Raw genomic sequence first — 57,671 nt, 5'->3', positions numbered from 1 at the left:
ATGAGATAGGCATCCGCATCTTCAATCACGCTTTTTACTTTACGAGAGACATAGCCGGTATCTGTCAAAAAAGCGATGCGCTTACCGCCACTGGTGAAAACGTAATATTGCGGCTGGGCCGCATCGTGACTAGTCGCAAATGCTGTCACATCCAAATCGCCAAAAGTCTTGGTTTGCCCCGGCTCAATAATATTAATTTGTTCAACCGGTATTTGCCCAATTTTTTGTGTTTCAGTTAAATATTCCCAAGTACCACTGTTGGCAAAAGCAGCAATTTGAGGGTAGCGACGCATTAAAACTCCCAGTCCTTTGCTGTGATCTGAATGATCATGACTTAAAAAGACCATGTCAATGTCTTTAATGTCAACGCCAACTTCACTCAATAAAGTCTTAATTTTTTTACCTGATAAACCTGCATCCATTAAAATTTTATGCTGACCAGTTTCAATTAAGCTGGTGTTACCAGTCGAACCGCTGGCTAAAACAGAAACTTGCACCGCATTATCCCTTCCTAATTTTTCTGTACATTAACATTATATGAGCTGCCCTGCAAGATTTGTGCTGTAAATGCATTAACTCTTTTAACAGTGATGTTCTTAGTAGTTTTATTTTCAACTTGAATTAACCATGTAGGTAATAAAATTGTGCTGCCACGAACATCTGTCAATCTAGAATAGCCTAAACTAACCCGCATTACCCGTGAATTGTTGGCAATTTCCCTGTCAGTATACATGGCCTTAACAGCATGCCACGCACTGATAATTAACTGCGGTTCTCGAACTGCTTTAATAGGGCCCATATAAGAAATAGTATAGTTAGTAATTTGATTATCGCGCACATTAATTGTTAATTGCGCGTCACTGTCATAAATGCGGCCGTAATCGGTATTTTGCACATAACAATAGGTATTGTCACCAGACATGCTGGGTTCAAACTTAAATGTTTTACCATAAGGAACATTTTTAGGATCATTTTTAAAATCCTCCAGCTGCTGCATATTATTTTTACGATTGCCACTGAGCAAAATCATAGATTTGGGTGTACCAGTCAAAGAATTGTCACTTTTGGAATAATGTGTAGCAACTTGTGTGAGACCACTGCTTTTACCAGAAAGATAGTCACGATTTTTAACGGCTAAATAATAGCCGGACTGTTGTTTATGTGAAATATGCAATGGCACATCAATACCATCAGCACGCATCTCAGCACGAATGCTCGTTGCAGTAGAACCGGCAGTATTGCTCAAACTAATAGGCGAACGCCAAATTTCAATTCCTAAATAAATATCGATTAACAAGAAAACAATGAAAAACAACCATTCTATTCTTTTACGGTCCATCTTACTTCCCTTCTTCCGTTAATGTCTGCCTATATTTATTCAGGGCAAGAAAATCTACTTTCTCCCATTCGGCTAAACTCTTCCACTCATCATATGCTTTAACATAATATCCTGGTACCAAGTTAACCAAGTGGTCGTGTGATTTGTCCTTTTCAACCTTAAAGGCTACTATTATACGTTGAATTTCATTTTTTCTCATACCGGCATTTACTAATCTTTGCATCACTGCTGTACTTGTCGGCAAAGTTTTCGTTTGCCCATCAAAAGGTATTGGAATTTGCAAATCCGTATTATTAAAATCAACTTTTACAGCATCTTCAGTGAAAGTTGTTGCAACCTGCGGATTATTTTTATCCCAAAAGACTGGTATGCCTTCAATATAGTTAATGTAGCTTATAGAATCATTTATAGTATCAAAGTAACGCAAATCCTGCTCGCTTAAACCTAATTTATGAACAAAATCTACGCTCTCTAAAAGCTGATCATTAAGCGATATGTCTTTACGCTTCTCATAACGGGTATAGTGAAAATCATGTCGTTCAGTTTTGGCCTTAGGGACGCGCAAATTGGTATAGTAATTTAGCGAGTACGTAGTCCAGCCCTTTTTATTAGAGCGAGTTGTCACGTTAGTAGTACCTAGGAGCCGAGATACAAAATATGAATCAGTTTGGGTATTAGTAAGATAGCTGTATATTTTCCAATGGTCTTGCTTAGTAAAGAATACCTCATAACAATTTTTGAAACGTACAAACTCCACTGGAATTCTGCCTTGAGCCCTGCTGGCATAATTGCGTAGTTTAGAAAAATTGCCTTTAATTAAATGAACCCGGTAAACGGTATAAGTCTTATCATTCCCCAGATAAAGGTAATTATTGCTGTCTGTCACAAAGACACGTCGAAATTGCACATCATTTTTTCTAACATTTTTCCTAGTAAACAAGTTGATGCTAACTTCTTTAGGAAAGCTTAGCTGAATACAATTTTCATCATGCAGCATTTTTTCATACTGCGTTTTCCCAGTGCTAATTTTATTAATACTACGGTATCTTACCCCTTTTATTTCTTTGACAAATTCCAGGGGCAAATTCTTTTTAGCATCATATAAACGGTATAACTGACCGTTTCTAAATCCATAAGAATTAGTGGGGATATACAGGTTGGAAACAATGCGGCCACGCCTATTTTTTGCCTGTTCAGTTACTCTGTTTGTTTGATTAATATGATTAAAATACTGGTCATTGGTCATGATAAAAATCCAGAGAACGATTGAGAGAACGAAAACAGCCACCGTCCCCAGTAAAAGCAACGCATCGCTGAGCTTAAATTTAGACTTCATCCCAATCATCCCCTTCGCTCATTGGTTCATAAGGCAGTGCAATATAAAAAGTAGAGCCGTTGCCTTCACTACTATTGGCCCAAATATGACCGTGATGTTCCTCCACAATTTCTTTAGCAATCGCAAGACCTAGACCAGTGCCGCCTTGAGCCCGTGAGCGAGCTTTATCAACGCGGTAAAAGCGATCAAAGATTTTAGTCAGATCTTCACGTGGAATGCCTAAACCTTGATCAGCAATACTGAGAACAATCCGCTTTTGTTCAGAATGAAGTTTCACTGTGATCACGCCACCATCAGGTGAATATTTAATAGCATTGTTCATAATATTATCGATTACTTGGGCAAACTTATCTGTATCGATTTCTACCCACAATGCCTGTGTGCCCAACTCACGCTTAATAGTATATTTTTTGTTTTCTTTTTTATCCGTTTTGACAATCATGTCAAAGCGATCAAGGATATGAGCTACAAAGTCATTAAAGTTAACCCATTCCACATCAACTTTAGAAACTCCTCTATCCATGCGCGACAAGCTGAGAAGCTCACTAATCATTCGGATCATGCGCTCGGTTTCTTCTTGTGTTACCTGTAAAAATTTAGGAGCAACATTGGGATCTTTCCAGGCCCCTTCATTTAAAGTTTCAATGTACGCGTGCAGACTGGTAAGCGGGGTACGCAACTCATGAGAGACATTAGAGACAAACTGCTTTTGTGAATTCTCATTTTTCTGTTGTTCAGTAATATCATGCAAAACGCAAACACTACCGGAGACAAAACCAGTCACCCTTTTAATAAGAGAAAAGCTGGCATGTAAAATGACTTCATCACGTGTTCCCTGGCCAATTGTAATCACAATGCCCTTTTGGCTACCAATCAGATCCTGTGAAGACTCTTCCAGACCTAGGACTTCAGCAATCGGCTTATTAATAATTCCATCTTCTGTTTGGTTTAAAAAGTTGAGCGCCATTTGGTTAACAACGTTAACATTGCCGTGCCTGTCAGTAGCAAGAACCCCGTCACTCATATGAGACAGGACGCTGTCTAGTCTGCGCTGCTCACTTTCAGATTCTTCTTGTGAGCGTTCAATTCTGACAGATAACGTATTAAAAGCCTGTCCTAATTGACCCAGCTCATCATTTGAATAGATCTTTACTTGACTTGAATAGTCACCGTCAGCAATACTAAGAGCTTGCCTTTGCATTTCTTCAATCGGTTTAGTAATCGCATGGGAAACAACTAGCGATAAAATGGCACCCATTACTGCCGCAATTAAAGAAGTAACCAGGAACATCAGTGAAATATTGCGCAAGTCATTAAAAACTCCCTGCATCGACGCGCGCACATAAATGGCGCCAACAGTATTAGCGGATCCGTTACCCGCATTTAAAGGAGTAACCTGCACCATGTAGTCGCCGTGATTATTAACTACTTTAGTTGCCTGCCTACCAGTGGAAGTTACCTGCTTTACCAGAGTATTATTAACTCGTTGGCCAATACGATTTTTATCATTTAAATTTGAGACTGCACGAATAATGTCCTTATTATCCACCACAATAATTTCACTAATTGTGCCAATACCACTGCTATAATCGTTAACAATCCTATTCAAGTTGCTGTCAGTATGTTTATTATCCTTTACTAACTGTGTCGACAGCTGATTGGATACAATGGGCAAAACCTGAATTGAAGATTGAAAATTGTCAATACTGTTTTGTTCCAATTGGCGCGTAAAATAAGCACCGATAACTTCAATTGTGGCAATAATCATCGCCATAAACACGATAGCTAAAGTGGTATTAATAGAAATAGTTAAATGTTTAAACTTATTCTTGATTTTTTTCATAGCTTTACAAAATAAAATAAAAAGAAAGCCGCGCTTGCTAAACATTGCGGGGCTTTCTTTGCTAGTCTTCATTAGGCTGTTTTACATAATAGCCAACACCGCGCCGAGTTACTAAAATCTGCGGCTGGATTGGATTATCTTCAATTTTTTCACGCAAACGGTGTACAGTAACATCGACTGTCCGGACATCGCCAAAGTAGTCATAGCCCCAAACAGTCTGTAAAAGATGCTCCCTGGTCATCACCTGATCCATATGCTGCGCTAAATAATACAGCAACTCAAATTCACGGTGAGTCAGTTCGATTTTTTTGCCTTCTTTTTCGACAATATAAGCATCTGGCATAATGACTAAATTGCCAATAGCAATGTTTTTAGTTGAACTATTTTCACTGGCACTTTCATCTTTTTTAACGATATTGCGACGACGCAAATTAGCCTTCACCCGCGCTACTAATTCACGGTTAGAAAAAGGCTTAGTCACATAATCATCTGCGCCCATTTCCAGACCCAAAACTTTATCAATTTCAGTATCTTTTGCTGTCACCATAATGATAGGCATATCATGAGTTTGTCTTACTTCACGCGCTACATCCAAACCGTCTTTTTTGGGTAGCATCAAGTCTAAAATCATTAAGTCAGGATTGTATTCGTCAACCTTCTTGATAGCTTCTTCACCATCATAAGCAGTGTCGACGTCAAAACCCTCTTTTGTCAAATTAAATTTAATAATATCAGAAATCGGTTTTTCATCATCAACAACGAGAATTTTCTTTGACATCGAAAAGCCCCCTTTTGTTATCATTATACTGGTTTTTAGTTTATTAGCCAAAAAAGTCATCAAAATTTAATAAAAAAACTTGCATTTCACTGAAAATAATAGCATAATAGTCTCCGTTGGTTATTTGTAATAACGCTTATGGGTGGCTAGCTCAGCTGGCAGAGCAACGGACTCTTAATCCGTGGGTCCAGGGTTCGAACCCCTGGCCACCCATTAATAATAAAGGTAGTAATCAGTTGGTTGCTACCTTTTTTGTTTGTCAAAAGACCTTAAACCTTTATATAATATCAGATCAGTTTCATTTGTCAATTCTATTGTATTTGTTATTGTTTTAAACAATTAATCCAGCACTTTTTCAGCAAAAGCATTGGTTCAACAGTATTTCATCTACTTACTTTACTTTTGCAAGACTTCATGAAATTAACAAATAAAAGCAACAAACTATAGCTTTATAACTACAAATTCTGCCCTAAGCAAATGTTAAGCAGAATTCTTTATACTTTTTTATACAAAAGCCTTGTCAAAAGCCGAATTAATTGTTATCATAATTAACTGTCAACAGAAATGGTAACGGGTGGCTAGCTCAGTTGGCAGAGCAACGGACTCTTAATCCGTGGGTCCAGGGTTCGAGCCCCTGGCCACCCACCATAATAAAAATGGCACTGCAAGTAGTCGGTGCTTTTTTTATTGCTTTTAAAAAATTCAGTTTGAAGGAGACTTTCTAGTCCCCTTTTTTGTTTTCATAATCTGCAATATCCGTTAGAACTTGTTCTGCCAGTTCTTTGACAGTGGCACTTGTCAGCTTGCGCTCCTTTCCACCAAGTGTATCTTGTTCAAGCCACCACTTTTCGAGAATCTCAAGTGAAAAAGGACTTTCTTTTTCTTCATTATGTTTTACGGTTTGCGCAAAAGAAATATCTAAGTAATAAACAAAGGCTCCTGCACCAAATTCATGAATTATTTTAGTTAAAGCTGTGCCATAAATCCTTTTAGGCAATATTCCTTCCAATATAATTATAGGATAGTATTGTTTGCCCCAGTCAATCATTAATTCTATCAGACTGGCAGTTGGCGCCGCCACTTTTTCCTTAACATGCAAAATATCAAGGCGCAATAAATCTTCATGTAAAAGTAAACATTTTTGGTAGCCAAAATGATTTTGCAAATAATTGGCTAAGACAGTTTTGCCACTGCCTGAATTTCCTCTAATTAAAATAAAAATTGGTGTCATTGCATCTTTTTCCTTTCAATACGAGTGTCTAAAAAGCTAACGCTATTATTAAGCTTTTATATTTTTAATAATAGAATAATATATATAAGATATAATTAATACATAAATGATCAAAGTAGGCAATATTAATGAAGAAAAAATGGTTAATAGGATTAAGCAGCATTTTAGGTTTACTCTTAGTTACAATCGTCCTGTTTCACACTTATGAACAAAAAAATTCGCATACGGCTACGGATGAAGTCAGTTCCGCCAATACGGAAAAAGCTCATTTTAAAGCTACGCCTACCATTTATTTGCATGGCTATGGTGCTGGCGTTCATTCAACTGCTGGGATGATCGCTTATGCCGAACGCCATAATGGTGCACACAAAGTTTTAACAGCTAAAATTTCTCCTGCAGGTAAAGTTGAATTACAAGGCAATTGGCCCCGTAAAACTAAAAGACCGCTTATTCAAGTAATTTTGCAAGATAATAAAAACAGCAACTATTATACGACACGTGAGTGGTTTTACAACCTGATATTATGTTTAAAGCAAAAATACCATATTAAGCAATATAATACCGTAGCTCATTCTATGGGAAATATCATGACTCTCTCTTATCAACTAAAATACGGACAGGAACGTGATTTGCCTCGACTAAAAAAGCAGGTTAATCTTGGAGCACCATTTAATGGTATTATCGGTCTAGATGAGAAGCCTAATCATAATTACCTGCTTAAAAATGGCAAGCCAAAATACATGACCCAATCCTACCAATATTTTTTAGCGCATCGTCATAACTTTCCAAATAATGTATCAGTATTAAATATTTTTGGCAATAAAGAAAATGGTACCAATTCTGATGATGACGTCAGTTGCGTTTCAGCTCAATCTTTACGATATTTGTTGCGTGGCAAAGTGAATTACCATGAAATTGAAATTAAGGGTGCAGCTGGACAACACAGCAAGTTGCACGACAATTACAAAGTAGATCAGATTATCGGCCGGTTTCTGTGGCCCAAGTAGTTATTAATTCTATAAATAATTTTAATATTTTTTTCATAAATTATAGCGTATAATAAAAAGAAAAAAGATATTTTATAGTGACAGGAGAAACAGGATGACTCCACTAATCGAAAATTTCATCTCCAAATTGGCTCTGAATTTGACGTCTTTATCTACATCAGAACAAAAATATACACTTGACTTCTACCGTGATTTTCTGCTGGACGGTGATTTTCAAGCAAAAGAAGAAATAGTTAAAGAACTAGGTACTCCGGATGACCTTGCAAAAGAAATCAAGCAGGATTATGTTAAATTTTTAACAGCAGTTACTGCCTCTGCTAATGACCCCCATGCCAGTGATAATTACTTTAATGGCTTGCGTGTCAAAAGATATCCCCGCAGAAAGCGTACCATTACCCTTGAAAACTTCAATCAAGTAAAATTGGCAGTTAAGACTACAGATGTAATTATTCATCAAGGTAGTCAATTTCAAATAACCGTAGCAGATTACAGCAGCAGACCCATAGAAACTAATTTAGTCAAGCAAACGTTAGTTGTTAAAGAGGCTCCTGTTGAGAAAAAAAACAGTGTAATCATGTTCAACAGGCTCACGGCTGTCAGTCGCGTGGAAATTACTGTTCCTAAACTAGATTCTTTAACTAAAATTAGTGGACAAAGTCATAATGGTGACATCATGTTGCAAAATCTAAAACTTAAAAACATCGTACTTAACCTTCATAATGGTGACATATACATCAACAATGTCAGAGTTTCAGATGAATTTATTTTTGTCGGCCAGAACGCTGATTGCTTTGTTACTCAGTCAAAAATTGCTCAGTTATCTAGTAAAGTGCAAAACGGAGACGGCAGTTTTAAACGCAGCATCCTTAAGCAAATAATTACCCAAACAGATGATGGAGATATAGAAATTAACCAATGCCATGCTAACATCAGTTTGCAAGCACAGGATGGAGATGTTCTGATCAGGAAAAGCCAGCTAACCGATCAAAATATTGTTAAGAGTACGAATGGCGATTTGAAGTTAGGTCAACTTGCCCATGACATCAGTGTGCAACTTAAAGTAAACGATGGCGACATTATTTATCGCAATTCCAGTATTGGCAATAGTTTTAACAGTCAAAGTATGCAAAGTGACTCGTTAATAGCAACCTTAAGGGATGGAGATATAATCATTAAATAAAAGTAGGACGCAGCTGATGTGACCCCCGAAATTGAAGTGCAACTAAAAAGTTAGACATTTTATTATTAAGCAAGACCTAACGCACGATTCCGATATTTAATCGGAGTCGTGTATTTTAGTTTGTTTGAACTTCTGATGTGGTTGAACCAGTAAACGTAATCGCGCAGTACTGCCTGCAGGTGAACCATAAACGCATTTACCGACTGATGAAGGAGCACAAGCTGCTGGCCCGCAAATACAACTTGCGTGCAGGCAAGTATGATTCATCAAAAGGTCCGCAAGGCAAGAAGGCGAAGAACCGCTTCCACCAGAAGTTTAAGACCGATCGGCCCTACCAAAAGGTAGTCACCGATATCAGCGAGTTTCGCTATGGCAATAAGAGCATGAGCCAACGGTTATATTTCTCGCCCTTTAAAGATCTTTACAGCGGTGAAATCATCAGCTACACCATCAGTCAGCGGCCACAGACCAAATAAGTTCTAGATGGACTCAAGTAGGTTTTGGCGATCCGGCCCAAACAAAAGAACTAACCAAAATGGTTAGTTCTAAAAATATAATAAAGTTCAAATAAATTTTCAAGTACTTGCTTTTTACCTTGTTGTCTATTATTAGCAAATTATATGGAAGCTATTTAATATCAATTGATTTAAAAAGCTTGGGGTCTATTTCTTGGCTTCTATGTGATACCATTATAACAGTTTCTACTTGATTAAGTAGATTATTCAAAATATCTTTAGTCGACTTAAGATCAATATTTGAAAAACTTTCGTCTAATAAAATTAATTTATCTTTTGGGTTGAGTAAGCGCGCTAAGGCGACTCTTTGTTGTTCCCCACCAGATAAAGAATCTGGATGCCAGTCATTATTAATTTTGTAAATATTTTTGACTTTTTCTAACAATTGGCTGTTAACATTACGTCCTAATTTAATATTATAATCTATGGATTGTGGGAATATCGTAACGGTTTGTGGTACATAAATAATAATATTATTAATTATAGTTTGTGGTATTGTTTTAATATCAATTCCGTTTAAAAGGATTTTCCCTTTTTGGGGCTGTAATTGGTTAGTTGCAAGTTTTAAAAGTGTACTTTTCCCAGAACCAGATTTTCCATTTAGCTTATAAAAGTTGTTTCTATTAAAAGTAAAAGAAAAATTAGTTAGTATCTGATTTTTTGAGCCTGGATAAGAAAAGTAAACATTCTTGAATGTAAGGGAAACAAATTTCGTTAAAAGATTTGTTTCATCTAAATTCTGAGTATTACACTTAAAATTTCTGGAAGGAACTAACTTACCAAACTTTTCAAATAAACTAGTTGTTGATAACAATTGGGAAAAGTAGCGATCAACAATATTGATGGAATCAAAAACTTTTGTTGCTAATTCAGCAGTAGCCAATATAGCTCCCGCAGTAAGTAATCCTTGAAAATGGAGATAACCTGTAATGCCAAGAATTATTAATTGACTTCCTATATTTATCACTCCGGTGACTATACCTATTATTGATCGTCTAACTGTATTTTTAACGTTCGCATGCTTTAGTAAATTTGACCCGTTATTGACTAATCTTTTTAGTTCGGCCAAGACATTAAATGCATATAAAGTTTCATATCCGTGTAAGCCACTACTTGTGATTTTTAAAAACTTTTCATTCGCTTCTGAAACACCTTTAATTCCATTTGCTAAATAATTTTTGCAAATTTTGGGAACTATGGTCATGATAGTTACTAAAATAATAGCAGCAATAAAAAGCGAAATATTATAAGCGTATAAAGCAATTAAAGAAAAAAGCGCATTTCCAGAAAAACGGATAATTAGAAAAAATGTTTCGATGCCTTCTTTTTGTATCATGTTGGTATCGTTTTGTAAATAAGATTCATAATAATCAACTGGCTTACTTTTAAACTCAGACTGCGTTAATCCAATAATATTATTTGTAATTTCAGCTCGAATATCAGTTAATATATTTTGAGTTACAGTTTCTTGAACATAACTTTCAAGCAAAGAGATAATAAAGGTAGAAAACCATAAAGTAAAAATAATAAGAAGTGTCTTACTAAAATACAAAAGCTTCTTTTCAATTAAATAATTAGCTAGTTGTGCCATCTTAGTAGCAGCATAAACCTGTAATACTGAATTAGATAATAAAAGAAAACTTGCTAATAAAACTTCACCAAGGTGCTTTTTAAAATATACTTTCATTGTCACTCCTTCATAAGGTTTTTATAAATCAGCGATTCAGCATTTTTAAGTGATGTAAAGTCTCCTGCCGTATAGCAAACTTTGAAGCATTCTTTTTTTGATAAATTAATTAAAGTTGAAGATGAGTTTTCGACGCTTGTTCCTATGTATCTATATGATTCAAATAACTTCGAAATAGCTTCTGAAGATGCTATCTTAAAGATACCAAATGGCTGCGAATATGTAGGATTAAGAAAATAAATTCGCTTCACCTCTGCACCTGCTTTATTAAGCTTGGGCACCATTTTATCAGCTCTATTTTTGTTTTTTGCTGATTTAATATCAGCCGAGGTTCTTGTTAAAACTAATCTTGGGAAGCTATAAACATAATCTGTGTACCGTTGTAAAACAACTGTTTCATCAGTTAAATATTCATAATGTAATTTATTAGCTAATGAAATTGTTAGTGTGGTTTTGCCTGAGCCTCTGTCTCCAACAAATAATATAGCTTTATTTTGATCAGAAACTGCCCCGCCGTGAATAGCAATTAGTTGGTTTTTAAAATTAGAGGATTCAAAAGGAGGTAAAGGTGGCGTTAAAAATTCCCATTTTCTGGTAAAATAAACGAAATATTTATTTCTTCAATATCTTTCATTTGTTTACCTGATACTTTATAATCTTTCAAATCATCGTATGGGATGGTAAAAATCATATCTTTCTTTGAAAATGAATGATAATATCGGGCTTAATGTAACCACTCTCATCACTATAGTCGTATACTTTCTAACATATCATTATCAGAAATAACAAAATCGAAAATTGCAGTTTTTAAATTAAAAGTTTTGCTTAACTTAATGACATTGAACCCTTGTTTTGTCTAATTATACGTTGAAACGATAGCTTGCCCTTCATCCGGAATTAATGTTTTTATGGCCGGACTAATCTTTTTACCTACTTGCTTTTGTTTAACAAAAATGTATTTTGAATCATTAGTAAGATTAAAATCTGAAAAAGCTACTGTTATGTCATGAGAATTTGTTTTATTCATTCTAGTTGTATAAATTTTCTTCCCATTATAATAAAAAATAAGAGTACTATTTTCATTGGCATTCACGTCAACATAAATTGCACCATTTTTTCGTTCAATCTCATTGATCCTCGGTTTAGGTGAAGCATAATTTTTACTGCTTAGTTTTCGTCTAGTTACTATTTCTTTACCAGACTTATTTAAACCACATAAGATAACATCTTTATAGCCACTAAATTTCAAATTTGAAGAAAAGCGTCCTTTTTTACTAATATTAACTGTTTTAATTACATTTCTATTATATAGCACCTTTAACTTTTTAATACCTTTAGCTTTACCTTTTAGTTTAGCTTCATTGTCCTTCTTATTGAAAGTCAAAGTCGTTTTACTTATTTGAGGAACTGTTTTTGCATGAGATATTTGACTCCCAAAAATGCATAACCCTAGTAATATCATACATCCTAATACTAATTTTTCTTTGCTCAGTCGCATATTATTTCAACTCCCTTCTGAAACCAACATAAATTTACGACTTTAAAAATCTCCCTTAGTTAAATGCTTAATTAAGTGACAACGTGTGTAAAAGTAATTAAAAATCAATTAATCCATTACACTTACACTAACGATTGCTCTTTGGGACAATTTTCATATAAGTAGTAACAGTTATAATATCTCCTGAATCTCTCACGGAGAATAGGGCAGGTGTAGAATAGATTGCATTCATACCACGAACATCACAATCTTGAATACTATAAGATCTATTAGCAGGGTTCATAACTGATATGCTGTCGGGCTCATTATGAGCAAGTCCAAGTGCATGTCCTAATTCATGTTCAGCGACATTAACACGTTCACTCTTTGAATAACCATAAGCTGTAAGTGCAGCTCTATTTAAAAGAACTTGATTACTAATGATTTGTCCAGTACTTGTATTATATTTCGTATTTGTTTTTCCGGCTATACTCAAATCATCGGATCCATCATAACTACTTAAAGTAGTTTTCGAACTATTTGAAGCTTTCTGCCAATAAAATCCGTTACTAATCCACGAATTAATCGCACTATTCCAAACATCTTGATAATAACTCGAAGTTGACAAGTCATAGTAATAAGCAGAATTATATTTGTACCTCCATGGCTTAGAAGGTGTAATGTAGTCAGTATCTGCCTTAACTTGATTCGCTTGAATAAAATTTGAGCCAGTAATTCCTACTCCAAATATAAGCAAGCTAATACATGCCAAAAGTTTTTTAAAAGTTTTCATACTATAGGCCTCTTTTTTGATCTTAAATTATTTTCAAATTACTTTTACAATCATATTTTAACACACTTATTATTATGCAAGGAAAAATACTTATTTGTTGTTACTATTCACAGCCAAGCTCAAAAAACCCAGTATCTTTGTTCGATACTGGGTTTTCTGTACGTTAAATAAGCCTACTTTTGCAGTAGCTCTTTAACTTGATACGGTTTGCTGGCCATTAATTTCTCTAAGGCCTTAGTGGGATTCTTCTCATTGCGATAACTTGTTTCAATGTAACTGCGGATCGTCGCGTAATTCTTACTGCTGGTGATATTTTCAAACTGCCCAGCTAACTTCATTTTGCTCTTGACGCCGCGCAGACTTCGCTCACTCAAATTGTTGGAAAACGGTAAGGCAAAATTGGTTACCCAGGCAAAATATTGCGGGGGTATAAGTCACTATTCGTTTGATTAAAGTATGTTCCATCAGTGCATAGTAAGAATTACCTGGCTGCTGCCATTCTTGATAACCTAAACTTAATGCTTGATCTAATTTGAAATAAAACTCGGCTTCAGTTACTTCATCAAAACTTTCAATCCCTTGTTCAAGGAGATTTTTACGGTTCATATTGGTCAGACTGAGCAACTTCCGCAGGTCTTTAGCCCATTGATTGCCAGTATTATCAATGCACTTTTGTAAGTCCCGCATGAGATGGACATTACATTCAATATTGTCGTAATTAAAAATGTGATTGTAGGTTGACTTTATTATGGTCATGCATTACGTGTCAGTCAGCTGGTAATTGAGTTAACAGCTGATCATCCTTAATACCAGCCAGATCTTTATGATGATGGGCTTTGTATAAGTCTAGCTTCTCTGTACCATAGTAGCGCAGACAAGCTCGTTTAGTATCAACCCATTACCACAGTATCGTCCCAATAAAGCAGCTTTTGTTTAAGCAGTTTTGCTTTTAACTCGGCATTAAAGGGCGCTAACTGTTTAGCTGCTTGCTTTTATAATTTAGCTAAGTAACCCTGATTAGGCCGCAAGGCATCATAGCTTAAGCCCATAATCATGCGCTACGTCCTAGCAATACTGACATTAGCCTCATTCATTAAGGATAAAGCATAAGAATTTAAGATCGAACCATACTGATTGCCTTGGTTTGTCTTCTGGTTAGTTTAAAATCAACAATTACATCAAAAGTTGGTGTCTGTGGCAATGTTAGGTGACTTAAGAAGCCATTACTGTTGACATCTTTAGCACGGATAAGAAACTTTTGTCCAGCTTGCTTAAGGTGTTCAAAGACATTAAAAGATTCGTAACCGCGATCGGCTAAAACAATCGTTGGTTCAGGAAACTTCATTTGATCAACCATATTGCATAAGCTTTGACGTTCATCAGCTTGATGTTTAGGTTGAAAAGCAATTTTAAGATAATTCTTGCTTAAAATATCGTAAAAAGTGTTCAACTTAAAATTGCAATTTTCGTTTATTTTTTATTCTCTTTTAACCTACCAACATCAGCTTGCCTGATTTAGCCCCTGTGAGCCGTTTTGTCACCCTCGGATATACTTTTACACCTAATTTTCCACCAAATGGACAACTTCCTAGCGACAAGCTGAATAATTTACCTGCCAAAACCATTTCACTTTTCGCTCAAAAATGACTGCCCCAATTTTTTAAAAGTTCCAAAAATCATGCCCAAACTGCCTTACCGCATGACGATTCACAGCGATCAGGGCATTCAATACCAGTCCAAAGCATATTGTCAGACCCTAAAACAGCACCACGTTTTTCAAAGCATGTCGCGACGGGCGACCTGCTACGACAATGCGGCCTGCGAGAGTCTCTTTCACATCATGAAGGTTGAGCTAGACTACTACACCTATACCTATCCTACTAAGAAGGCGCTGCAGGAGGCCATGGAAAAATGGATCAAATACTACAATCAAGCTAGAATCAGGCACACGCTAAAAGGCCGCACCCCGATTGAATATCGAAATACGGCCTTAGCAAACATGAATTAATGTTAACGTCCAATTCTAGGGGTTAACTTCAACCGGTAAACAAAAAAGAGCAAGAAAGCGCGCTATTAAAGCATTTAGACCTGTTAGAACAAACTTATCATGAACAGCTTGTCAGCAAAGATCAAGAAATAGCTCGCCTGCATGATACTCTTGATCAGACGCAAAAATTGCTTGATCAATCGCAGCAATTACAACTAATGGCCGAGAAAAAAGTCGCAGAACTTAAAAAGGTTTCAGCCAGTCCTACAAAAAAGAAAAAGACCACCAAAAATCATGGTGGTCAAAACTATTTTAAACGTGCTATACTTCCTTTAGCATATTGACAAATAAAAAGCATTGCCATGCAGGGCAATGCTTCTAATGTTTTTGGTCACTACACGATTATTTACTTTCGTGTAATTTTTTTTGCAATAAATTAATTCTTTTTCAAATAAAGTTATACTTAAAAGAACCATGGTGGGCCAATTCTAAAAGATTTTTTTATATTGGTTTCTCCTTTCCAACGTTTTTATTTATACTGCTACTTTTATTTAACTAATAATTTTTTGAAATTTAACATTGAGAATCAACTTTGAGATTAATTCTTTTTCTTATTAGTCAACATCGATACCTACATGAATGTGAATTCCTCTTGTCAGTTCATTCATTAATTGCTACCTCCTTTAATTTAAAATGTTACGATCCTAATTATTCTTTTTCTTACTAGTCAACATCGATATCTACATGAATGTGAATTCCTCTTGTCAATTCATTCATTATTATTTCTCCTCTTTTTTCTAAATTTTATAAAAACACCATCAGTATAGCTTTCATATTATTTTTTCTTATTAATGGCGCCAAACTTCATCGCCTATTACAATTCCCATTCTTAACATAAATATCACTTCCTTTAAATTAATTAAAAATTATATCCTATTCCATACCCACCAAGGACAAGACCTTATTAGCATTATCATCATCTCCTTACAATCTTATATTTCTATTGACTTCACAAGTTAGATTTTTAATCTTTCTTCCTCGTGTTTATGTTTCTAGTATATTTGCTATTTCTAAGTTTTTAAAAAAGTTTCGTATTTGAACCATGATGTGAACCCTAAAATTAGGACACTTTATTAGCTGCTAACCGAGGACTAACTGCCGATATTCAAGCGGAGTTAGTCCTTTTAGTTTGATCTTGATTCTTTTCTGATTGTAATACTCAATGTAGTCTCTAATCCCGTCTTCCAGTTCAGTGAGATTTTTAAACTGTTTTTCAAAGCCATAAAACATTTCTCGTTTGAGTATTCCGAAGAAGCCTGCCATTAACCCATCATCAAGCGAATTGCCCTTGCGTGACATTGACTGGCTAATGCCATGATTTTTCAGCCACGCTTGAAACTGGCCGTTTTGGTATTGCCAGCCTTGATCAGTGTGAAAGATCAAACCATTCAGTGCCGGATGCTTGTCCCAGGCTTTTTTTAACATATCCATGGTCTGCTTAAGATTAGGACTGCGGGAAATGGTATAGGAAACAATCTCTTGGGTGCAGCCATCAATGATCGGTGACAAGTAGGTCTTTTGCCCCTTGAGCTTAAACTCCGTCACATCTGAATACCATTTGTGATTGGGATAAACCGCACTAAAGCTGCGTTTAATCAGGTCAGACTTAATCGGACCCTGAGTGCCGCGATAGCTGCTGTATTTGTGCCAGCGTTTACTGACTATGCCAAACAGTTTCAGCTTGTTCATTAAGCGCTGCACCTTTTTATGGTTGACTAATAAACCGCGACGCCTAAGCTCTGCAGTAATGCGGCGATAGCCATAGCGGTGCTTGTGTTCTTCATAGATAGTTTTGATTTCTGCCATTATTTCTCGATTATCTCGCTCTTTATCCTTCTTCTTTAAAGTGTAGTAGTAATTACTACGAGATAGATGGGGCAGATTGGGATTGGCATTAATGGTATCAAGAATAAAAGTTACGCTGACTTTAAGCTCGCGCCTTAGTTGGGTAACTGCCTGGGCTATTTCCGCGGCTTGCGGTTCTTGGTCCGCTGGTCGACTAAGACGCTCAATTTTTTTACAAATTCGTTCTCGATTTTCAGCTTTAAGTTCTGCTGGCGTAAGCGTTCGTTCTCTTGCTTGAGCCGCTGATTTTCCTGTTTGATCAGCTGTTCTCTTTTGGTCATGGGGCGGTCGTCCTCTCTGCTTGTTAACGATATTATACCCATTTTTACGATATTCGTGCAGCCAGTTGTACAACATGCCACTACTTTTTAAGCCCAAGTCAATAGATACTCGACGGGCAGGCTCATGTTTAACTATGATTCGCTTGAGAGCTTGCTCCTTAAAATTACTTGTATAAGCAGTGAAAGGCTGGTCTAAAATAGCTAGACCGTGACGGCCAATTAAAGCTAACAAGTAATTAATATTAGTCTTGCCAACCCGATAACGCTGACTTAGCTCAGCAGGGCTTATTTGATAATCGTGCCAAAGATGATAGATTTCAATTTTATCTTGTTTGGATAATTTAGACATAAAAATAACCCCCAAATTTGTCCTAAATTTGGGGGTCATATCACCATTTATGTTAAATACGAAACTTTTTTATTTTTGCTGTTCAAAAAATTGATTTAATTCTTTGCCATATTCATTCATACCCAATAAAGAAAAATTTTCAATTGCTATTTGGCAAATTTTCAAATACTCGTTTTTAGGTTCGTAGTGATACTTAACCATATTTTTAAGTAGTAAAATAACATTTTTATAAAAGAACAATCCAGGTCTAGTAGAAATTTGATCTGCAGTAATAATCAAAAATTTTGTTTCATCATACTCATTTTCTTCAATGCACTGAATTAACAAATTACCAATAACACTTAAAATCATTTCCAATGTATTAACATCATTAGATCCTTGAAATTGTTTAATCACTCGTCTAGTAATCAACAAATTACTTTCAAGATCATAGAACATCATAAAATTGCAATACAGTACCAATTTAGACTTATCAAAATTAGGTTTACTAAATATTTGATCTTTTAAAGCCTGTTTTTCTACATCATCTAAGTTTTCATTATTTATATCAGCAATATAAGCATCCAGATAAAGTAAGTCAGATTCTTTATTAGGAAGATCACTTTCACTAACAAATTCTTTCAACTTTAACAATTCGTTTTTTGAATTCCGGTAATAAGCATCATTTATTACAGTCATTAATTCACGTTCTTGATTATATTTTGATTGTTTAGAACTATTTAGTTCACCAAAAAAATCAAGTAAAGAGACAGAATTATAATTCAGTAAACTTACTAAATCTTCTGCAGAAATACGATGAATATCCTTTTCTACCTTAGAGTAATAGGAAGGACTTACAATATCCCCAATCCATTCTCGTTGAGTTTTTTCTTTATTCAGTCGAAATTTTCTTAATAAGCTACCAATAGTCATAATTTTCTCCATTCCTGTCACTTGTAATACTATATCTTTAATTTTTATTACGCCTGGATTTATTTTTCTCAATAAATATTAATATTATATTTATTCTGATTCACTTGCCTCTTTCTTATTTGATCAAAAAATTTCGAATACGACATTTTTATATTTAAAATTATAGCCCTTTTATAATAAAAATATCATCAAATTAAGAAATGAGAGGCAAATATTATGAACATCTTTTTAAAGAATAAAAACTACAGAAAATTTACTCTTGCCAGCTGGTTGTCTGGTGCAGGCAACATCCTGTTCTACCTGGCTCTCATGACTTATGCCAGCAAATTAAAAAATTATTCTCTAGCATTATCTTTGATTGCGATTACCGAATCGCTTCCAGACCTTATTCAAAGTCTCAGTGGCTACCTAGCGGACCGGACGCACAACAAGTACCGTGTAATTGTCTGGCTTGCAGTCATCCGCTTTGCCCTGTACATGCTGGTAGGCCTACTATTTGTCACCAATATTGCCGGCTGGAACCTAGTTTTAATGGTTATCGGACTCAACTTTGTGTCTGATCTCTCCGGCATGTATTCTGGTGGATTACAAACACCCTTAATTGTTGGTCTCGTCGGTGAAAATGAAATGGCTGAAGCCCAGGGTTTTACCAGTGGTGTATCACAACTAATTACGTTGGTCGCACAATTCGTCGGTTCCGGGCTCCTGCTCTTCATGTCATACTCAGAACTGGCCATTGTCAATGCGCTGACCTTCTTATCAGCCGGCTTACTCTATGCCAACATTGGGGCAAGTGTTCGTAAACAGCAGCCTGACCAGAAAGAAGAGGTCAACGACCAAAACTTCTTTGCCACGATTAGCTCATCATTCAAGCAAGTACGTCAAGCCCACGGACTCTTAACGATTGTTTTAGTTGTAGCCATGCTTAATGGTCTGCTCAGCTCTGTTGAGCCACTAATTTCAATCGTTATTGCCGGCAATAAAAGCATGCTTATCGGCAGCTATAGTTTCACCATCGCACTTCTAGGAGCTGCTGCCGCAATTGGCTTAGCCCTTGGCAGTGCAGTTGGCACCAGGCTGCTTAAAAACACGTCACTTTTCCAACTATCTTTATTATCTACTATCAGTAGTGCCATTATGGCCGTTGTCATTTTGAACAAGAGCAGCATACTCTGCCTTATCTTAATGACCACTCTTGGCTTCTTAGCTGGTACGAGCAGTCCTAAGTTAATGCAATGGTTGGTGATCTCCGTAGATCGCAAAATTTTAGCTTCTTCAGCCGGACTTTTAAACACAATCTTAGCAATCGCTGGGCCATTAATGACGACATTATTTACCACCATAGCTGGTACAATCAACGTTAATTATGCCCTGTACGGTGTTTTAGGATTTAGCGCAATTGTCTTCATTGTTACTCTGATTGTAATGATAAAAGTTAATAAAGCAAAACAAGCTGAAATTGCATAGAAATTTATTGTTGTTTTTACTAAAAAAATCCATACCAATCCAACTTAACATAATGTGCATTAAACGAAGTAGCGCCAAAAGCGTACTGCTTTAGTTTAGCAAATATTGAATGATATGCTATAATTAATCTAAGAATAGTAGTACATGGCTAATCATCCATGTAAGCGTGCAAGCGATCTAATCAGTCGCAAGCCAATTGAGCGATCCAATCGGATCGCTTTTTTGTTGCCTACAAGTGAATTTAACTGCCCTAAGCACTTTCAATAAAAGTTGATTTAGCAACATTTATAGCAGTCCCATCTGGGACAGTTAAAAAATTTCACAACCCTAACTGGGACAAATAGCTTTATATCAGCGTTTATAACCGTCCCTGATTGGGATAGTTGAGTCCAAAAATGATAGCACCCCACTGATACCCTGGAACCGCTTGGCACCGCCAAGCTATGCTCTTACCAAAGGTAAGAGATAGCAGATTCCCTTATGTTCTTCACTAAAAGTTTGTGAAAATGGGTAAATTGAATGCTATGGATCATTTTTTAAGCTTGATTGCAGAAATTAAAGTTTAAAAAAATTTGCAAAAAATTATGCTATAAATAATTTTTAGGCAGTTGAGCTTAAGCCAATTTTGCTTCGTAAGTTAGCTGCCAATCGGAAATATTTTTTTTGAGTGCTGCAAGATTTTTTTGTAAGCCAAAAAATTACTTTGAAATTGTAGTCAAAGTAATTTTTAAGTGGCAAAACGACGTTCAAATTTATTAGTTAAAAATTTCTTTTGTCTAAAAAATTAGCAAAAACAAATCAGTGATTTTATAATTTAGCTTGCTAATTTTTATGTCCTAAATTAAAATATTATATAACATATAGTATTAGGGGAGGCAAAGCATGGCAATCCAAATACCAACTCGTTTGCTAGATGGTGCGGTTTTAGCTTTTCTAAAACAAGATGATCTGTATGGCTACGCTTTGACACAAAATGTGCAAAAGATTTTTTCTATCTCCGAGTCAACTATCTATCCTGTTTTACGCAGACTAAAAAAGAATAACTGCTTAACAACTTATGATGAGCCTTATCAAGGACGCAACCGACGTTACTATCACATTACTGATGAAGGCCTCACGCTGCTAAATACAATTCAAGATGAATGGCAAGATTTTAGTGCAAGAGTTAATCAAGTATTAGGAGGGCAAAATGACCAAAGTAATTGATGATTATATTTCCGAACTAGAACAAAACTTAGCTGATTTGCCTGAAAAAGATCGCGAAGATGTTGTCGAATTTTACCACGAATTTTTATTGGACGGTAACTTCATCAGACGTTCTACCATCGAAGCTGAACTAGGAACGCCTAAACAATTAGCAATCAATATTTTAGCCGATTATTCAAGCAAAGATGATTCTGTTTCTCCAAGAAAGGAGACTCCGAAGTCAAACTTAAAGGCCAGCTGGTACATTTTATTAGGAATTTGTGCTGCTCCAATTGGCATCCCACTCGTTTTAGCAATTTTATTCGTGCTCTTCTTTATACTCGCAGTTTTCTTTGGCTTATTTTTTACTATAATAGCCTTTTTGTTTAAATTCTTTGTCGGTGGTGGCTTAAACTTACTTAAGTCATTAACCCTGCTATTCACTCACAACTGGCCAGTCGGCTGTCTTTACTTGGGTAAATCCTTAATTTGCATTGGCATTATTCTTTTATTACTCCCATTCATTATCAAATTAGGCAAAATTTTAATTGCCAAGTGTACCCAGTTTATGCGTAACCTTGGTAAAAATATTTTAAAGAAAAATTATTTTCAAACTAATACCGGAAAAAATACAGATAAGGAAAAATAAAAATGAAAAAGTTTTATAAAATTTGTGGTCTAATCTTTGGACTGCTACTACTTATCGGGCTGATTCTACTAGTCGTATTTAGATTAAATGATAACCCGTCACATGATTATAATGGTAAACACGCTCATTATAATGAAAGCAAAACTTTTTACGTGAAAAAGTTCGACAATATTAAGTTAGCCTGTTACAGACCCGATATCCGAATTTCACTTAAGGATATTAACAAGTTTAAAGTGGTTGTTAGAGGGGGACACGGAGCAGACATCAAAAAAATAAAAACTAAAGTTGATCATAATATGCTCACTATTTCGGATCAGCCTGAACATGATTATAACGATGGTTATTATAGCGTTGATGTTTATATTCCTGCTAAAAGCGCCATAAAAAAGATAACTGGTTTTTGTGCAGAAGGCGATTTTTATATCAATAGTTTAAACGTTCCCCGCATCAATTTGACAATAGAAGATGGTGACGTTTTGATTAATAAGCTTACTGCGAAAAGCCTTGACCTAAATTCAAATGACGGTGACCTCAAAGTAAACCAGTCGACTTTTTCACGTAGTTCACTAAAACTAAATGATGGCGATGTTAAGATTAGCGACTCTCAAATACTAAATAACAGCTCAATTATATTGAATGACGGTGACTTTTCAATGTCAAACGCGCCTAAGATCAACTATGTATTGACAAATCACTCGGATGATAAAATCATTTTTAAAGGTTCTTACCATTCCAATCATTTTGCAAAAAAAGTTAAAAATAAACCCGTATTAAAAGTTACTAGTATGGATGGCGATATTCTAATTAATTAGTGGGCAAGTAAACTTTACTTAGATGTTTTCTTGGTTAGTAATACCCATTTTAAAATTAAAAACTTATCTAAAACAAGGAGAATCAAAATGAAAAAGTTTTACCTAATCAGTGTTGCCATCATTACTATCGGTATAATTTTGCTTGGTATTGGTGAAACTAACGGTGGCAGAGAAGATATCAATAATATCCATTCAGGCATAACAACCAATATTGAAAACTTTTTTAATCGTAATCAAACTCACGCATACTCACATCATGTACCAGCAAAATCCCGTACTTTCAACGTAGGCAAGTTCTCTAAAATTAATATTGACGCTGAAGAACCCAATATCCAAATTGCTAAAGGAGACAACTTCCAAGTTAAAGTTAGCGGTCCTAATGTAAAAAAGATCAGCGCTAAAGTTGAGGATGACCAACTGACCATATCTGATGATAACGCATATGAAGACGGGACTTATAAAATAATTGTCACTGTTCCAGAAGCAGACTCGCTAAAGGAAATAACTGGATCATGTTCTGAGGGTAATATTCATTTAGCCGACTTAGCTGTTGCTGACCTCAATTTACAGCTTGAAGATGGTAATGTTAGCGCTGAAAATGTGACAACTCACAAAGCCAATTTTGACCTTGCTGACGGTGACTTAAAAATTACTAATTCAACTTTAACCAGTGGTATCTTAAATTTGAGTGATGGTGATTTAACTGTTACAAATAGTCAATTTAAAATTAAGGCAACTTTGGGTGACGGTGATGTCAGAGTCAATGATTCCAAGTTAATGGCTGACAGCTCCTTTAATTTGAGTGAAGGAGATTTCCAAATGAGCAGACCGCCTAAGATCAGTTACCAGTTGGCAACTTCTTCAGAGGATGAGCTTATATTTCACGGTAATAACTATCACAGACATTTTGCTAGAAAATTAAGGGATGCGCCTCTACTCAAAGTTTCTTGTGGTGATGGTGACATTCTCATAAATTAACTTCTATACATCTTGCAACTGATTAACCCACATAAAGCAAAAGACTGGGATTGATTTTTAAAATTAATCCTAGTCTTTTTAAATGGTTATTTTAGCTGACTAAATCTAATACTTTATTTTTTTATTGCTTCACTTAAGCTAGCGTGATATCATAAGATAAAGAAAAAATTAAATTCATGTTAAAAAGATAAGAGACAGCTTAATCATGAAAATATATATTGACGGAGACTTCGACAAAGAATTTGAAGCTCATGATGAAAAAGTAGAATCGCAAGAAATTGATTTAGAAAATTTTATTAACATAGATGCCGAAATAGCCACCGCTAGTGTCACTATTCAAGTGGGCGCTGGTTTTCATATATCAACTCATGACATTAATCCTAATCGAATAAAAATTCGTGTGGCAGAGCAAACCCTTTTTATTCGTGAACGAAAGCCTCATTTTCACAAAAAAGTTTATATTAGCAGAATTAAACCTAAAATAACAATTACAGTACCGCAAGCTGCAGAACTGAATGAAGTCCAGCTAAATAATTTTGCTGGCAGCATTGATCTAGCTGGACTTAACATGCAGCAACTTGAAGTCAGAGCAAATGCCGGTTCCTTAAAATTACAGGACGTCACGATCCAAAATAAAGCCGAAATGGTGCTAGACGCTGGCAGTTTATCCATCAATCACTGTAAGATGAATTCTCACGCAAATTTGGCTGCCGGAACTATCAGGGTCACAAGCTTGCAAGGGAAAAACCACTTTAAACTAGCCGCTGGTTCACTAAAAATGATAGATGATGAAGAGCATAAGACAGATTACGATTTATTCGCCACTTTAGGCTCGATCTACTTTCACGGCAGTAGAATGGGCAAGCATTTTTACAAGCATGAAGGTAGTGCCAATCAATTAACTGCTATCAGCTCGGTTGGCTCAATCAAAATTCAATAAAAGAAGACTTACTTCGACTTGCACAGGCAAAGTAAGTCTTTTTATATATCAAATTAACGCTGGACATCTATTATAAATGAATTAATGTCTCCGCGGTATTTAGCGATTGAGTACTCAATGGGCTGCTCATCCCTTGTCAGTCCTTGAGTGTGAAAGTAAAAAATCGGCTTATGGACTGCAATATTTAATAAGTTGGCGGTAGTTTCCTCAGCTTCCATTACTTCCAATTTTCTAATTACCCGGGTGACTTTTAAATGGTATTTTTCAAGTGTGCTGTATAAAGAATCTTGGGCAAAATTATAATTAATCAACTCAGGTATCCTCTGTTTAGGCACATAAGTTGTAACTAAAACAATCGGTTGATCATTAGCATAGCGCAGCCGCACTAATTTAAAAACTGGTGCTTTCTCAGGCAGCTGTAAATTTTTGCATACTTCGGGTGTAGCTTTTTCTTCATCAAAATAAAGCAGATTGGTTTTAGGGTAGATGCCTTTGGCACTCATTTCTGCGCTATAGCTTTCAATCAAATGGGTAAATTCCTGCTCGATTTTAACTTTTTTAACCAGGGTGCCCCTTTTACGACGCCGCTCTAAATAACCTTGATTGACCAGCAATGAGATCGCTTGCCTCATTGTTGGTCGACTTACCTGATATTTATCCGCTAATTCAGTTTCTGGAGGAATAATTGTATTTTGCGCATAAATGCCAGTTTGAATTTTATTCAAAAGATCGTTGGCAATTACTTGATATTTAGGGAGTTCTTTTTTTACCAATTAGTTCCACCACTTTCATCTTGTTAATTATACCATTATAAGAATACTATACCATGCCAAAAACCGGTGTAAAGAGCTAAATAGCCCTTATTTACACTGGTTTTTTTAACACTATTTTTTTATTCACACTTAAATTTCAATTGAGTTAATGCCGTCTTTTTCAAACCGCTGTTTAAGAGTTTCAATAATCTTTACGCCCGAGCTCGTGCCTATCCGTTCTGCTCCGGCTGCAATCATTGCTAAAAAATCATCGGTATTGCGAATTCCACCTGCAGCTTTGACTTTAACATTCGAACCAACATTTTCTTTCATCAGTTTTACATCTTCTACTTTTGCGCCAGCGGTGCCAAAGCCAGTTGAAGTTTTGACAAAATCTGGTTTCACCTTTTTAGCAATCAAGGCCAGCTGTTTAATTTCAGCTTTAGTCAAGTAGCAGGTTTCAAAAATGACCTTACATGGCACATCGTGATCATGGCAAAGTTTAACCATTTGAGTCATTTCATCTTCAATATAAGACCAATTATGAACCCGCACTTGCGTTAAATTAACAACATAATCGATTTCATTGGCACCGTTTTGTAACGCATCTTTAGTTTCTGCCAATTTACAAGTTATTGTAGTTTGTCCCAAAGGAAAACTAATTGCAGCTCCTGTATCAATATCTGTCCCCTTTAGTTGCTGGGCACAAAATTCAGATTGAACCTCATTAATTGCTACCATCTTAAAATGATATTTTTTAGCTTCATCACAAAGCTTTTTCATGTCTTCTTCAGTCGCATCCGCATGTAAGTTAGTATGATCAATTAGTCGTGCAAAGTCATCTATTGTATATTTCATTGTTATTCTCCTTTTTGTATTTACATAAACTGATTTTAACCACAGAAAGTTATAATGTCAACCGCTTACTTTTTATTTAAAAATAGTGTTTGACTTATATAAAGCGATTACATATAATTGTGTTGTAAATTAATATGTATTTACAAAAGGAGTGATTTTAGTGAAAATATTATTAACTTCACACGGACATTTAGCACAAGGCATCGCTTCTGGCTTTGAATTTATTGCCGGCAAATCAGACCATATCATGACACTTGAATTAGATGAAAAAGGAATTGGTTCATATTGCGACCGTCTACAAGAGCTGCTTGACGGTGAGACAGAACCAGTCTTAATTCTGGCAGATTTAAAAGGTGGAACTCCATACAATGAGTCTTATAAGTACTACTTGGCTCATACAGAAAAAACCCGGGTAGTCAGTGGTCTGAACCTACCAATGCTTTTAGAACTTGTCCCTCAGTTATCTGACAATACAACGCTTGATGAAGCCGTACAGACAGTTCTACAGGCAGGAACCAATGGTATTGAAGTTGCTCAAGACCAGCAAGATGATGATGACGATATTGAATTTTAAAAAATAAGAAAGGTGTATTAATAATGAGTATTTCAGTAGTAAGAATTGATGATCGGGTAATCCACGGCCAAACTATGACCCGTTGGACAAAAGCACGTCCTGTGGACGGCATTTTAGTTGTCGGTGATAATATTGCCCATGACAAGTTACGCCGCAAGGTCTTAAAAGCTGCTGCTAACGATTTAAAAGTTGGTATTTATACGGTTGCTGAAGCTGGCGACAAAATTAAAAAAGGAATTGAGTCTAAGAAGAAATTCTTCTTAATCAGTGACTCTCCCAAGACTTTTGCCCAAATGGCAGACATGGGAATTGATTTTGGCAAAGTATTAAATGTTGGTCCGATGAATACCCGTCCAGGAACTAAGGTGCTCGGACGGACTGTAGCCATTGATCAGGATGACTATAACGCTTTTGAAGATATTGCTAAACATGGCATTGATATTCAATTTCAGCTATTACCTGATGATGAAATTAAGCCTTGGTCAACCATGAAAAAGAAATATGATTCTATGTCCTAATTTTTGGAGGCAATAAAAATGAATAATTTATTTTTTCCCGCACTTTTAACAGGAATTTTCTGTTACCTGGGAGCGATTGAAACCCCTTGGCTATTTGGTATGTCTGGGGGATTCTACATTGTTGGTAGACCTTTAGTAGCCGGTCTACTGGTCGGCCTGGCCTTTGGTGACATTAAAAATGGTATTTTATGTGGCTTAGCTGTCCAAGCGGTTTTCATCGCCAACCTGTCAACTGGAGGTGCTACTAACAGTGAAATTACTTATGCAGCTTATGGCGGAATTGGCTTAGCCATGGCGACCACTAAAAATCCTGCAATCGCTGTTACCTTATCTATTCTCATTGGTCAGACATTTGGCTTAATTTTCTATAACGGCAGAATGGCCCTTTACTCTTTCTGGAATACCCGTGCCGAAAACGCCGCTCATAATAATGATGACCGTGGTATTGTCCTGAACCATTTAGTTTATCCGCAAATCACTACCTTCCTTTTACGTGCTGTACCAGTTTTTCTGGCAATTTACTATGGTAAAGGTTTAGTCAATTGGCTAATCGACAGCATTCCTGCTATTGTAACCCACATTATTCAGGTTTTGGGCGGCGTTTTGCCAGCCTTGGGTATTGCCATGTTAATGAGCATAGTGATCAAAAACAAATCACACTTTATTTTCTTCTTTGTTGGCTTTGTTTTACTTGCTTTTGCCAAATTAAGCATGATTGCAATTGTCTTTATTTCTGCTTTAGTCGCATATTTGTATTACATGTCAACTGGTAAAAGCACTACTCCTACTGCTACTAGCTCTGCAAATAATGCAGAACAGGCGGTTGATAATGATGACGAATATGAAGATGAAGACTTATTTTAAAGAGAGGTGTTAAAAATGGCTACAAAAGAAAATAATACTGAACCACAAAAGCTACTAACAAAACATGAACTTAATCAAATATGGTATAGGTGGGGTTTTACACACCTCAGTTCGATGAGTTATGAAAAGTTGCAGGGACACGCTTGGGCATATTCTTATTTACCATTTGCGCGCAAATATTATAAAAATGATCCTGAGAAAAAGAGACGCTTGCTTGAGCGTCATTCCATGTTTTACAATACCGAACCGCAAACAGGTCAAATTATTAATGGGATTGTTGCTTCTTTGGAAGAGCAAATTGCTTTGGGCAACGATGTTTCAGAAGAAATGCCCGTTAACATTAAAGCTACTTTAATGGGTCCTTTGGCCGGTATTGGTGATTCAATTATTCAAGGCATTATCGTTCCTATTTTGTTATCAATTGCAATGAGCTTGGCTAAAGGCGGCAGTCCCGTCGGACCTTTATTTTACATTATTGCTTATGGCATAATCGGACCCACAATTTCCTATATTGCCTTTCACAGCGGTTATAAATTGGGTGTTGGTGCAATCGACACTATTGTGGGCGAAAATTCCAAGAGAATTACTGATGCGTTTAACATCTTAGGCGTAATGGTCGTAGGAGCTTTAGCTGCAAATACAATTGTTCTCAAAACTGTGGCTAAAATTCCTTTGGGAGGCAAATCGCAACCTTTACAAACAGTCCTAGACGGTATCTTTCCAGGACTTTTACCACTAGCAATGGTTATTTTAGGCTGGTGGCTTGTTTCTAGTAAACAAATGACAGCTACTAAAGTAATTATCATCATGGTTGTGATTGTAACTATCGGCTGTTTGATTGGGTTATTTTAATAAAAGTTCATTTTTACTCTGCTTTTTGGCAGATAATAGAGTACACTTTGATTAGTGTGCTCTTTTTATATATAATTACTTAAAATTACAAAAAATCATTTTTTATTTCTATATATGTTGATAGATTAAATGGCAGTTTATACTATTTTATCAAGCTTTTTAGCAACCTTTTTAATCTTAAGCAATTCATGATAAAATTACTTATTGACTTTATTGAAAGAAGGGTTAGATGGGCAAGCGAAAATTCTTCTATCATCATTTAACAGATGATCTGGTAGTTAGCCTGAACCAAGATTATCATTTACCAAATAGTTATGCTGTTTTTCCGAAATCATTAGGTAAGAAAATCTGGTCTAAAATTGTACGTCCTTTAGGACATTTAATTAGTATGGTCTATATTAATTTGATTCTGAGAGTACGAATAATTGGCAAAGAAAATTTGCGGGCTATAAATGATCAAGGATTTTTTATCTACGGTAACCATACCCAAACTTTTGGCGATGTGGTTCTGCCACTCAGCATTATTCCTGCAAAAAGTTACTATGCTATTGCAGCACAATCAAATTGGGGCATACCTATTTTAGGAAAACTAGTTTTACCATATTTTGGACTTCCTGTTGGTCAAAACATAGAACAATCTGCCAAATTGATTAAAGCTATCACTGCTGTTATTAAAGCCAAAAAGGTGGTCGTCATTTATCCTGAATCTCATGTTTGGCCGTATTACACTAAAATCAGGCCTTTTCCCGTAGACAGCATGCATTTCCCTGTTGCACTTGACTCTGCCAGCTTTACTATGACTACAACTTATTCTAAGCCCAAGTGGGGTAAGAAACCGCAGATAACCGTCTACATCGATGGACCCTTCTATCCAGATAAACGTCTCACTAAAAAGCAGGCGCAAGAAAAGCTGCATAAGCAGGTTTATCAGACAATGCAAAAACGTGCCTTAACAAGTAATTTCGAATATTGCATTTATCAAAAAATAAATTAAGGAGTTCTCAATGAATATTCTTTTTTGTGGCGATCATAACGCCGAAGATGGCATTCTTATCGCTACACTTTCATTAATAAAAAATAGCAGTGCAAAGGAACTCCATATCTACATCCTAACAATGTACACTCAAAGCTATCACAAGAAATTTAAGCCTTTCAGCAAACATGCAGCGGACTATTTAAAAGAACTTTTGGTAAAACAAAATCCGTACAATACGTTAAAATTAATGGATTGCACCGGCCTGTTTGTCAGAGAGCCGTTAATAGCTAACATGAGTACCCATTTTACTCCTTATGCTATGCTTAGGCTCTTCGCTGACGAAATACCACAGTTGCCAAATAAAATACTGTACCTCGACGCTGATGTAATAGTCAGGCGCAGCCTGGTCAATTTTTACCAACAAGATTTATCCGGTTTTGAGTTTGCGGGTGTCCTAGATTATTGGGGAAGGTTCTTTTTTCACAATTTTCATGAACACAAAGTTTTTGACTATGTTAATTCCGGTGTCTTGCTACTCAATCTCCCAGAAATTAGAAAAACAAAATTATTTGCCAGAATCAGGCACCTTCTGCAGACCAGAACGGTATTAATGCCTGATCAAACTGCAATTAACCGTTATGCCAGAAATAAGAAAATTGCCCCGCGTCGTTATAATGAACAGTATAAATTACAGTCGGACACTGTAATTCAGCATTTTACTACCAGTTTCCGTTTTTGGCCTGTGTTTCATACCCTGACAGTTAAGCCGTGGGATGTTAAGCGAGTACATAACGTACTAAAATTGCACGAATATGACGACATTCTGAATTACTATCTCAATGTGAAAAGCAATTTAGTACAAAAATAATGTTTGGAGAAAATAAATATATGACAATTCCAGTTTTTTATGCAATTAGTGATGATTTTACAAAATACGCAGCAGTTTCGCTGAACTCTTTAGTAAAAAATGCTGCTGATGATAAAGATTATACAGTTTATTTTTTAAGTCAGGATTTATCAGCGCAGCACAAACAGGACCTACAAGAAATAGGTTCTTCTAATGTTCATGTTAAATTCTTTAAGATTAACGATGAAATAGTTGCACCAATTCAAAATCGTACTGAAAACTATTTACGAGCTGATTTCTTTACAATGTCCATTTTTTACCGCTTATTTATTCCCGATCTGTTTCCCCAATATGATAAGGCAATTTATATCGACAGTGACACAATCGTAAATGATGATATTGGTAAATTGTATGATACAGAACTTGGCAAACATCTCTTTGCAGCTTGTACTGATTCCTCCATTCAATTTGTGACAAAAATGGTTGCCTATATTGAGGATGTATTAGTTCTTGATCCTAAAAAGTACATTAATTCTGGGATGCTGGTTTTAAACTGCAAAGCCTTTCGCGATGAAAATTTCATTGACCATTTCATGCGTTTACTCAGCAAATATCATTTTGACTGTATTGCCCCTGATCAAGATTATTTAAACGAAATTGGCGATAAGAGAATTTTACATTTAGATCCCAAATGGGATGCCATGCCAAATGATAATACAGAGCCTTTAACTAATCCCAGCTTGATTCATTACAATCTTTTCTTTAAACCATGGCATTTTAAAAACGTTCAATATGAAGAATATTTCTGGAAGAGTGCAAAAGAAACTAAGTTTTATAATGATCTGTTGACTGAACTAAATACTTACACTGATAAGCAACGTGATGAAGACCGGCATAAATTAGATCACATGCTGGCTAAAGAAGATAAAACTATTAATGACCCATATAATTGGGCTAATGTGAAAAAGCAAGGACCTGTCAGTTTATGATTATAGGCGACAATCGTGAACAAGTAATTCAAAATATTAAAGAAGCGGTCAATAGTGGCAAATGGGATGCTAAAGTCGAAGTTGGTGACCCTGTTCTTTCTATAAAGGAAAGCAAAGAATTAGTCAATGCTTTTTGGCGAGAGCAAAAAACTTTTAAGGGAAAAGTTAATAATCGGATTGGCCACTTGCTTTTCAATTCTTTGATGCACGTTCTTACATCGTCCACGACATTTACCGGTCTGGAAAATTTAGCTAATTTGCCACAAGGCGGAGCGATTATTACCGCCAATCATTTTAACCAAATTGACTCTTTACCCATTAAGCATTTAGCAAATAAAACCCACCATTCTTTAACTATTGCTATTGAAGATACCAACTTAAAATTGCCCGGAATATTATGCTACCTAATGAACTACGTAGGCACAATTCCTTTAATAGAAACTCCCAGCTATATCGGTAACGAATTTCCGCGTCACCTACATGATGCGCTCGAACAAAACAGTTGGGTCCTAATTTATCCCGAACAAGAAATGTGGTGGAATTACCGCAAACCACGGGAATTGAAGCGAGGGGCGTATTATTTTGCTGCCAAACAAAATGTGCCGGTTATTTCAACTTTTATTGAAATTCAAACAATTGACAAATTAGAGAAAGACCACCCTAATTTTTACCAAACTAAATATGTAGTTCACGTTTTGCCACCTATTTTCCCTGATGTTAAACTGAATGCCAATAAAAATTCTAAGCAGATGATGAAGCGCGATTACCAGCAAAAAGTAGCAGCCTATGAAAAGGCTTACCAGCGTAAGTTAGATTCGGCTTTTACCCCTTGGGATATTGCTGGCTGGCGTTTTAACTATCAAAAAAAATCAAAGTAAAAGTTAGACTTGTTGATTCTTTGAGCTATAATAAAGGTGACAATAAGTAAGTGTATTTGGAAAGGGGATATTTCCAATGGAGAAGTTTACAAAAGAATCTTTAGCAAAATATGATGGTAAAAATGGCAACCCAGCTTATGTCGCTATTAAAGGTGTTGTTTATGATGTCACTGGCAATCCACACTGGACTGATGGCGAACACCATGGCAATTTAGCTGGTCGTGACCTGACTGTTGCAATAGGACAATCACCTCATGGTGAAAGTGTCTTAGGCAACCTGAAAAAAGTCGGTACCTACGAAGATTAATTAGATAATATAAATAAAAAGAAAAGAATCAAGCAGCTAATAAACTGCTTGGTTCTTTTCTTTTACCTTTTTTGCCAATCTGATCTTGGTTTACTTTATTGCTCATTATTATACTGTAAATTATTAGACAAATAATGTACAATATTTGTCAAAGGAAGTGATGCTCATGTTACAAATTCGACCTGTTTCAGAATTAAGAAATTACAATAAAGTCCTTGACAAAGTTAAAAAAGATAATCCAGTTTTTCTTACCAAAAACGGCTATGGCAAATTTGCTCTCATAGATATTGGGGACTATGATGAATTTACTACTGCTCTTGAGCTGGTAACTAAGCTGAAAAAAGCTGAAAAGTCAAAGCATTATAATTTTGATGAAATTAAAGGAAAACTATTCAGCTAATGTTCTCATTAAAATTATCTAGCCCTTCTAAAGAATATTTTGAAAACCTAAAAACATACTTATTGGCTAAGTTTGGTGAAAAAGTAAAAAAAGAAGTTTTGGCTAGGGAAGAGGAAAAACTGGATAATTTAAAGTCATTTCCATATCTGGGCATTAAAGCAGCTAAGTTTTCTGAATTACTTAATGGTTATTATGTTCTAATTGATAAATATGAATATATCTTCTACCGTGTAGATGAAAAAGAGAAAATAATTTATATCGAACTTATATTAAGTACCAAAGAAGACCTCATTAAAAAAATCCAAAATTACTTTCATTAATTAAGGCGCATCCTAAACGAATGCGCCTCTTTTGTAGTGTTAAACCACAATATACCAATTTCTATTATTTCTCAGCCAATTTGGCTACAGCAGCAATACTTTGTTGTGCGGGCAAGGGGATCCTTCCTAAACCATCAAGCCCAATATTTAATAAATAATTGATACCTAAACTATTTAAATATTTACGGTTGTGATAAATAGTTGCAGGAGACTTCCAATTTTGATCACGGTAAGAAAAGCCCCAAGAATCATTAGTAGTACCGGCTGACTCATATAAACCATATGGTGAAGGTTTAAGGCCATTAAGTGAGTTAAAATTATTATTTTTAGTCACCTTTTCTTTTTCACTGGGAATTTCATTATCGCCAAGGGAAACATAATCATATTTGCCATTACCAAGACGTGAATTTATTAGGCAATTTGGCTGCAATTTTTTCACTGTCTCATAAATTTTTTGACTTTGGCTTGCAGTTAAGGTCATCGGTACATCAAACCAGGCAACAGCTATCTCACCATAATTACTCATTATTTCTTTAATCTGAGGCAGAATTTTGTCTGTAAAGCACTGATCATAATTCTTATTTTTCTGCGGAAAGTCCCAGCTATTATCCCAAGTAGTACCAGAGGATTCAATATCATTTGAAAGGTAGCCTCCCCCATTTGGTTCATGCCAATCTAAGTCTTGAGAATAATAAAGGCCCAACTTTAAGCCGAATTTTTGGCAAGCTGTTGCAAGTTCACCGATTACATCCCGCTGAAATGGGCTTGCATCATACACATTATATGAATCTACTTGTGAATGGTACATTGCAAAGCCATCATGGTGTTTAGTTGTAACTACCAAATATTTCATACCACATTTTTTAGCAAAAGCTGCAATCTGATCAGCATCAAAATAGATGGGGTTAAAAGCCTCAGCAAGCTGGCAATACTTTGCAACAGGTATTTGCAATTTAGACTGAATCCATTCAGCGTAATTACTTGCAGATTTTCCCTCATACTCACCAGCAAGAAGTGAATATAAACCCCAGTGAATCATCATGCCGTATTTAGCATTTTTAAACCATTCAATATTCTTGTTTGCAGTCATACATTTCTCCATTACTAAACTTACGCTGGAAATACATAGTGTCGTCAATAAAAGTTTAACACTTATTTTTCGTATAAATTTGATTTCACTAAAAAAGAGTTAGCCTTAATACTTAAAGCTAACTCAAAATATCTATTATCTTAATAAAATTTACTGTATTGCCAAGTAGTTTTCCGCGTTACGCAGATCCTCAATTGACAACTGACCAGGTGCAGAAGTTTTACCAACAGCGCCAAAGGACAGACTTGAACCGAAAACCTGACCTGCTACTCTAGTGACTTTACCAATATCGCCCATAGCCATAGTAATCAGGGGATTAGCAATTTCTTTGTTCATTTCTGTCGTTGCAGTTAAAAGAGTTAAAACGTCAGAGGCACTATGAGGCATGCAGGCTAATTTAGGGACATCTGCACCAAGCTGCGCCATTTTTCGTAAACGAAATTCAATTACATCTTTAGCTGGCACCTTTTCAAAATCATGGTTACTCATAATTACCACAACATTGTAATTATGAGCTAAAGTCACTAAAGATTTTATTCTTTTTTCATCATGAAAAAGTTCAATATCAACAGCATCACCCAGCCTATTAGTAACTACGTATTCTACTAAATTTAAATACTGGTCCTCGTCGAGTTGACAAACTCCACCTTCATTTTTGGTACGAAAAGTAACTAAAACTGGTAACTCGCCCACTTCTTGTCGCAATTTCTTGGCAGTAGTATTTAATGTGTTAAAATCCTTAATTCCTGCAGCATAATAATCAATACGCCATTCCATTAAATCTGGTTTGGCAGCCTTAATCTTCTTAGCTGAAGCTATGATCTCTTTTTCAGTTGAACCGACATTAGGCACAGCAATTTTAGGCAGGCCTGCACCTAAAACAATATTTCTAATCTTGACAGTAGCCATTATTCAATACCTCAACTAATTATTATCATCTGAAAACATAATTTCACGAATATAATCAGTTGGCATATCTTTACCTGTCCATAACTTAAATGAGGCTGCTCCCTGATCAATCATCATGCCAATACCATCAAAAACATGCTTAACGCCAGCTTTTTGAGCCACTTGCATTAATTTGGTAGTTCTAGGAGCATAAACTGTGTCAAACACCACCATGTCTTCATGAAACCAGGAAGGATCTGAAACTAGCGTCTTATCCTCAAGCGGCTTCATACCAACGCTGGTGGCATCACAATAAATATCGCTTTCTGCAATTGATTGTTTAAATGCTTCTTGATCAGTCAGCTCAGTTAAAGAAACCTGGCAATCAGTTTTTTCTTGAATAGTTTTGACGTTCTTTTCAGCTTGAGCCCATTTATCGTCTTTAATATTAAAAATTCTGATTTCTTTAGCACCGTCTAAAGCTGATTGAACAGCTATTGGGGTTGCAGCACCGCCAGCACCAGTCAAAGTCATCACTTTGCCTTTAATGTCAATGCCTTCATCCTTAAGCGATTGAACAAAACCAATGCCATCGGTAGTGTAGCCAGTCAAAACACCATGATCGTTCACAATAGTATTAACCGCATCACACATTTCAGAAGCTGGTGATAATTTATCAAGGTACTGGATTACCTCTTTTTTATTGGGCATCGAAACGTTTGAGCCACGCATATCTAAAGTGCGGATAGCATCAACTGCACCTTTTAATTTATCATTGCCAATTTCAAAACAGAGATAAGTATAATTCAAGCCCAACTTAGCAAAAGCATTATTGTGCATAGTTGGTGACATTGAATGCCGAATAGGATATGCCATTAAGCCAATTAAGTAGGTATGACCATCTAGCCAGCCAGTAATCGGACCATTAACACCAGTAATTTTATTAGTCATTATATTTCTCCTTTATTAAATTTAAAAATAAAATAATTAATCAAAGTTAATTTTTAGAGGCACCAGACACTGTATCAGTTGAATTGGATGCAGTCTCTGCCAGCTTTTGATAGTTAGCATTATCAGCGGCCTCAGTTCCGGCCACAAAACCTGAAGCATAGGACCACGAATTCATCATACTTGGCATTGAATCATGACCATTAGCACCACCAACAATCTCACCGGCAGCATAGAAATTGTCTAGTGCTTCAAAGTCTTGGTCTAAAAGCTGCATATGCTGGTTAGTTTCATAGCCACCAAGGGTGGTACAAAAACGTAATTTCTGCTCAATCACAAAGTAGGTATCGCCTTCATATTTATGCATAAACTGAGAAGGGCGACCAAACTCAGGATCATTACCTGAGGCAACATATTTTTCGTAGTCAGTTAAAGTCTTCTTTAGGTTTTCATAATCAATGCCAGCTTTTTGAGCCACTGTTTGCAAATCTCCGCTTACTAAAATCGGACTCTTCTTGCCATCAAGATCAAAGAAACTTTGCACTTCATCTTTGGTAAAGCCATATTTAAGTAGCAATTCATAGAATCTGTTCCATGTTCTTTCATCCATCACTACAAAGGCAATTTTATCCTTTTGCTCTGCAATGGCATCCCGAAAATGAGTATACGGGGCTGATTCATTTACAATTCGCTTACCACTAGTATTAACAAAAATAGCACCCATATCAGTCGCTTCTTTTGTTGAATAGGTTGTTAATTTGGCAATGCCAGGTTCAACTTCTAAACCATGGGGGTAAACTTTATACCAATCAAGATTGCGTGTAGCCAGGTTCATATTTTTAGCAAAATCGAAATAATCACCAGTAGAAGTCATTGGACCGTAGTAAGGAATATTAGTCTTATGCTGCCGATAATCACGAGCGCCCCAGCCACCAGCTGCCATAACTAAGGACTTAAAGTTTACTGTAACTGTTTCATGTTTGCTTTCAGCAACTAAAGAGGAAAGCTGGCCCTGTTTATTTTTATTAAGTTGTTCCACCCGAGTTTCAAGTAAAATTTTGCCACCCTTTTTGGTAAAGGCATTTGCCACTTTAGTTATCAATTCATAAGAACTTTCAGTTGGCATTTCAATTTGCCGGTCAACAGAATGCTCAATAGTCTGTGTTTCAGCTTTTTGATAAGTTAGGTCTGCAAATTCAGTAATAAAATCAACTGCTTTACCAATATTTTGAGCAAGTATATTTGAAAGTTGTGGATAATTAGTTCCCCGACATTCACGGGTAATATCTTGAACCAGGAGCTGTGGAGAATCTTTTTTTGCTTCCTCACCAAATAAAGCAGCTGCTAATTTTGAACCAGTGCCAACTACGTTTGACCCATTTAAAATTGTAGCCCCACCGAGATAGCCATTCTTTTCAAGTAAAAGAACATTTTTACCCATTGATAGTGCCCGAGAGGCTGCCATCAAGCCAGCCATACCCGAACCAATTACAGCTACATCCACATCATAAGTTATATCTTGATGTGATTGATCGCTAGGTTTAGAAATAATATTTACACCATTTGCTTTTAAGGCTTTCTTTCCAGAATCAAGCATGGCTTGTGTCATAATGGAGGCACCAGAAATGGCATCGACATCAAAACTTTGATTATTAATAATATTCTTTTTTAACTTACCTACCACCTGGTTAAAGATACCTGGCGTTTCTGCAGTTTTTGTCACATTAATATCTGCAATGTGATTATTTTCAACTTTGATATCAAAGTCGATTTGACCATTTCTTCCTTCTGCCGTTGCTTTAATTGTTTTTTCTGTCATTAATGTTCAGTCCTTTTTCATTTTTTAACCGTTTTCAGTATATAAAAGAAATTACATAAGAAAAATAAATTTATCTTACAATATTAATCAATTTTTTAAATTAATAGCAAAAGCATACTCTTATTCGAATCAAGACATAATAAAAAATTGCTAAATCAATTTCAGAAAGAATACCTTAAATAATTAATGTTATTTATCACAAGACTAATTTTGCAAATGGATAACCGATAAATGTCATAACTACAATAGATATAACAGCAAATGCTGCTCCCCAAATCAGCATATCTTTTGCTGTTGTATATTCCGTACCAATAGCAACCGGATTAACGCCCGCTTGACCTGCAGGGGTCATATTGCAAACAGCAGCACCAAAGCCAATCAACATAATTACTGCTGCTAGATTAATACCATTTGCTGTAGTACTCAAAGAACTGATTACAGAAATTGCTACGGATGAAACAATAGTCGTAGTCACAATATTGGAAGAGAAATTAGTTTCAACAACACACCAAACAATAAAGAAAAGAGCCAAAAGAATTTCTGGCAACCCTTTAGCTAATGGGCTTAAAATGTTCGTTAACCATGTTTCAATTCCCATTGTTTTAGCAGTTAAAACTGCACCAAGTTCACTAGCTACACCTACCATAAGGACGGAAGCCCAAGATATACCTTTGTTTGTAACTTCTTTAAAGCTCAATATACTTTTTCCGTTAATATTGACAATCATCAATATAATACATCCTAATAACGGTGGAAAAGCCGTAGTCCAACCACTTATTGTTGTATAAACAGTAGGAAGTATGCCTTTGATAAAGCTAGGCATTATCCATAATATTACCGTTAAAAGCATAGTGGCTAATATTATTTTTTCTTTTCTATCAGCAGGTTTGATGGTTCCCTTAAGTTTTTCAACAGCCTTTAAATTTATATTTTTAATATCATTTGGACAATAAATAAAACGAAAAACAAGAAGCATACCAATAATAATTAAAATTCCAATAGGAATTCCAACCATCATGTACTGAACTTGTGATATTTCTTTTCCAGTTGCGCCTTTATAAAATCCTATGGCTAAGGTTGGCCATACATGCGCGATTGCTGTCATTCCTGAAGAAAGGTTGATGCAAAATGTCGCTCCCATGGTAATCATGCTGCCAACCTTGCTTCCCTTTTCTATATGCAACACTTTAAATATATCAATCAAAAATGGCATAAATGTCACCATCAATACAGTAGGAGAAATAAAAAGTCCTAAGAAAGTAATGGCAGTAAATAGAAAAATCACAAATCTCCATGGGCTTTTTTTAGCAATCCGGTTGGTAATTAACGCTATAGTACATCTTCTTATAAAATTTGTTTGTGATAGTGGGTAAACTAATGCAAAAGTAAAAATCAGAAAAGCAACTGTGGAATTGCCAAAAGTTCCCGTAAAAGCAGCTTGATATCCTACACTTGGTATTAATCCAAGCAAAAATAGGACTATTAAGCTTGGCCACGAAATAGAAATTGTAGTCCACATTACTAATGCAGCTATAAAAATACCCAGCGTCCATAATCCTTGAGGAGTTAAACCATTACTAGCAGGCAACAACGTACCAAAAATTAGTATTATCAGAAAAGAAGCCAATAAAAACAGATAGTCTTTCTTTTGTTTACTCATTATTGTTCCTCCCGCTATAAAAGTGCTCTTTGAGCTTTAAGTTCCTTCTGAACCGCATCAGCACAAAAGTTTTTTTCATCAGTATCTTTACTCTGAAGTCCAGCTGCTATTCCAGCTGCTTGTCCAGTAATATAGCTAGTTCCCATGACTCTTATAGAAGCTTGAGCTACATGATCAACCGAGATCAAGCGTCCAGCCCCCCAAATATTATCAATATCTTTTGCCTTTAATGAGCCCAGTGGAATGCTGGCATAGTCATTATCTGGCATATGCTTGTATTCAACTTGATTATTAGTATGATGAATTTCTGGGCTCCATGCTGCCCTTCCGATACTATCTTTTCTTTTAACTACATTTAAAATATCTTTACCATGCAAAGTGGTGTCTCCAATCATTCGTCTGGATTCACGAATTCCTATATTGGGGCCGGAACTTACGAGAACTGCATTTTCACAACCCTTAATATATTTTTTAACAATCAGAAAATAGCTTTGGACTTTCTTCCTAAGCATAATTTCAGCATTAGTCAAATTGCTACCATCTAGAGAATTTAAATCAACACTTGGCAGAGTGAGAAAGCCATAATCATCACCATTATTTTTAATAAAAACTCCCTTTTCTTTGGTTAAATATGGGATACCCTCTTCTTTACCCTTTTTTACTGCACTCTGGATTTCACTCATTAAAATATTTCTAGCAGGAATATTATTTACTCTAAACGCAAGAGAAGCTTGCTGAACAGCATGAGTATTTTCATCTCCCCAATTAGTTTTTAATCCTGCTAAATGAATTAAATTTGCATTGCCACTCGCATCAACAAAAGAGTTTGCATTTATTTCTATTAATCCTTCATCATCATAGCAAATTAAGCTTTTTATCTTTTTGCCCTTTTTGTTAACCCCTACCAAACTTGTATGAAGAAGCAAGTCTGCTTTACTTTGAAGAAACAAATCATCAAAAATAAATTTCATTTTTTCTGGATCGAACTTGATTGAAACATTGCCAGTGGATGGTGATGGATGAGGTGTAATATCCATACCTGCAGCATTCATTTTTTTCAAAACTAAATCACCAATTCCACCAACAACCTTATCTGGATTCTGACCTCTAGTATAAAAGCCACAATATGCAGCAACTTGTGAATTAACACCCTGACCGCCTAAAGCGGAAGCGCGCTCAATTAAAATTGTTTTGGCACCTGCTTTAGCAGAAGCAAGAGCAGCAGCAATACCAGCTGCTCCTCCGCCTACCACAGCAACTTCATAAGTAATAGACCTTTTCATAAATTTATCCCCCATAAATAAATCGCTTTCAAAACTACCTTAAATATGACACAATTTTAGGGCAATAAAAATAAAGGAATTCTATTAAATTAATACAATTTATCTATCGATTCCCTCTGTAAGTTTTTTAATAATGTTTGTGCTTTAATTAATATTTTTAACTATATCAACTTATTTTTATTAATATAATTTTCTTGGCAATAATGTTGTGCAAAATTTTGAAATTTATTAACAACCGGCGACAAGAAATGATTGTTTTTTGTAATGATATACAAACTATGTTTAGCAATTTTATCTTTTATATCTAAAAGTTTAACTGTTTTATCATTAAGTTGTGGCAAATTAGGAACAATAGCAATTCCAAACCCCCAATGAACAAATCCTATAATAGCATGATCTTCAACTGCTTCTAATGCAACTTTAGGTTTAAAATTTACAGTAGAAAAAATTTGATCAATCTTTGGCCTCAATCCGCTTTTATGTGAGTACATTATAAATGGACATTTTTCTAACCACTTTATATACACACTTTTTTTATTTGCCAAGCTGCATTGTAGTGGTACAGCTACTTTCATTTGTTGATCAACCAAATGATGAACACTCAATTGATCTAAATTTTGCTCTGGCATAGAGCTACATACAAGATCCAATTTATCATTTAAAATATCATTAATCAGATGTTCAGTAGTATCCTGTTTAAAAGAGAATTTTATGTTTTTATTCTCCTCTTGCTTCTTAAAAACACTTACTAGATGTGGTAATAAGTCTTGACCTAAAGTATAAGTAAATCCTAAATTGATATGACCACTATTAATGTCTAATAGTTCAGTAATATGCTTGGAGCCTTGTTTTAACTCATTTAGGCTTTCTTGTACATATTTTAAATATATCTTACCGTAATTAGTTAACTTGATATTTCTACCATCTTTTTCAAATAACGGAGCTCCTAATTCATGTTCAATATTAGAAATAGCATATGACAAAGAAGGCTGTGATATACCCAAATTTTCGGCAGCCTTTGCCATATGCTCCGTATGAGCTAATTCTACAAAAAACTTCAAGTGCTTTAAATTCATAAGCGTCTCACTTTACATCAAATACTATTTAAATCATAAAGCTTTTCTATTAATAATACAAACTAGCTTTATTTATTCTAACTTTGCAAGCGATAACATAAAATGGAATACTTATATATTACAATAAAGGAGAAAAATGATGGCTAATAAAATTACTGGTGTTAATGGTCCGATTACTGGCTGGCTAGATGGTCATACCTACTTAATTGGCTTAATGGCATACCCTATTCGGCATTCAATGTCACCAACTATGCACAATAATGCTTTTGCCAAGTTGGGCTTGAATTATACTTATCTCTGTTTTGAAATCGGCAATGATAAATTAAAAGGTGCAGTTGACGCTATTCGCACTTTAGATATGCGTGGCTCAAACGTTTCAATGCCCAATAAAAAAGAGGTAATCCAGTACCTTGATAAATTATCACCAGCTTCTGAAATGTGTGATGCGGTTAATACCATTGTGAACGATCATGGTGTTTTGACTGGCTACACTACCGATGGTATTGGTTTTGTTCAATCGCTTAAGGATGAAGGCATTGACATTAAAGGCAAAGTGATGACTTTGACTGGTGCTGGCGGTGCTGCAACCCCAATAGCTGTTCAATCAGCTTTAGACGGTGCTAAAGAAATCAGAATTTTTAATATTAAAGACGATAAATGGGCCCAAGCTGAAAAGAACGTCAAAACTATTCAAGAAAAAACTGATTGCCAAGTTTCTTTAACTGAGCTGACTGATCAAGAAGCATTTAAACAATCAATTGCAGAAAGCGATATTTATTGTGATGCCACCAGCGTTGGTATGAAGCCGCTTGAGGATAAGACGCTAGTTTCAGATCCTTCCTGGTTCCATGAAGACATGGTGGTGTTTGACACAGTTTATGCTCCTAGAACTACCAAATTAATGCAAGTGGCTCAAAAAGCAGGCGTTAAGCATGTTTTTGATGGTATTGGCATGATGATTGATCAGGGTGCGGCCTCATTTAAGCTGTGGACTGGAAAAGAGATGCCAACTGATTATATTCGTGAAATTATGTTTTCTGATGATAATAAATAAAAATATTTTAGGAGATTAGGAGAAAAATATGAAAAATAAATATACACCTACAGCTCTTGCCTTGTATTTTAACTATTTCGTTCATGGTATGGGAGTGATAATACTATCACAAAACGCTGCAGCTTTAGCTAAGCAATGGGGTACAAGTCAAACAGCTGCTCTAGCAGTAGTTTCTGCTTTAGGTATAGGTAGGATTATTAATTTGTTAATTTCAGGCGTTTTATCGGACAAATTTGGACGCAAGCCTTTCGTTCAGCTAGGTATTGTGACCTACTTTATCTTTTTTATTGGTATTCTACTTTCACCCAACACGGTCATAGCATACATTCTAGGTATTTTAGCTGGAATGGCCAATTCGTTTTTGGATACGGGTACGTACCCTGGACTTATGGAAATATATCCCAACTCAAAGGGTACATCTAATGTTGTTTTAAAAGCCTTTATTTCAGCTGGTCAGTTTCTATTGCCATTTATTGTTAGTGGACTCGCTGCCGCACACATGTGGTATGGTTGGTCATTCATAATTCCAGCTGCAATTCTAGTAATTACCTTTTTATATTTCCTATTTGGTGGGGCTTTTCCAGACTCAAATGAAGTTACCAAAGAAGATGAAGAGAAAGCCAAAAAAGCTGAAGAACAAGCAAATAATAATATTGCAAGTAACGTCTGGATTGATGGTACATTATTTATCATTTATGGATATATTTCTCAAGCAACTTTCTATTTAGTAAGCCAAATGCTTACACAGTATGGGCAACAAGTTGGTGGCATGGCTCAAGCATCTGCCCATTCCTTAGTTTCATGGTATTCTTTAGGTTCAATTTGTTGTGTTCTTTTAACTGCTGTTTTAGGTAAAAAGATTAGTGAAATTCAATTTGTACCAGTTTATACTCTGGGAGCTTTTGTCTCTATTTTATTAATGTGGCTATTTCCAACTAATGCTGCTTTGATGATCATATTGGCGTTTCTAGTAGGTTTCTTTGCAGCTGGTGGGGTAATGCAATTAGCATTAACTGTTATGGCTGAATTTTTCCCTGCTGGTAAAGGTACAGTTACTGGATTCTTTTATACTGCAGGTTCCATCGCTTCCTTTACCATTCCACTTTTCATAGGCTGGATTGGTAATATGAAAAACGTTATGTTCTTAGACGTAATTATTGCTTTAATAGGATTTATTGATACACTATTAATTGCAATTCGCTATAAGAAACTGTTTGGCAAACTTAGTAAATAAAAATAATTTTTTATGATATCAGAAAAAACCACATATCATTCACATCATTTGATATGTGGTTTTTTAGTGCTTTACATTAATTCGCTAAAAAAATAAATTACAGGTGATTAAATTTATTTTTAAAATAGTTTATACTGAAAATGTTGTTATCAACTAATTAATGATTAAAAATAGATACATATGACTAATTCAATTACAAAAAATGCTCTACGCTCACTCTTATATGAAGTTGTTACCGCACCAAAACCTGGTTTAGTAGACCCTATCAGCCAAGGTCCGCATCCCGACATGAATATTTATACTTTTATCGACAGCAGTTTAAGCCTGGAATCATATTTTGCTGCTGCTGTTGAAATTGGGCAAACCTTTCAGTCAACTGATTTAACGCAAATGTTTCAACAATTAAGGCAAAGAGGCATCACTACTGAAAAAGAAATGTTTGCTGCAACGCACGGTGCTAATACACATAAAGGAGCAATTTTTTCTCTAGGTATCTTTGTCTGTGCTGAAAGCTACAGTATGACAAACAATACTGAATTATTCCTTACTATCACCAAGATGTGCAAGGGACTTGTACAGCATGATCTGATTCAAAATAATGAGTTACAAACAGCCGGTGAAAAAGAGTTTGAACAGTATCATATTGGTGGGGCTCGTGCTCAAGCGGAACAAGGCTATCCCATTGTACGTGAAGTTGCTTTACCCTTTTTAAAAAACACTAAGGGAACGCTCCAAACGAGACTCCTTGATACCTTAATGAAGATAGCAACAGTTACGGTTGACAGTAATTTGATTAAACGAGCTGGAAATTATGATGTAATTGATTGGCTGCATCAAATGGCCACAAAATACCTAGATTTAGGTGGTTATGTTTCTCCAGCCGGTAAAAAATGCCTGCAAAAATTAAATGATGACTGTTTAACCCACAATTATAGTTTAGGTGGCTGTGCAGATTTGTTAATTGTTACCATTTTTGTAGCTCTAGAACGCGGATACATATAAAAAAGGAAGGCACGAGCCTTCCTCTTTTAATAATTACGTAAGTATACATAGTTAATCTTATGATCCAATGTCTTATGTAGTATAACGTTTGCTCTACCTTTGGTGGGCTCTATATATTCTCGCAAATTAACTAAATTTACAGTTTGCCAAACTTTTTCAGCCATTTCAACTGCTTGTCTTTTTGGTTTATTTGACCAAGAGTAATAAAAACTTGAGGGATTGTTTTGATTCAAAACTAAAAGATGAACAAAACGCTGTAAAAACCAAGTTCTAATCAGTTTTTCGTTTGCATCTATGTAAATTGAGAAATTAAAAAAGTCACTTGTTGCTATCATTTTATTAGGTGGGATTTGTAAAGTGTTTATTCCTTCAATTATTAATATATCAGGGTTAGTTATTTTACCATAGCCACCGGGAACTATGTCAGACAATTCATGTGAGTATAAGGGATAAAAAACTTCCTTTTGTCCTGTTGCCACATCTGATAGAAAATCTGCTAATAATTTCATATTATACGATTCAGGAAATCCTTTGCTGTCCATTAACTTTTTCTTCTGCAACTCTCGATTTGGATATAAAAAGCCGTCTGTTGTCATAAGTTGTACTTTTAGTGTAGGATACAGACGTTTAAGTAACACCTTTAATAATCGGGAAACCGTAGACTTTCCTACTGCTACAGGACCGGAAATACCAATTATGAAAGGCTTATTAACATTATTAGCATTAATAAAATGATTCATTGATTTTAACAGTAATTTTTCATTATGCACAAAAAGATATAAATAATGCACTAATGGACTATAAATTTCATTGATATCTGCGGCATTAACTATATCTCCTAATGAAGTAAGACTCTTTAATTCACTTTTGCTGATTTCACTAATTTTATTCTCTGTTTGGGACCAATCATATCGGGAAATTTTCGTAAAATTTTTCATATTCTATGCTCTTTCCATTATATAATGCAGAGGAGAAACAATTAAAGGTGTAACTAGTGCTGTAAAAATTGCCTCAATTAATCCGTTGATTCCCAAAGAAGTCAGTAAAACTAAGAATAGTGGCATTCCTGCAGTAAAATTTCCTATATTTGCAATTAATTCATTAGGATTTTTCATGAAAAATAGACTTGCCAATACAATAACTAACACCGTATTAGTTATTGACGCTATGCATCCATTTAACGCATATACCCACTTTTTAATTTCTAAATTTTTTTGTGTAAAGTAATTTGTCAATAAACTGGGCAAAAAGCCAGCAAATAAACTTGGCACTAAAGCTATTATTGGGTTTCGAAATAGCAATAAGCTAACCATATCACCTGGTTGCGTATATGCCACTATTAATCTAGTTAATCCCCAAATTAGGCCAAAAACAATACCATAGCTTGGACTGAGTAAACTACTGTAAACCGCGACTGTCAGAGGAACAGTAGTAATAGCTGGAAGTGCTGGCAAGATACGAATGTAACCAATATTAGGCACAAAAGTTTGTAAAATCAGTATTGCTAAAAAAACAGCAGTTATTGCTAATTTAACTGTATTTTCTCGTTTCATATTTTTTCACTCCATATTAAATTTGCTTTGACATTTTTAATTGCAGCATTAACTTTGACAGGAACAAATTTAGAAACATCACCACCAATAAGTGCTATTTCACGTATTAAACTAGAAAAATAAAATGGTTTTCAGGATTAGAAAACAAAATTATTTCAATATTTTTATTCAATTCCTAAAAATTTTCCCAGCAAATGATTAAATTCTGCCGGTTTTTCTGCCATTATGTCATGGCCGGCATCATCAACTGTATTTATTTCAATATTCTTATTATGCTTTTGCATTTCAGTAACATAGCCTATCTTAAAATAAGGACTTTTAGTTGAACTGATTGAAAGTGCAGGTATACGAATGCCGTAGACCGTTGGACGCCAATCTTTTTGAACATGATCAAATAGCAGCGGCATATTTTTCTCTCGCTCAAAGGGATATTTTTGCTTAAACGGGTAAAGTTTAGACCAAACTTGGTCATCAATACCATTAAGCGTTTCTTTAATATGGTCATAATATGACAGTACGTCTTTAAAATTATCTTGTGTCAGTTCTATCTGATCATGAGCCCAGCCATAATGCCATTCTTCATCATTAAGCATTTTAGGTGTTTGATCAATTGTAACTACTTTAACTATATTGAGTTCAGGATGATATTTTAAAATTGCCCATACTAGGCCCGCTCCCATAGAGTGACCAATTAAAATTATGGATTTCAAATCCAAATTTTTAATTAATGCAGCTGCCTCATCTGCAAGATCAACCATGTTGCTTATTGCTGATCCTTTTGACTTGCCATGACCTGCCAAGTCAAAAGTAATTGTTTGGTAACCATGCTTCACTAAATATGGCACTTGTCCTGCCCACACAACATGATTTCCGCCAAAGCCATGAAAAAAAACAATTGCAGGGCCTGTACCTGTTATTTCATAATATATTTTTCTATTAGAAATTTGCATTAACATTTTTTATTCTTTCTAGTTTTCAATTGAAATCTTTTTATACTTAGAAAAATATTTCAAAAACCATTTTTTGGTGTATTCAACAGTAGGACTTTCGATAGATGTAATAGTATTACAAAGTGAGATTCTCCAAGGAAAAGTTGGGGTCATTTCTTTACTCTTAATTTCCTTGTCACTATAATTTTGTCCAATTGGAGCAGCTAAAATTCCAATTAACTCTGAATCTCGCTGTACCAAATTTAAAACCAAATCCCAAGAAACGGTTTGTAAAAAATAATTAGGCTTCATCCTATCCCCTCTAAATCTTTTATTTAGCTGGAAGGTAACCATAAAGCTATCAGTTAAAGTTACTATTTTTTCTTTTTCAACTTCCGTAAAAGGTATTTCCTTTTTCTTTATTTTGTTAAAACGATGATTAGCGTTAAACCACACCCGAACACTGCTTTCATAAATTAAATTTTCATAAATACCTTCGATTGTTGCTGGAGAAACTATTACAGCAAGATCAATATCTCCTAAGACAAGCATCTTTTGCAAACTATAGCCTCCACATTCAACAAGTTTAAGTTCAATACCAGGATTAGAATTAATGAATGAAATCAGGGCATCATTAAAAACAATAGAATTAATTACTGGAGCAATACCGATTTTAACTGTTCCATTTTTTTCTTCAGAAAAGCGATTTAGTTTTTCCATCATTTCAATATACTGTTGATATACTTTTCTTGATTCATTAACTAGGGCTAAGCCATAACGGGTAAGGCCAATAATTCTGCCCTTTTTATGCTTAAAAACTTTTATTCCTTGTCTAAACTCAATATCCTTGATTGATTTACTAATTGCTGGCTGAGAAACATGTAAGATCTCGGCACTTTTAGTTAAATTAAAATCATTATCTATTATCGCAAGCAAATATTTAATCTGATTAATATCCAAGATAAGCTCTCCTACTTTCATTCACGTTCAGATTTATAAAAAAAGCAGCATTAAATGCATTTTCTTAAATCATTTAAAATACTGTTTCTTTTATTAGCTTAACTTAATAAAACTAACTATTTTCTTTAATATTCATAATGGGTTCTTGAAAAATTCTAGGATCCATTTCTTTCAAATTATCACTAATAATCGGCTTGAATTCCATTTGATTAAGAATATCTTTTTGTAAATCTATACCAGGTGCGATTTCTATTAATTTCAACCCATCTTTAACCAGTTCAAAGACAGCACGTTCAGTTACATACCAAACTTTTTGGTTATTTTCATACGCTACTTTTCCTGAAAAAGTTACTTGTTGAACATCTTTAACAAATTTCTTAACTTTTCCTTCTTGAATAATATGAAGTTTACCATCTTTGACTTCTTCTTTTAAGCCAGCAGCAGTAAATGTACCAGTGAAAATAATTTTTGGTGTGTTTTGTGTAATATCAACAAATCCACCTGTACCAGCTATTTTAGGACCAAATTTAGAAACATTCAGATTACCTTTTGCATCTGCTTCAGCTAACCCTAAAAACGTTAAATCAATACCACCACCATCATAAAAATCAAACATATATGGTTCATCAATGATTGATTGTGGTGCAATAGCAGCACCGAAGTCACCACCGCCTAGAGGTGTACCACCAAATGTACCAGGCTCAACTGTAGTCATTATGTTATCGGATAAGCCTTCTTCTTTTAAAACTAATGAACATGTCTCTGGATACTTACCAATTCCAAAGTTCACAACCTTATCTGTTTTTTTATTAAATAAGAGTGCAGCTCTTCTTGCAATTACTTTCTTGCTATCTAGTGGTAAATCAATTTCATCTTCCGCCGTAATAACTGCAGAACTAACAAAATCAGGATTATACTGGGTATCCGTTGTCTGCTTAGTCCACTCAGGACTATCAGCTTCTACAACATAATCAACTAATATCCCTGGTATTCTGATATCTTTAGGCTTCATGGAACCGCGCTTAAGCACACGTTTAACTTGAACAAAAACCTTGCCACCATTATTATGAGCAGCCATAGCTATCGCAGTAGCAACTAATGTGAGCGGCTCATCATCAAACGTAATATTACCATCTTCATCGGCAAATGTGCCACGTAAAAGAGCAACATTTGGCTTCGGTACTTCATAAGCTAAATAATCTTTGCCATGAATATTGATCCTGTTGACCAATGTGGCATTTTTAGCTGCATCATTTAATCTACCGCCACTGACCTCGGGATCGACGAAGGTACCTAAACCTACATTAGTAATCAAAACCGGCTTATGCGCAGCTGCATCCCTAAATATTTGTGATAAAACACCTTGAGGGAAATTAAAAGCTTCAAAATCATTAGCAGCTGACAATGGCTCTAGTTCTGGTGCTAGTGCCCAGTGCCCACCAACTAAGCGATGCAAAAAGCCTTTTTCTGCAAAATTATTTGTTCCCTTAGTTTTGCCGTCGCCTATTCCGGCTGCGTGCCAAACATCTAGTCCTTTAGGATGTCCTTCTTTTTTATAGCGTGCTCTCATGCATTCCAAAATTTCTTCTGGAGTGTCAGTACCTAAGAACCCATCTAGTGCAATTACTGCATTATCTGGAATTAACTCAGCAGCTTTTTGACTATTAATAAATTGAATTGCCATCAGATTAATCCTCCTAATGAGTCAAAATATAATTTATTTAATTACAGTAAAAAATGAGTTTATTTAGATTGATGAGAGCAATTTATGTAACCAAAAAATTAATTTTAAACCAATAACTATCCGAACTATGTAATTCATACATTGTTCTGACATTATTAGGATAACGCTTACAATTATAGATTGTGAAATACATAATTTTCACTGTCTATATAACTTTAAGTTATAGTTTTAGTAAAAAAATCCTTGCACATAACTAGTTAAATTCCAGTTAGTGCAAGGTATTTTTATCTCACATAAATCTATTTTTACTTAGTTGCCATACACTGTGCTTGACCGCTAGTAACAACAACATTATCTTGATTTGTTACAGTAGTATCATACACAACAATAGTGAATTTCTTTTTAGGAATAAAATCAGTAATAGTACATTTGACTGTCAACACGTCATTTAAGTACACAGGTTTGACAAACTTAAGAGTTTGATCTAGATAAATACAACTTTCTTGTCCCGGAATATGTTCTGCTAAACAGGTAGAAATAAAAGCAGCAGTAATCATTCCATGAGCAATTCTATGTTTAAATTGTGTTTTTCTTGCAAATTCTTCGTCCATATGAACAGGATTATGATCTCCACTTAATTCGGCAAACTGTTGGACCAGTTCATCTGTAACTTGTTTAGTAAAAGTACCAGATAATCCAATTCTTAAATTTTCTTCAACTATAATGCTTTCCTCTCAAACTTTCTAAAAAATTTCAACGCCCTTTTTAATAACCCTTTGAGCATCATCCATAAGGTCTTGTATAACTTGAGCGGCCGGTTTTGATTCTTTGACCAATCCCGCAACTTCACCAGACATAAAGAAGCTTTCTTTTGGATCATCTTCTTGAACACCCTTATACAATGCTTTATTCATTGCTGCGTTGAATTCATCACGAGAGACACCAGTCTTTTCTAATTCCATCAGCTTTAATGCTTCTTCATTAGCAATACCACGAGTAGCACCGCCTTTAATTGAAGTTCCAACTACTGCAGTACCAGTGTCTGTTGCATCGATGACAGCCTTGCGCCAATTTTCACCTACAGGGCTTTCCTTGGCAATGGAGAAAATAGTACCACATTGAACACCTTCTGCGCCCGCAACAAAGGCTTCAACAACTCCACGGCCATCACCAATACCACCAGCGGCAATTAAAGGAATTGAAATTGCATCAGCGATTTGAGGCCATAAAACCATTGATGTAGTGTTACCAATATGTCCACCGGCTTCCATGCCTTCAACAATAACTGCATCTGCACCCATTTCTTCCATTTTTTTAGCAATTTTGACATTTGGAATAACAGGCATTACTTTTACACCTGCAGCCTTTAAGTCTGTCATATAAGGTTTTGGAGTTCCTGCACCAGTAGTAACAATTTTTACTCCCTCTTCAATCAAAACCTTAACAACATTGGGAGTATTCTTATCCATCAACATCAAGTTAACAGCAAATGGTTTATCAGTGAGTTTCTTGGCTTTTCTAATTGCTTCTCTAACCTGATCCGGTGTTTTTCCACCGGCAGCAATAATGCCTAGGCCACCACCGTTTGAAACCGCTGCAGCTAAGTCTGCTGTAGCAACTTCCTGCATGGCACCTTGAACAACTGGATATTTAATACCTAATAATTTTGTAACGCGATTCATATTAATCTCCTTAAAATATTTGATTTTTTAGTTATTTAGTTAAAGCAAAGGGGAGCTTTAACAATTAATTTATTTACCTGAGAATTTTGCATCTCTTTTATCAACAAAGGCACTCATTCCTTCTGTTTGATCCTTAGTAGCAAAAGTTTCGGCCCAAATTTGCGATTCTATATCAATAGCAACATCAAGTGGTAGATCTGCACCCCGGTCAACAGAATATTTGGCTAAAGCAACTGCAATAGGACCATTCTTCATAACCTGCTTTGCAATTTCACGGGCTTTGTTCATTAATTCTTCTGGCTCAACCAACTCGTCAAGCAGACCGATGCGATAAGCTTCATCTGCAGAAATCATTGTAGAAGTGGCAATCATTTCCTTAGCTTTTCCGCGACCTACTAAACGTGTCAAGCGTTGTGTGCCACCAAAGCCGGGAATAATGCCAAGTCCAACTTCGGGTTGACCAAACTTAGCTTTAGCAGAACCAATACGCATATCGCAAGATGAAGCTAATTCACAACCACCACCAAGTGCAAAACCATTGACAGCGGCAATAGTAAATTGAGGTAAATCTTCAATTTCGCCAAAAGACTTATGTGCCAGTTTCGATAACTCCAGTGCCTGTAGCGTATTCATATCACGCATCTGTGTTATATCAGCGCCAGCAACGAATGACCTCGGACCAGCACCTGTGATTAGCAAAACTTTGATATCATCTTGGTGAGCTTTTACCTCTCTTAAGGCATCCCCAATATCTTGCAGTGTTTCAGAATTCAAAGCATTCAAAACTTTAGGACGATTAATTGTCAACGTGCCAATTCCATCTTCAGCTTCTAACAAAACATTATCATAACTATTAAAACTCATAATTTCCTTGATCCTTTCAAAAATATCAAACTCATTTTATGCTCTCACTGTCAATTTTTGTGTAAACGGAAACAATTAGCAAATTATACTTGTTTTTTTTATTTTTTCAGGATTTTGGTATTAAAAGCTTAAATAATATGGGATTTAACATCATTGAAAAAAAGTTATGGTAGAAATAACTTTTGTTAAATTTTGCGCAAATTATATCGTAATATAGCTTTAAAAACCTACTGCTTCCGTCTTTTTACCGACAATAACTAAAAATAATGCTACTAATAACAAATAGTACTAACAGTCATCCAGCTATTTGTGGAAGCGCTTCATATTAGTTTATAGTTTGTGCAAAGTCTAATTAATCAAAGGAGGAAGATTATGACTGGAAGTTGGATGACGCGCTATCTTGCCGAATTTTTGGGGACAGCTGTTTTTATAGTTTTTGGTAACGGATCAGTTGCCAACTCGTTTCTCAAGAAAACCACGGCTAATGGCAAAGATGGTCAAGCAAACGGAGGCTGGATATTTATTGCGCTCGGGTTTGGCTTTGGTGTAATGATACCGGCAATGATGTTTGGCTCAATTTCAGGAAACCATATTAATCCAGCAATCACTATTGCAAAGGCTGCAGCTGGAGTTTTTCCCTGGAGTCATGTTACGCAATACATAGTTGCACAAATGCTCGGCGCTATTGTAGGACAATTATTGGTTGTTGCTATCTATTGGCCATACTTTAAAGAAACTACCAATGGAGAAGGGAAAATTTTTTCTTGTTTTGCCACTGGTGAAACACTTAACAATAAGTTGAATGGTTTTATCGCAGAATTTATCGGAACTGCAATTTTAGTATTTACTTGTACTGGAATTTATAGTGGTGTATTCTTCAATCAATCTGTCGATATTGCCAATGTGGGTGTCGGATTCATCATCATGGCATTAGTAATTGCTGACGGTGGTCCTACTGGCCCAGCGTTAAACCCAGCTAGGGATTTGGGACCTAGAATAGTTCATGCTATTTTGCCTATTCCTAACAAAGGTTCTTCAAACTGGGACTACAGTTTGGTACCAGTAGTTGCCCCTATTTTAGGTGGAGTTGTAGGTATCTTTATTTACAAACTATGTTTTAAAATGTAATAATTCTTACAAACTGTATTAATATTTATTAGCAAAAAAAATAATAGTTAGCCATTCAGGTTAACTATTATTTTATAACTAGATAAATATTTATTCTTTTGATGCACCTGTCACTGCATCATTATCTGCAATTTCACTGCAAGCAGTATCAGCAGCGATTCTACCAAAGGTGAAGATATCAGCTAGTGAATTACCACCAAGACGATTACCAGCATGTAATCCGCCAGCGACTTCCCCTGCTGCATAAAGACCGGTAATTACTTGACCATCTTTATCTAATACCTGTGCTTTCGGATTGATCTTCAAGCCGCCCATTGTATGGTGAATAGCCGGCTTACGCGGGGTAGCGTAAAACGGCGCAACTTCACATTTAAGATTAAACGCACTCTTACCAAATTCTGGATCATTACCTGCATCAACATATGAATTATATTTTTTAATAGTATCGACCAAAGTAGCAGGATCCATACCGGCTTTTTCAGCTAATTCTTCTAATGTATCAGCTTTTAGAAGAGTGCCCGCCTTAACTTGAGCTTCGAGTGATTCTTCTGTGGTGTTGTAGGCTGTCTTTTTAATTTTATCGTCTGCAATTAAATAAAATAAAGTACCATTAGCAATTGCAGCTTTAGCTAAAGTGTCACGCTCAGCGAACTCGTTTACAAAACGTTCACCTTTTTGATTGACCATAATAAAGTTTTCGGGTGGAGTTTGAATACCAGTAAATAATTCACCAGTCTTAGGATCAGAAACTGGCATTAATTGAATAAAGCCCATACCCACTAAATCAGCACCAGCCTCTTGACCTAAGGCAATGCCGTCACCAGTAATTGCTGGCGAATTAGTAGTAGCAATATCATCATCAATGTGTTTCCAATAAGTGTTATACTTTTGCACCATTTTAGTGTTTGCACCAAAACCGCCAGAAGTTAAAATCACTTTTTGCGCATGAATGGTAACCTTACTGCCATCACTACTTTGAGCTATAACACCAGTGACTTTACCATTTTCAATAATTAAATGTTGGGCGCGGGTTTCAGTTAAAACTGTAGCACCATGAGCTTTTACCCAATCACCTAAAACATGAATAAATGCATAGCCCATAGGTTCAACCGGCTTATGGCCGCGGCGCCACAATGCTCCAACTGGCATGGTAACATCAGAGCGATCAAATTTTACTCCTAAATCAGTTAGCCATTTAACCGAATCAAGTACGTTATTGACAAGTTCGGTAACTAAAGCATAATTGCCGTGAATTTCATTACCATTTAAGTCAGTTCTTTTGCCACCTAAATAAGTCTGTATCTCATGTAATAATACCGAGTCAAAAAGATAATTTTCTCCAGAATCCACATAAGCCTTAATTTGCTTTTGCAATTCTTTAAAGTCATCACGATATTCTGGATCAATTTCAGCAATTGGAGTTGCAGCTAATTTTTCCAAGCTTTCTTTTTCACCGGGTAAAGCTTTAAATTGATTTTGCCACTCAGGTTCAGCAGCATTTAATGGTCCACCTGCTCTAGTAGTATTACCACCAATTTGAGGGAATTTTTCCAGTACGATTACCTTTTTACCATTTTGAATTGTTCTCGCAGCTGCCGCAAGACCGGCACCGCCGGCACCAATAACTACAACATCAGTCTGGTATTCTCTGTCAGAAGTATCAGCAGTTTTCGGCTTTGGTCTGTTGAGCCATTCTCGTGCGTCTCCACCAGCTTTTGTAATCGCCTGAGCCACACCATCTATCACGCCATGACTGGAAATTGTAGCTCCACTAACCGCATCAACATTTAAAGTTTGATTAGCAATAATTTGCTTGGGCAGACGTTTAAAGACCTCATCTGCCACTCCAGCAGTTTCACCACTGGAATCAATATCTATTTCCTTGATTTTGTCTTCAGAAAGTTTCACCTTCATAGGCATAAAACTAGAACCATGACCCTTAGCTTTTACTTCATAAGTTCCTGATTTCATCATTAATATACTTCCTTTCTTTCAATACTCATTAGTTAAATTTTACTAACTTTTTTTGGCAAAATGAAATAGTTTTATAGCAAGCAGGCTATAATAAAATTGTTATTGGAGGCAAAATATGAATAATTCAGAAACTGTTTTACATTTTATTGACGTGCTATTAAAAGAAAGTAATTTTACCAGAGCAGCGGGTGAATTATATATATCACAGCCATATTTGACTCAACTAATTAAGCGAATTGAACATAAATTAGGAACTAAAATAATTAATCGTGATACGATCCCATTTACATTAACGGAAGCCGGGATAATTTATTACAATTATCTGGAAACAAAAATTAGTAACAAGCAAAAGTTAGCTGAACAGTCAATTCCATATGCATCACCGAATAAAGAATTAATTCGAATTGGAGTTTTAGAAAGCCTGGGGACGTTTTTATTGCCAGAGCTTTTACCTCACTTTATGCTTACACATCCAAATATTAAAATTCAGCTATCTGAAAACTTTCCTAGAGTAAGTGAAACTCATCTTTTACATGAACAAATTGATTGTTATCTGGGACAAACACCTGAGTCTCTTAACCAAGGATTGGATTTTTATGTTAATGGCGGAGAAAACTATTTTGTAATCATTTCACCAAGATCAAAGTACTTTAAAAAGGGTCGGTTTATACTTGAGCCAAATGAATATGATATTAAAGACATTTTACAAGAGCCGTTCGTTGTTAGTTCAAGCAATTCTGCAATCCGCCATCAAGTTAATGGTGCATTTCAGAAATTTCATATCAAACCTAATATTATATTGGAAAGCAGCAGTATTATTACTGCAACTAATTTAGCAATAAAAGGAGTAGGACTAACTATTTCAGCTGCCAGCATTATCAAGCGAATGGCTCAAACACCTATTAACTTGCTTCCAGTTGATCATAATTTGATTCAAATTAAATATTTTATTGCGGTTAAACATGGGCATAAACTGAAACCAGGACTCAAGAATTTAATTTCAGCCTTTAAGCAGCTTAAGATTGAACCAAATATAAGTTAATTATTAAATTTAAGC

The 57,671-nt window shown here is 35.5% G+C and carries 59 protein-coding genes, 2 tRNA genes and 1 pseudogene (1 of these 62 running past the window's edge); 29 read left to right on the top strand and 33 right to left on the bottom strand.

The genetic code is table 11. The features are described 5' to 3' along the window. The 5 genes from JF75_RS00770 to yycF form a co-directional block, all read right to left on the bottom strand. A protein-coding gene (locus JF75_RS00770; protein WP_046331444.1) for an MBL fold metallo-hydrolase crosses the window boundary here: on the bottom strand, positions 1–497 show its 5' portion. It extends 301 nt beyond the left edge of the window; the window shows 497 of its 798 coding nt (coding positions 1–497); it begins with the start codon at positions 495–497; its stop codon lies beyond the left edge, outside the window. 14 nt (positions 498–511) lie between these two features. After that, positions 512–1,339 (bottom strand): two-component system regulatory protein YycI, encoded by an 828-nt coding sequence (locus JF75_RS00765; protein ID WP_046331443.1) that lies wholly within the window; start codon positions 1,337–1,339, stop codon positions 512–514. A gap of 1 nt (position 1,340) precedes the next feature. Continuing rightward, positions 1,341–2,675, bottom strand: a complete 1,335-nt coding sequence (locus JF75_RS00760; RefSeq protein ID WP_046331442.1) for a hypothetical protein — start codon at positions 2,673–2,675, stop codon at positions 1,341–1,343. After that, positions 2,665–4,518 (bottom strand): cell wall metabolism sensor histidine kinase WalK, encoded by a 1,854-nt coding sequence (gene walK, locus JF75_RS00755; RefSeq protein WP_046332877.1) that lies wholly within the window; start codon positions 4,516–4,518, stop codon positions 2,665–2,667. The genes JF75_RS00760 and walK overlap by 11 nt, the downstream gene beginning before the upstream one ends. A gap of 61 nt (positions 4,519–4,579) precedes the next feature. Continuing rightward, positions 4,580–5,296: a response regulator YycF gene (gene yycF / locus JF75_RS00750; protein WP_046331441.1), complete on the bottom strand. Its 717-nt coding sequence runs from the start codon at positions 5,294–5,296 to the stop codon at positions 4,580–4,582. A 140-nt stretch (positions 5,297–5,436) separates the two neighbouring features. Between yycF and JF75_RS00745 the strand changes: the two genes are divergently transcribed. Further along, a tRNA-Lys gene (locus JF75_RS00745) sits at positions 5,437–5,509 on the top strand. A gap of 359 nt (positions 5,510–5,868) precedes the next feature. Beyond that, positions 5,869–5,944: transfer RNA gene (locus tag JF75_RS00740), tRNA-Lys, on the top strand. A gap of 73 nt (positions 5,945–6,017) precedes the next feature. On the opposite strand, the gene JF75_RS00735 is transcribed toward JF75_RS00740, so the two are convergent. Next, on the bottom strand, positions 6,018–6,527 hold the full coding sequence (locus JF75_RS00735; protein WP_046331440.1) for a zeta toxin family protein: 510 nt from the start codon (positions 6,525–6,527) through the stop codon (positions 6,018–6,020). 128 nt (positions 6,528–6,655) lie between these two features. Between JF75_RS00735 and JF75_RS00730 the strand changes: the two genes are divergently transcribed. Both JF75_RS00730 and JF75_RS00725 read left to right on the top strand, forming a co-directional pair. Further along, positions 6,656–7,534, top strand: coding sequence for an alpha/beta hydrolase (locus tag JF75_RS00730; protein WP_052726837.1), 879 nt, complete (start codon positions 6,656–6,658; stop codon positions 7,532–7,534). 94 nt (positions 7,535–7,628) lie between these two features. Beyond that, a complete protein-coding gene (locus JF75_RS00725) occupies positions 7,629–8,714 on the top strand; it encodes a DUF4097 family beta strand repeat-containing protein (protein ID WP_046331439.1) in 1,086 nt (361 codons plus the stop codon). A 65-nt stretch (positions 8,715–8,779) separates the two neighbouring features. Here JF75_RS00725 and JF75_RS10305 read toward each other — a convergent pair. Beyond that, a pseudogene (locus JF75_RS10305) lies at positions 8,780–8,881 on the bottom strand (IS3 family transposase); the annotation flags it as partial. Between JF75_RS10305 and JF75_RS00720 the strand changes: the two are divergent. Further along, the gene (locus tag JF75_RS00720; RefSeq protein ID WP_141639299.1) at positions 8,852–9,190 is read left to right on the top strand and encodes an IS3 family transposase; all 339 of its coding nucleotides are present in this window, start codon (positions 8,852–8,854) and stop codon (positions 9,188–9,190) included. The pseudogene JF75_RS10305 and the gene JF75_RS00720 overlap by 30 nt on opposite strands. A 151-nt stretch (positions 9,191–9,341) precedes the next feature. Here JF75_RS00720 and JF75_RS00715 read toward each other — a convergent pair whose 3' ends face one another. The 6 genes from JF75_RS00715 to JF75_RS00690 all read right to left on the bottom strand — a co-directional run bounded on the left by JF75_RS00715 (position 9,342) and on the right by JF75_RS00690 (position 14,636). Then, a complete protein-coding gene (locus tag JF75_RS00715; protein WP_046331438.1) occupies positions 9,342–10,916 on the bottom strand; it encodes an ATP-binding cassette domain-containing protein in 1,575 nt (524 codons plus the stop codon). Between the two features lie 856 nt (positions 10,917–11,772). Continuing rightward, on the bottom strand, positions 11,773–12,414 hold the full coding sequence (locus JF75_RS00705) for a hypothetical protein (protein WP_046331436.1): 642 nt from the start codon (positions 12,412–12,414) through the stop codon (positions 11,773–11,775). 127 nt (positions 12,415–12,541) lie between these two features. Beyond that, entirely contained in the window at positions 12,542–13,150 is a 609-nt protein-coding gene (locus tag JF75_RS00700) for a matrixin family metalloprotease (protein WP_167334200.1), read from the bottom strand. Between the two features lie 209 nt (positions 13,151–13,359). Beyond that, a complete protein-coding gene (locus tag JF75_RS10560; protein WP_167334199.1) occupies positions 13,360–13,524 on the bottom strand; it encodes a hypothetical protein in 165 nt (54 codons plus the stop codon). Between the two features lie 28 nt (positions 13,525–13,552). Next, positions 13,553–13,942, bottom strand: coding sequence for a hypothetical protein (locus tag JF75_RS00695; protein ID WP_141639298.1), 390 nt, complete (start codon positions 13,940–13,942; stop codon positions 13,553–13,555). Between the two features lie 358 nt (positions 13,943–14,300). Next, positions 14,301–14,636 (bottom strand): transposase, encoded by a 336-nt coding sequence (locus JF75_RS00690; protein WP_046331434.1) that lies wholly within the window; start codon positions 14,634–14,636, stop codon positions 14,301–14,303. A gap of 228 nt (positions 14,637–14,864) precedes the next feature. Here JF75_RS00690 and JF75_RS10300 point away from each other — a divergent pair, with 228 nt between their 5' ends. Further along, positions 14,865–15,194: an IS3 family transposase gene (locus tag JF75_RS10300; protein WP_084605662.1), complete on the top strand. Its 330-nt coding sequence runs from the start codon at positions 14,865–14,867 to the stop codon at positions 15,192–15,194. A gap of 197 nt (positions 15,195–15,391) precedes the next feature. Continuing rightward, entirely contained in the window at positions 15,392–15,517 is a 126-nt protein-coding gene (locus tag JF75_RS10715; RefSeq protein ID WP_280682928.1) for a hypothetical protein, read from the top strand. A gap of 796 nt (positions 15,518–16,313) precedes the next feature. Here JF75_RS10715 and JF75_RS10240 read toward each other — a convergent pair. Next, entirely contained in the window at positions 16,314–17,708 is a 1,395-nt protein-coding gene (locus tag JF75_RS10240) for an IS3 family transposase (RefSeq protein ID WP_046331433.1), read from the bottom strand. A 69-nt stretch (positions 17,709–17,777) separates the two neighbouring features. After that, on the bottom strand, positions 17,778–18,620 hold the full coding sequence (locus JF75_RS00680) for a helix-turn-helix domain-containing protein (RefSeq protein ID WP_046331432.1): 843 nt from the start codon (positions 18,618–18,620) through the stop codon (positions 17,778–17,780). A gap of 216 nt (positions 18,621–18,836) precedes the next feature. Between JF75_RS00680 and JF75_RS00675 the strand changes: the two genes are divergently transcribed. From JF75_RS00675 to JF75_RS00650, 6 genes are all read left to right on the top strand, one after another. Next, on the top strand, positions 18,837–20,087 hold the full coding sequence (locus JF75_RS00675) for an MFS transporter (RefSeq protein ID WP_046331431.1): 1,251 nt from the start codon (positions 18,837–18,839) through the stop codon (positions 20,085–20,087). Between the two features lie 882 nt (positions 20,088–20,969). Then, a complete protein-coding gene (locus JF75_RS00670; protein ID WP_034980930.1) occupies positions 20,970–21,293 on the top strand; it encodes a PadR family transcriptional regulator in 324 nt (107 codons plus the stop codon). Next, a complete protein-coding gene (locus JF75_RS00665; protein ID WP_046331430.1) occupies positions 21,277–21,921 on the top strand; it encodes a DUF1700 domain-containing protein in 645 nt (214 codons plus the stop codon). The genes JF75_RS00670 and JF75_RS00665 overlap by 17 nt, the downstream gene beginning before the upstream one ends. A gap of 2 nt (positions 21,922–21,923) precedes the next feature. Then, complete coding sequence (locus JF75_RS00660; RefSeq protein ID WP_046331429.1) at positions 21,924–22,733, top strand: DUF4097 family beta strand repeat-containing protein; 810 nt, start codon at positions 21,924–21,926, stop codon at positions 22,731–22,733. Between the two features lie 87 nt (positions 22,734–22,820). After that, positions 22,821–23,711: a DUF4097 family beta strand repeat-containing protein gene (locus JF75_RS00655; protein ID WP_046331428.1), complete on the top strand. Its 891-nt coding sequence runs from the start codon at positions 22,821–22,823 to the stop codon at positions 23,709–23,711. Between the two features lie 205 nt (positions 23,712–23,916). Further along, on the top strand, positions 23,917–24,651 hold the full coding sequence (locus tag JF75_RS00650) for a DUF4097 family beta strand repeat-containing protein (RefSeq protein WP_045927372.1): 735 nt from the start codon (positions 23,917–23,919) through the stop codon (positions 24,649–24,651). A gap of 53 nt (positions 24,652–24,704) precedes the next feature. On the opposite strand, the gene JF75_RS00645 is transcribed toward JF75_RS00650, so the two are convergent. Then, entirely contained in the window at positions 24,705–25,424 is a 720-nt protein-coding gene (locus JF75_RS00645; protein ID WP_045927371.1) for a GntR family transcriptional regulator, read from the bottom strand. A 129-nt stretch (positions 25,425–25,553) separates the two neighbouring features. After that, a complete protein-coding gene (gene deoC, locus JF75_RS00640; RefSeq protein ID WP_045927370.1) occupies positions 25,554–26,261 on the bottom strand; it encodes a deoxyribose-phosphate aldolase in 708 nt (235 codons plus the stop codon). 160 nt (positions 26,262–26,421) lie between these two features. On the opposite strand from deoC, the gene JF75_RS00635 reads away from it, so the two are divergent. From JF75_RS00635 to JF75_RS00585, 11 genes are all read left to right on the top strand, one after another. Then, on the top strand, positions 26,422–26,835 hold the full coding sequence (locus tag JF75_RS00635; RefSeq protein WP_045927369.1) for a PTS sugar transporter subunit IIA: 414 nt from the start codon (positions 26,422–26,424) through the stop codon (positions 26,833–26,835). Between the two features lie 23 nt (positions 26,836–26,858). Continuing rightward, positions 26,859–27,353: a PTS sugar transporter subunit IIB gene (locus JF75_RS00630; RefSeq protein WP_045927368.1), complete on the top strand. Its 495-nt coding sequence runs from the start codon at positions 26,859–26,861 to the stop codon at positions 27,351–27,353. A gap of 18 nt (positions 27,354–27,371) precedes the next feature. After that, entirely contained in the window at positions 27,372–28,217 is an 846-nt protein-coding gene (locus tag JF75_RS00625; protein ID WP_045927367.1) for a PTS mannose/fructose/sorbose/N-acetylgalactosamine transporter subunit IIC, read from the top strand. Between the two features lie 15 nt (positions 28,218–28,232). Continuing rightward, positions 28,233–29,069, top strand: coding sequence for a PTS system mannose/fructose/sorbose family transporter subunit IID (locus tag JF75_RS00620; RefSeq protein WP_045927366.1), 837 nt, complete (start codon positions 28,233–28,235; stop codon positions 29,067–29,069). 229 nt (positions 29,070–29,298) lie between these two features. Continuing rightward, on the top strand, positions 29,299–30,063 hold the full coding sequence (locus JF75_RS00615; protein ID WP_046331427.1) for a lysophospholipid acyltransferase family protein: 765 nt from the start codon (positions 29,299–29,301) through the stop codon (positions 30,061–30,063). A gap of 10 nt (positions 30,064–30,073) precedes the next feature. Then, positions 30,074–30,913: a glycosyltransferase gene (locus tag JF75_RS00610; RefSeq protein ID WP_046331426.1), complete on the top strand. Its 840-nt coding sequence runs from the start codon at positions 30,074–30,076 to the stop codon at positions 30,911–30,913. Between the two features lie 20 nt (positions 30,914–30,933). Beyond that, the gene (locus tag JF75_RS00605) at positions 30,934–31,881 is read left to right on the top strand and encodes a glycosyltransferase family 8 protein (RefSeq protein ID WP_046331425.1); all 948 of its coding nucleotides are present in this window, start codon (positions 30,934–30,936) and stop codon (positions 31,879–31,881) included. Beyond that, entirely contained in the window at positions 31,878–32,759 is an 882-nt protein-coding gene (locus JF75_RS00600; RefSeq protein WP_046331424.1) for a lysophospholipid acyltransferase family protein, read from the top strand. The genes JF75_RS00605 and JF75_RS00600 overlap by 4 nt, the downstream gene beginning before the upstream one ends. A 76-nt stretch (positions 32,760–32,835) precedes the next feature. After that, entirely contained in the window at positions 32,836–33,066 is a 231-nt protein-coding gene (locus JF75_RS00595) for a cytochrome b5 domain-containing protein (RefSeq protein WP_034981697.1), read from the top strand. Between the two features lie 166 nt (positions 33,067–33,232). After that, positions 33,233–33,466, top strand: a complete 234-nt coding sequence (locus JF75_RS00590) for a type II toxin-antitoxin system prevent-host-death family antitoxin (RefSeq protein WP_046331423.1) — start codon at positions 33,233–33,235, stop codon at positions 33,464–33,466. Next, positions 33,466–33,786, top strand: a complete 321-nt coding sequence (locus tag JF75_RS00585; protein WP_046331422.1) for a type II toxin-antitoxin system RelE/ParE family toxin — start codon at positions 33,466–33,468, stop codon at positions 33,784–33,786. Before JF75_RS00590 ends, JF75_RS00585 begins: the two co-directional genes overlap by 1 nt. A 64-nt stretch (positions 33,787–33,850) precedes the next feature. Here the strand turns inward: JF75_RS00585 and JF75_RS00580 are convergent, their stop codons facing one another. From JF75_RS00580 to JF75_RS00550, 7 genes are all read right to left on the bottom strand, one after another. After that, complete coding sequence (locus JF75_RS00580) at positions 33,851–34,876, bottom strand: alpha-L-fucosidase (protein WP_046331421.1); 1,026 nt, start codon at positions 34,874–34,876, stop codon at positions 33,851–33,853. Positions 34,877–35,026: 150 nt separating this feature from the next. Then, the gene (gene aroD, locus JF75_RS00575; protein ID WP_046331420.1) at positions 35,027–35,785 is read right to left on the bottom strand and encodes a type I 3-dehydroquinate dehydratase; all 759 of its coding nucleotides are present in this window, start codon (positions 35,783–35,785) and stop codon (positions 35,027–35,029) included. Between the two features lie 15 nt (positions 35,786–35,800). After that, entirely contained in the window at positions 35,801–36,715 is a 915-nt protein-coding gene (locus JF75_RS00570) for a shikimate dehydrogenase (protein ID WP_046331419.1), read from the bottom strand. 46 nt (positions 36,716–36,761) lie between these two features. Next, positions 36,762–38,531: an FAD-dependent oxidoreductase gene (locus tag JF75_RS00565; RefSeq protein ID WP_046331418.1), complete on the bottom strand. Its 1,770-nt coding sequence runs from the start codon at positions 38,529–38,531 to the stop codon at positions 36,762–36,764. Positions 38,532–38,727: 196 nt separating this feature from the next. Continuing rightward, on the bottom strand, positions 38,728–40,191 hold the full coding sequence (locus JF75_RS00560) for an SLC13 family permease (RefSeq protein WP_046331417.1): 1,464 nt from the start codon (positions 40,189–40,191) through the stop codon (positions 38,728–38,730). A 14-nt stretch (positions 40,192–40,205) separates the two neighbouring features. Further along, positions 40,206–41,474, bottom strand: coding sequence for an FAD-dependent oxidoreductase (locus tag JF75_RS00555; RefSeq protein ID WP_046331416.1), 1,269 nt, complete (start codon positions 41,472–41,474; stop codon positions 40,206–40,208). Between the two features lie 161 nt (positions 41,475–41,635). After that, positions 41,636–42,550 (bottom strand): LysR family transcriptional regulator, encoded by a 915-nt coding sequence (locus JF75_RS00550; RefSeq protein ID WP_046331415.1) that lies wholly within the window; start codon positions 42,548–42,550, stop codon positions 41,636–41,638. Positions 42,551–42,689: 139 nt separating this feature from the next. On the opposite strand from JF75_RS00550, the gene JF75_RS00545 reads away from it, so the two are divergent. The 3 genes from JF75_RS00545 to JF75_RS00535 all read left to right on the top strand — a co-directional run bounded on the left by JF75_RS00545 (position 42,690) and on the right by JF75_RS00535 (position 45,840). Further along, the gene (locus JF75_RS00545; RefSeq protein ID WP_046331414.1) at positions 42,690–43,604 is read left to right on the top strand and encodes a shikimate dehydrogenase; all 915 of its coding nucleotides are present in this window, start codon (positions 42,690–42,692) and stop codon (positions 43,602–43,604) included. A gap of 28 nt (positions 43,605–43,632) precedes the next feature. After that, positions 43,633–44,838 (top strand): MFS transporter, encoded by a 1,206-nt coding sequence (locus JF75_RS00540; protein WP_046331413.1) that lies wholly within the window; start codon positions 43,633–43,635, stop codon positions 44,836–44,838. A 180-nt stretch (positions 44,839–45,018) separates the two neighbouring features. Then, entirely contained in the window at positions 45,019–45,840 is an 822-nt protein-coding gene (locus JF75_RS00535) for a triphosphoribosyl-dephospho-CoA synthase (protein ID WP_046331412.1), read from the top strand. A 26-nt stretch (positions 45,841–45,866) separates the two neighbouring features. Here JF75_RS00535 and coaA read toward each other — a convergent pair whose 3' ends face one another. The 8 genes from coaA to JF75_RS00495 all read right to left on the bottom strand — a co-directional run bounded on the left by coaA (position 45,867) and on the right by JF75_RS00495 (position 53,512). Beyond that, entirely contained in the window at positions 45,867–46,778 is a 912-nt protein-coding gene (coaA, locus tag JF75_RS00530; RefSeq protein WP_046331411.1) for a type I pantothenate kinase, read from the bottom strand. A 3-nt stretch (positions 46,779–46,781) separates the two neighbouring features. Then, positions 46,782–47,393, bottom strand: coding sequence for an ECF transporter S component (locus JF75_RS00525; RefSeq protein WP_046331410.1), 612 nt, complete (start codon positions 47,391–47,393; stop codon positions 46,782–46,784). A 164-nt stretch (positions 47,394–47,557) separates the two neighbouring features. Next, positions 47,558–48,349, bottom strand: a complete 792-nt coding sequence (locus JF75_RS00520; protein WP_046331409.1) for an alpha/beta fold hydrolase — start codon at positions 48,347–48,349, stop codon at positions 47,558–47,560. 12 nt (positions 48,350–48,361) lie between these two features. Beyond that, entirely contained in the window at positions 48,362–49,282 is a 921-nt protein-coding gene (locus JF75_RS00515) for a LysR family transcriptional regulator (RefSeq protein ID WP_046331408.1), read from the bottom strand. Positions 49,283–49,394: 112 nt separating this feature from the next. Beyond that, positions 49,395–50,966: an acyl CoA:acetate/3-ketoacid CoA transferase gene (locus JF75_RS00510; RefSeq protein WP_046331407.1), complete on the bottom strand. Its 1,572-nt coding sequence runs from the start codon at positions 50,964–50,966 to the stop codon at positions 49,395–49,397. A 305-nt stretch (positions 50,967–51,271) separates the two neighbouring features. Continuing rightward, positions 51,272–51,667, bottom strand: coding sequence for a MaoC family dehydratase (locus JF75_RS00505; protein WP_280682946.1), 396 nt, complete (start codon positions 51,665–51,667; stop codon positions 51,272–51,274). 42 nt (positions 51,668–51,709) lie between these two features. Beyond that, complete coding sequence (locus JF75_RS00500) at positions 51,710–52,648, bottom strand: nitronate monooxygenase (protein ID WP_046331405.1); 939 nt, start codon at positions 52,646–52,648, stop codon at positions 51,710–51,712. Between the two features lie 69 nt (positions 52,649–52,717). Then, positions 52,718–53,512, bottom strand: coding sequence for an enoyl-CoA hydratase-related protein (locus tag JF75_RS00495; RefSeq protein ID WP_046331404.1), 795 nt, complete (start codon positions 53,510–53,512; stop codon positions 52,718–52,720). A 372-nt stretch (positions 53,513–53,884) separates the two neighbouring features. Between JF75_RS00495 and JF75_RS00490 the strand changes: the two genes are divergently transcribed. Next, positions 53,885–54,640 carry an MIP/aquaporin family protein gene (locus JF75_RS00490; protein ID WP_046331403.1) on the top strand — a complete coding sequence of 252 codons (756 nt, stop codon included), beginning with the start codon at positions 53,885–53,887 and terminating at the stop codon, positions 54,638–54,640. A 90-nt stretch (positions 54,641–54,730) separates the two neighbouring features. Here the strand turns inward: JF75_RS00490 and JF75_RS00485 are convergent, their stop codons facing one another. Then, entirely contained in the window at positions 54,731–56,611 is a 1,881-nt protein-coding gene (locus JF75_RS00485) for a flavocytochrome c (RefSeq protein WP_046332873.1), read from the bottom strand. Positions 56,612–56,729: 118 nt separating this feature from the next. Here JF75_RS00485 and JF75_RS00480 point away from each other — a divergent pair, with 118 nt between their 5' ends. Then, positions 56,730–57,656, top strand: a complete 927-nt coding sequence (locus JF75_RS00480) for a LysR family transcriptional regulator (protein ID WP_046331402.1) — start codon at positions 56,730–56,732, stop codon at positions 57,654–57,656. The last annotated feature ends 15 nt before the right edge of the window (positions 57,657–57,671 follow it).

This window comes from Lactobacillus kimbladii (assembly GCF_000970755.1).
Taxonomy (GTDB): Bacteria; Bacillota; Bacilli; order Lactobacillales; family Lactobacillaceae; genus Lactobacillus; species Lactobacillus kimbladii.
The sequence above is the reverse complement of the archived record's forward strand: the minus strand, read 5'-3'. Positions and strand labels throughout refer to the sequence as shown.

Coding starts and splice junctions, on each gene's coding strand:
- JF75_RS00585 (WP_046331422.1), top strand. CDS start 33,466: ATGTTCTCATTAAAATTATCTAGCCCTTCTAAAGAATATTTTGAAAAC.
- JF75_RS00695 (WP_141639298.1), bottom strand. CDS start 13,942: ATGACCATAATAAAGTCAACCTACAATCACATTTTTAATTACGACAAT.
- yycF (WP_046331441.1), bottom strand. CDS start 5,296: ATGTCAAAGAAAATTCTCGTTGTTGATGATGAAAAACCGATTTCTGAT.
- JF75_RS00655 (WP_046331428.1), top strand. CDS start 22,821: ATGAAAAAGTTTTACCTAATCAGTGTTGCCATCATTACTATCGGTATA.
- JF75_RS00715 (WP_046331438.1), bottom strand. CDS start 10,916: ATGAAAGTATATTTTAAAAAGCACCTTGGTGAAGTTTTATTAGCAAGT.
- JF75_RS00620 (WP_045927366.1), top strand. CDS start 28,233: ATGGCTACAAAAGAAAATAATACTGAACCACAAAAGCTACTAACAAAA.
- JF75_RS00520 (WP_046331409.1), bottom strand. CDS start 48,349: ATGTTAATGCAAATTTCTAATAGAAAAATATATTATGAAATAACAGGT.
- JF75_RS00675 (WP_046331431.1), top strand. CDS start 18,837: ATGAACATCTTTTTAAAGAATAAAAACTACAGAAAATTTACTCTTGCC.
- JF75_RS00605 (WP_046331425.1), top strand. CDS start 30,934: ATGACAATTCCAGTTTTTTATGCAATTAGTGATGATTTTACAAAATAC.
- JF75_RS00650 (WP_045927372.1), top strand. CDS start 23,917: ATGAAAATATATATTGACGGAGACTTCGACAAAGAATTTGAAGCTCAT.
- JF75_RS00565 (WP_046331418.1), bottom strand. CDS start 38,531: ATGACAGAAAAAACAATTAAAGCAACGGCAGAAGGAAGAAATGGTCAA.
- JF75_RS00485 (WP_046332873.1), bottom strand. CDS start 56,611: ATGAAATCAGGAACTTATGAAGTAAAAGCTAAGGGTCATGGTTCTAGT.
- JF75_RS00495 (WP_046331404.1), bottom strand. CDS start 53,512: ATGAGTTTTAATAGTTATGATAATGTTTTGTTAGAAGCTGAAGATGGA.
- JF75_RS00570 (WP_046331419.1), bottom strand. CDS start 36,715: ATGACTAATAAAATTACTGGTGTTAATGGTCCGATTACTGGCTGGCTA.
- JF75_RS00500 (WP_046331405.1), bottom strand. CDS start 52,648: ATGAATCGCGTTACAAAATTATTAGGTATTAAATATCCAGTTGTTCAA.
- JF75_RS00665 (WP_046331430.1), top strand. CDS start 21,277: ATGACCAAAGTAATTGATGATTATATTTCCGAACTAGAACAAAACTTA.
- JF75_RS10300 (WP_084605662.1), top strand. CDS start 14,865: ATGCCCAAACTGCCTTACCGCATGACGATTCACAGCGATCAGGGCATT.
- JF75_RS00490 (WP_046331403.1), top strand. CDS start 53,885: ATGACTGGAAGTTGGATGACGCGCTATCTTGCCGAATTTTTGGGGACA.
- JF75_RS00615 (WP_046331427.1), top strand. CDS start 29,299: ATGGGCAAGCGAAAATTCTTCTATCATCATTTAACAGATGATCTGGTA.
- aroD (WP_046331420.1), bottom strand. CDS start 35,785: ATGGCTACTGTCAAGATTAGAAATATTGTTTTAGGTGCAGGCCTGCCT.
- JF75_RS00560 (WP_046331417.1), bottom strand. CDS start 40,191: ATGAGTAAACAAAAGAAAGACTATCTGTTTTTATTGGCTTCTTTTCTG.
- JF75_RS00550 (WP_046331415.1), bottom strand. CDS start 42,550: ATGAATTTAAAGCACTTGAAGTTTTTTGTAGAATTAGCTCATACGGAG.
- JF75_RS00730 (WP_052726837.1), top strand. CDS start 6,656: ATGAAGAAAAAATGGTTAATAGGATTAAGCAGCATTTTAGGTTTACTC.
- coaA (WP_046331411.1), bottom strand. CDS start 46,778: ATGAAAAATTTTACGAAAATTTCCCGATATGATTGGTCCCAAACAGAG.
- JF75_RS00670 (WP_034980930.1), top strand. CDS start 20,970: ATGGCAATCCAAATACCAACTCGTTTGCTAGATGGTGCGGTTTTAGCT.
- JF75_RS00725 (WP_046331439.1), top strand. CDS start 7,629: ATGACTCCACTAATCGAAAATTTCATCTCCAAATTGGCTCTGAATTTG.
- JF75_RS00590 (WP_046331423.1), top strand. CDS start 33,233: ATGTTACAAATTCGACCTGTTTCAGAATTAAGAAATTACAATAAAGTC.
- JF75_RS10715 (WP_280682928.1), top strand. CDS start 15,392: ATGGCCGAGAAAAAAGTCGCAGAACTTAAAAAGGTTTCAGCCAGTCCT.
- JF75_RS00580 (WP_046331421.1), bottom strand. CDS start 34,876: ATGACTGCAAACAAGAATATTGAATGGTTTAAAAATGCTAAATACGGC.
- JF75_RS00510 (WP_046331407.1), bottom strand. CDS start 50,966: ATGGCAATTCAATTTATTAATAGTCAAAAAGCTGCTGAGTTAATTCCA.
- JF75_RS00480 (WP_046331402.1), top strand. CDS start 56,730: ATGAATAATTCAGAAACTGTTTTACATTTTATTGACGTGCTATTAAAA.
- JF75_RS10560 (WP_167334199.1), bottom strand. CDS start 13,524: ATGAAGTTAGCTGGGCAGTTTGAAAATATCACCAGCAGTAAGAATTAC.
- JF75_RS00765 (WP_046331443.1), bottom strand. CDS start 1,339: ATGGACCGTAAAAGAATAGAATGGTTGTTTTTCATTGTTTTCTTGTTA.
- JF75_RS00760 (WP_046331442.1), bottom strand. CDS start 2,675: ATGAAGTCTAAATTTAAGCTCAGCGATGCGTTGCTTTTACTGGGGACG.
- JF75_RS00555 (WP_046331416.1), bottom strand. CDS start 41,474: ATGAAAAGGTCTATTACTTATGAAGTTGCTGTGGTAGGCGGAGGAGCA.
- JF75_RS00595 (WP_034981697.1), top strand. CDS start 32,836: ATGGAGAAGTTTACAAAAGAATCTTTAGCAAAATATGATGGTAAAAAT.
- JF75_RS00535 (WP_046331412.1), top strand. CDS start 45,019: ATGACTAATTCAATTACAAAAAATGCTCTACGCTCACTCTTATATGAA.
- JF75_RS00545 (WP_046331414.1), top strand. CDS start 42,690: ATGGCTAATAAAATTACTGGTGTTAATGGTCCGATTACTGGCTGGCTA.
- JF75_RS00625 (WP_045927367.1), top strand. CDS start 27,372: ATGAATAATTTATTTTTTCCCGCACTTTTAACAGGAATTTTCTGTTAC.
- deoC (WP_045927370.1), bottom strand. CDS start 26,261: ATGAAATATACAATAGATGACTTTGCACGACTAATTGATCATACTAAC.
- JF75_RS00660 (WP_046331429.1), top strand. CDS start 21,924: ATGAAAAAGTTTTATAAAATTTGTGGTCTAATCTTTGGACTGCTACTA.
- JF75_RS00525 (WP_046331410.1), bottom strand. CDS start 47,393: ATGAAACGAGAAAATACAGTTAAATTAGCAATAACTGCTGTTTTTTTA.
- JF75_RS00630 (WP_045927368.1), top strand. CDS start 26,859: ATGAGTATTTCAGTAGTAAGAATTGATGATCGGGTAATCCACGGCCAA.
- JF75_RS10240 (WP_046331433.1), bottom strand. CDS start 17,708: ATGTCTAAATTATCCAAACAAGATAAAATTGAAATCTATCATCTTTGG.
- JF75_RS00735 (WP_046331440.1), bottom strand. CDS start 6,527: ATGACACCAATTTTTATTTTAATTAGAGGAAATTCAGGCAGTGGCAAA.
- JF75_RS00705 (WP_046331436.1), bottom strand. CDS start 12,414: ATGCGACTGAGCAAAGAAAAATTAGTATTAGGATGTATGATATTACTA.
- JF75_RS00600 (WP_046331424.1), top strand. CDS start 31,878: ATGATTATAGGCGACAATCGTGAACAAGTAATTCAAAATATTAAAGAA.
- JF75_RS00540 (WP_046331413.1), top strand. CDS start 43,633: ATGAAAAATAAATATACACCTACAGCTCTTGCCTTGTATTTTAACTAT.
- JF75_RS00610 (WP_046331426.1), top strand. CDS start 30,074: ATGAATATTCTTTTTTGTGGCGATCATAACGCCGAAGATGGCATTCTT.
- walK (WP_046332877.1), bottom strand. CDS start 4,518: ATGAAAAAAATCAAGAATAAGTTTAAACATTTAACTATTTCTATTAAT.
- JF75_RS00680 (WP_046331432.1), bottom strand. CDS start 18,620: ATGACTATTGGTAGCTTATTAAGAAAATTTCGACTGAATAAAGAAAAA.